General features: G+C 69.9%; 55 protein-coding genes, 2 tRNA genes and 1 riboswitch (2 of these 58 running past the window's edge). Of the genes, 31 read left to right on the top strand and 26 right to left on the bottom strand.

Annotated elements, in window-relative coordinates; translation table 11 throughout:
- Positions 1 to 701 carry the 5' portion of a pentapeptide repeat-containing protein gene (locus ABZX90_RS07430; protein WP_355202243.1) on the bottom strand. Its footprint begins 439 nt before the window's first position, so only the first 701 of its 1,140 coding nucleotides appear in the window; it begins with the start codon at positions 699 to 701; the stop codon falls past the left edge of the window.
- Positions 702 to 1,119: 418 nt separating this feature from the next.
- On the opposite strand from ABZX90_RS07430, the gene ABZX90_RS07425 reads away from it, so the two are divergent.
- The gene (locus tag ABZX90_RS07425; protein WP_355202240.1) at positions 1,120 to 2,343 is read left to right on the top strand and encodes a hypothetical protein; all 1,224 of its coding nucleotides are present in this window, start codon (positions 1,120 to 1,122) and stop codon (positions 2,341 to 2,343) included.
- A gap of 174 nt (positions 2,344 to 2,517) precedes the next feature.
- Here the strand turns inward: ABZX90_RS07425 and ABZX90_RS07420 are convergent.
- Positions 2,518 to 2,592, bottom strand: a tRNA-Cys gene (locus ABZX90_RS07420).
- A gap of 227 nt (positions 2,593 to 2,819) precedes the next feature.
- Here ABZX90_RS07420 and ABZX90_RS07415 point away from each other — a divergent pair.
- The 4 genes from ABZX90_RS07415 (at position 2,820) to ABZX90_RS07400 (ending at position 8,654) form a co-directional block, all read left to right on the top strand.
- On the top strand, positions 2,820 to 4,256 hold the full coding sequence (locus tag ABZX90_RS07415) for an MFS transporter (RefSeq protein ID WP_355202237.1): 1,437 nt from the start codon (positions 2,820 to 2,822) through the stop codon (positions 4,254 to 4,256).
- Positions 4,257 to 4,689: 433 nt separating this feature from the next.
- Positions 4,690 to 6,492: a DEAD/DEAH box helicase gene (locus tag ABZX90_RS07410; protein ID WP_351122689.1), complete on the top strand. Its 1,803-nt coding sequence runs from the start codon at positions 4,690 to 4,692 to the stop codon at positions 6,490 to 6,492.
- 604 nt (positions 6,493 to 7,096) lie between these two features.
- A complete protein-coding gene (locus ABZX90_RS07405) occupies positions 7,097 to 7,738 on the top strand; it encodes a helix-turn-helix domain-containing protein (protein ID WP_351122686.1) in 642 nt (213 codons plus the stop codon).
- A gap of 127 nt (positions 7,739 to 7,865) precedes the next feature.
- Positions 7,866 to 8,654, top strand: a complete 789-nt coding sequence (locus ABZX90_RS07400; protein WP_351122683.1) for a S16 family serine protease — start codon at positions 7,866 to 7,868, stop codon at positions 8,652 to 8,654.
- A gap of 16 nt (positions 8,655 to 8,670) precedes the next feature.
- Here the strand turns inward: ABZX90_RS07400 and ABZX90_RS07395 are convergent, their stop codons facing one another.
- From ABZX90_RS07395 to ABZX90_RS07365, 7 genes are all read right to left on the bottom strand, one after another.
- Positions 8,671 to 8,856, bottom strand: coding sequence for a hypothetical protein (locus tag ABZX90_RS07395; protein ID WP_355202232.1), 186 nt, complete (start codon positions 8,854 to 8,856; stop codon positions 8,671 to 8,673).
- 31 nt (positions 8,857 to 8,887) lie between these two features.
- Positions 8,888 to 9,523 carry a winged helix-turn-helix domain-containing protein gene (locus tag ABZX90_RS07390; RefSeq protein ID WP_355202229.1) on the bottom strand — a complete coding sequence of 212 codons (636 nt, stop codon included), beginning with the start codon at positions 9,521 to 9,523 and terminating at the stop codon, positions 8,888 to 8,890.
- A 139-nt stretch (positions 9,524 to 9,662) separates the two neighbouring features.
- Positions 9,663 to 10,631: a glycine betaine ABC transporter substrate-binding protein gene (locus ABZX90_RS07385; protein WP_355202226.1), complete on the bottom strand. Its 969-nt coding sequence runs from the start codon at positions 10,629 to 10,631 to the stop codon at positions 9,663 to 9,665.
- Entirely contained in the window at positions 10,628 to 11,506 is an 879-nt protein-coding gene (locus tag ABZX90_RS07380) for an ABC transporter permease (RefSeq protein ID WP_355202223.1), read from the bottom strand. The genes ABZX90_RS07385 and ABZX90_RS07380 overlap by 4 nt, the downstream gene beginning before the upstream one ends.
- Complete coding sequence (locus ABZX90_RS07375; RefSeq protein WP_351122830.1) at positions 11,503 to 12,723, bottom strand: betaine/proline/choline family ABC transporter ATP-binding protein; 1,221 nt, start codon at positions 12,721 to 12,723, stop codon at positions 11,503 to 11,505. Before ABZX90_RS07375 ends, ABZX90_RS07380 begins: the two co-directional genes overlap by 4 nt.
- A gap of 106 nt (positions 12,724 to 12,829) precedes the next feature.
- A complete protein-coding gene (locus tag ABZX90_RS07370) occupies positions 12,830 to 13,477 on the bottom strand; it encodes an ABC transporter permease (protein WP_351122669.1) in 648 nt (215 codons plus the stop codon).
- 23 nt (positions 13,478 to 13,500) lie between these two features.
- Entirely contained in the window at positions 13,501 to 13,971 is a 471-nt protein-coding gene (locus ABZX90_RS07365; protein WP_266765705.1) for an Lrp/AsnC family transcriptional regulator, read from the bottom strand.
- 122 nt (positions 13,972 to 14,093) lie between these two features.
- On the opposite strand from ABZX90_RS07365, the gene hppD reads away from it, so the two are divergent.
- On the top strand, positions 14,094 to 15,248 hold the full coding sequence (gene hppD, locus ABZX90_RS07360; RefSeq protein ID WP_351122665.1) for a 4-hydroxyphenylpyruvate dioxygenase: 1,155 nt from the start codon (positions 14,094 to 14,096) through the stop codon (positions 15,246 to 15,248).
- A gap of 166 nt (positions 15,249 to 15,414) precedes the next feature.
- Here the strand turns inward: hppD and ABZX90_RS07355 are convergent, their stop codons facing one another.
- A complete protein-coding gene (locus ABZX90_RS07355) occupies positions 15,415 to 17,118 on the bottom strand; it encodes a hypothetical protein (protein ID WP_355202219.1) in 1,704 nt (567 codons plus the stop codon).
- A gap of 92 nt (positions 17,119 to 17,210) precedes the next feature.
- On the opposite strand from ABZX90_RS07355, the gene ABZX90_RS07350 reads away from it, so the two are divergent.
- Positions 17,211 to 18,626 (top strand): FAD-linked oxidase C-terminal domain-containing protein, encoded by a 1,416-nt coding sequence (locus ABZX90_RS07350; RefSeq protein ID WP_355202216.1) that lies wholly within the window; start codon positions 17,211 to 17,213, stop codon positions 18,624 to 18,626.
- 10 nt (positions 18,627 to 18,636) lie between these two features.
- Here the strand turns inward: ABZX90_RS07350 and ABZX90_RS07345 are convergent, their stop codons facing one another.
- Entirely contained in the window at positions 18,637 to 19,149 is a 513-nt protein-coding gene (locus ABZX90_RS07345; protein ID WP_351122656.1) for an SsgA family sporulation/cell division regulator, read from the bottom strand.
- Positions 19,150 to 19,429: 280 nt separating this feature from the next.
- Here ABZX90_RS07345 and ABZX90_RS07340 point away from each other — a divergent pair, with 280 nt between their 5' ends.
- Positions 19,430 to 21,172 (top strand): RDD family protein, encoded by a 1,743-nt coding sequence (locus ABZX90_RS07340; protein WP_355202213.1) that lies wholly within the window; start codon positions 19,430 to 19,432, stop codon positions 21,170 to 21,172.
- Positions 21,173 to 21,235: 63 nt separating this feature from the next.
- The gene (locus tag ABZX90_RS07335) at positions 21,236 to 21,940 is read left to right on the top strand and encodes an RDD family protein (RefSeq protein ID WP_355202210.1); all 705 of its coding nucleotides are present in this window, start codon (positions 21,236 to 21,238) and stop codon (positions 21,938 to 21,940) included.
- Between the two features lie 186 nt (positions 21,941 to 22,126).
- Here ABZX90_RS07335 and ABZX90_RS07330 read toward each other — a convergent pair whose 3' ends face one another.
- Entirely contained in the window at positions 22,127 to 22,414 is a 288-nt protein-coding gene (locus ABZX90_RS07330) for a hypothetical protein (RefSeq protein WP_351122647.1), read from the bottom strand.
- A gap of 438 nt (positions 22,415 to 22,852) precedes the next feature.
- Here ABZX90_RS07330 and ABZX90_RS07325 point away from each other — a divergent pair, with 438 nt between their 5' ends.
- Complete coding sequence (locus tag ABZX90_RS07325; protein ID WP_355202206.1) at positions 22,853 to 25,207, top strand: immune inhibitor A domain-containing protein; 2,355 nt, start codon at positions 22,853 to 22,855, stop codon at positions 25,205 to 25,207.
- Between the two features lie 121 nt (positions 25,208 to 25,328).
- Positions 25,329 to 25,694: a hypothetical protein gene (locus tag ABZX90_RS07320; RefSeq protein WP_351122641.1), complete on the top strand. Its 366-nt coding sequence runs from the start codon at positions 25,329 to 25,331 to the stop codon at positions 25,692 to 25,694.
- 72 nt (positions 25,695 to 25,766) lie between these two features.
- Here the strand turns inward: ABZX90_RS07320 and ABZX90_RS07315 are convergent, their stop codons facing one another.
- From ABZX90_RS07315 to ABZX90_RS07300, 4 genes are all read right to left on the bottom strand, one after another.
- On the bottom strand, positions 25,767 to 26,567 hold the full coding sequence (locus ABZX90_RS07315) for a hypothetical protein (protein WP_351122638.1): 801 nt from the start codon (positions 26,565 to 26,567) through the stop codon (positions 25,767 to 25,769).
- 18 nt (positions 26,568 to 26,585) lie between these two features.
- Complete coding sequence (locus tag ABZX90_RS07310; RefSeq protein WP_351122635.1) at positions 26,586 to 27,188, bottom strand: hypothetical protein; 603 nt, start codon at positions 27,186 to 27,188, stop codon at positions 26,586 to 26,588.
- A 322-nt stretch (positions 27,189 to 27,510) separates the two neighbouring features.
- Entirely contained in the window at positions 27,511 to 28,095 is a 585-nt protein-coding gene (locus ABZX90_RS07305) for a nicotinamidase (RefSeq protein ID WP_351122632.1), read from the bottom strand.
- 197 nt (positions 28,096 to 28,292) lie between these two features.
- Positions 28,293 to 29,546 (bottom strand): nicotinate phosphoribosyltransferase, encoded by a 1,254-nt coding sequence (locus ABZX90_RS07300; protein ID WP_351122827.1) that lies wholly within the window; start codon positions 29,544 to 29,546, stop codon positions 28,293 to 28,295.
- 244 nt (positions 29,547 to 29,790) lie between these two features.
- Between ABZX90_RS07300 and clpS the strand changes: the two genes are divergently transcribed.
- The 7 genes from clpS (at position 29,791) to ABZX90_RS07265 (ending at position 34,625) form a co-directional block, all read left to right on the top strand.
- Positions 29,791 to 30,108: an ATP-dependent Clp protease adapter ClpS gene (gene clpS, locus ABZX90_RS07295; protein ID WP_037619207.1), complete on the top strand. Its 318-nt coding sequence runs from the start codon at positions 29,791 to 29,793 to the stop codon at positions 30,106 to 30,108.
- Between the two features lie 53 nt (positions 30,109 to 30,161).
- Complete coding sequence (locus tag ABZX90_RS07290) at positions 30,162 to 30,767, top strand: DUF2017 domain-containing protein (RefSeq protein WP_351122629.1); 606 nt, start codon at positions 30,162 to 30,164, stop codon at positions 30,765 to 30,767.
- A 330-nt stretch (positions 30,768 to 31,097) separates the two neighbouring features.
- Complete coding sequence (locus ABZX90_RS07285; RefSeq protein WP_355202199.1) at positions 31,098 to 32,549, top strand: amino acid permease; 1,452 nt, start codon at positions 31,098 to 31,100, stop codon at positions 32,547 to 32,549.
- A 111-nt stretch (positions 32,550 to 32,660) separates the two neighbouring features.
- Complete coding sequence (locus ABZX90_RS07280; protein ID WP_328555299.1) at positions 32,661 to 33,083, top strand: M67 family metallopeptidase; 423 nt, start codon at positions 32,661 to 32,663, stop codon at positions 33,081 to 33,083.
- Between the two features lie 79 nt (positions 33,084 to 33,162).
- Complete coding sequence (locus ABZX90_RS07275; protein ID WP_311736770.1) at positions 33,163 to 33,264, top strand: putative leader peptide; 102 nt, start codon at positions 33,163 to 33,165, stop codon at positions 33,262 to 33,264.
- A gap of 114 nt (positions 33,265 to 33,378) precedes the next feature.
- Positions 33,379 to 33,657, top strand: a complete 279-nt coding sequence (locus ABZX90_RS07270; RefSeq protein WP_037619201.1) for a MoaD/ThiS family protein — start codon at positions 33,379 to 33,381, stop codon at positions 33,655 to 33,657.
- Between the two features lie 17 nt (positions 33,658 to 33,674).
- Positions 33,675 to 34,625 carry a cysteine synthase gene (locus ABZX90_RS07265; RefSeq protein WP_351122621.1) on the top strand — a complete coding sequence of 317 codons (951 nt, stop codon included), beginning with the start codon at positions 33,675 to 33,677 and terminating at the stop codon, positions 34,623 to 34,625.
- 190 nt (positions 34,626 to 34,815) lie between these two features.
- Here the strand turns inward: ABZX90_RS07265 and ABZX90_RS07260 are convergent, their stop codons facing one another.
- Positions 34,816 to 35,289, bottom strand: coding sequence for a type II toxin-antitoxin system PemK/MazF family toxin (locus ABZX90_RS07260; protein ID WP_355202193.1), 474 nt, complete (start codon positions 35,287 to 35,289; stop codon positions 34,816 to 34,818).
- 249 nt (positions 35,290 to 35,538) lie between these two features.
- Between ABZX90_RS07260 and ABZX90_RS07255 the strand changes: the two genes are divergently transcribed.
- Positions 35,539 to 36,291: an MBL fold metallo-hydrolase gene (locus ABZX90_RS07255; protein WP_351122616.1), complete on the top strand. Its 753-nt coding sequence runs from the start codon at positions 35,539 to 35,541 to the stop codon at positions 36,289 to 36,291.
- Positions 36,292 to 36,362: 71 nt separating this feature from the next.
- On the opposite strand, the gene ABZX90_RS07250 is transcribed toward ABZX90_RS07255, so the two are convergent.
- Positions 36,363 to 37,610, bottom strand: a complete 1,248-nt coding sequence (locus ABZX90_RS07250) for a PTS transporter subunit EIIC (protein WP_351122613.1) — start codon at positions 37,608 to 37,610, stop codon at positions 36,363 to 36,365.
- Positions 37,611 to 37,921: 311 nt separating this feature from the next.
- Entirely contained in the window at positions 37,922 to 39,208 is a 1,287-nt protein-coding gene (locus ABZX90_RS07245; protein WP_351122610.1) for a PTS transporter subunit EIIC, read from the bottom strand.
- A 174-nt stretch (positions 39,209 to 39,382) separates the two neighbouring features.
- Between ABZX90_RS07245 and ABZX90_RS07240 the strand changes: the two genes are divergently transcribed.
- The 4 genes from ABZX90_RS07240 to rdgB all read left to right on the top strand — a co-directional run bounded on the left by ABZX90_RS07240 (position 39,383) and on the right by rdgB (position 41,853).
- A complete protein-coding gene (locus ABZX90_RS07240; RefSeq protein WP_351122607.1) occupies positions 39,383 to 39,616 on the top strand; it encodes a PTS glucose/sucrose transporter subunit IIB in 234 nt (77 codons plus the stop codon).
- Positions 39,617 to 39,750: 134 nt separating this feature from the next.
- Entirely contained in the window at positions 39,751 to 40,497 is a 747-nt protein-coding gene (gene rph / locus ABZX90_RS07235) for a ribonuclease PH (protein ID WP_355202188.1), read from the top strand.
- 144 nt (positions 40,498 to 40,641) lie between these two features.
- The gene (locus tag ABZX90_RS07230) at positions 40,642 to 41,040 is read left to right on the top strand and encodes a hypothetical protein (protein ID WP_351122601.1); all 399 of its coding nucleotides are present in this window, start codon (positions 40,642 to 40,644) and stop codon (positions 41,038 to 41,040) included.
- A gap of 210 nt (positions 41,041 to 41,250) precedes the next feature.
- Entirely contained in the window at positions 41,251 to 41,853 is a 603-nt protein-coding gene (gene rdgB / locus ABZX90_RS07225; protein WP_355202185.1) for an RdgB/HAM1 family non-canonical purine NTP pyrophosphatase, read from the top strand.
- Between the two features lie 55 nt (positions 41,854 to 41,908).
- On the opposite strand, the gene ABZX90_RS07220 is transcribed toward rdgB, so the two are convergent.
- From ABZX90_RS07220 to ABZX90_RS07200, 5 genes are all read right to left on the bottom strand, one after another.
- Positions 41,909 to 41,991 (bottom strand) — tRNA-Leu (locus tag ABZX90_RS07220).
- A gap of 53 nt (positions 41,992 to 42,044) precedes the next feature.
- Positions 42,045 to 43,097, bottom strand: coding sequence for an HNH endonuclease signature motif containing protein (locus tag ABZX90_RS07215; protein WP_351122595.1), 1,053 nt, complete (start codon positions 43,095 to 43,097; stop codon positions 42,045 to 42,047).
- A 98-nt stretch (positions 43,098 to 43,195) separates the two neighbouring features.
- Entirely contained in the window at positions 43,196 to 43,516 is a 321-nt protein-coding gene (gene sugE, locus ABZX90_RS07210; protein ID WP_351122592.1) for a quaternary ammonium compound efflux SMR transporter SugE, read from the bottom strand.
- Between the two features lie 36 nt (positions 43,517 to 43,552).
- A riboswitch (guanidine-III (ykkC-III) riboswitch) is annotated at positions 43,553 to 43,622 on the bottom strand.
- A gap of 49 nt (positions 43,623 to 43,671) precedes the next feature.
- Positions 43,672 to 43,974 (bottom strand): co-chaperone GroES, encoded by a 303-nt coding sequence (locus tag ABZX90_RS07205; protein ID WP_351122824.1) that lies wholly within the window; start codon positions 43,972 to 43,974, stop codon positions 43,672 to 43,674.
- Between the two features lie 104 nt (positions 43,975 to 44,078).
- On the bottom strand, positions 44,079 to 44,417 hold the full coding sequence (locus ABZX90_RS07200; protein ID WP_351122589.1) for a DUF3618 domain-containing protein: 339 nt from the start codon (positions 44,415 to 44,417) through the stop codon (positions 44,079 to 44,081).
- 133 nt (positions 44,418 to 44,550) lie between these two features.
- On the opposite strand from ABZX90_RS07200, the gene bcp reads away from it, so the two are divergent.
- Complete coding sequence (gene bcp, locus ABZX90_RS07195; protein ID WP_351122586.1) at positions 44,551 to 45,018, top strand: thioredoxin-dependent thiol peroxidase; 468 nt, start codon at positions 44,551 to 44,553, stop codon at positions 45,016 to 45,018.
- Between the two features lie 18 nt (positions 45,019 to 45,036).
- Here the strand turns inward: bcp and ABZX90_RS07190 are convergent, their stop codons facing one another.
- A complete protein-coding gene (locus tag ABZX90_RS07190; RefSeq protein ID WP_355202180.1) occupies positions 45,037 to 47,496 on the bottom strand; it encodes a transglycosylase domain-containing protein in 2,460 nt (819 codons plus the stop codon).
- Between the two features lie 201 nt (positions 47,497 to 47,697).
- Here ABZX90_RS07190 and ABZX90_RS07185 point away from each other — a divergent pair, with 201 nt between their 5' ends.
- The 4 genes from ABZX90_RS07185 (at position 47,698) to ABZX90_RS07170 (ending at position 51,460) form a co-directional block, all read left to right on the top strand.
- Positions 47,698 to 48,498 carry an ABC-2 family transporter protein gene (locus tag ABZX90_RS07185; RefSeq protein WP_351122580.1) on the top strand — a complete coding sequence of 267 codons (801 nt, stop codon included), beginning with the start codon at positions 47,698 to 47,700 and terminating at the stop codon, positions 48,496 to 48,498.
- A 103-nt stretch (positions 48,499 to 48,601) separates the two neighbouring features.
- Entirely contained in the window at positions 48,602 to 49,468 is an 867-nt protein-coding gene (locus ABZX90_RS07180) for an ABC transporter permease (RefSeq protein ID WP_355202362.1), read from the top strand.
- A gap of 5 nt (positions 49,469 to 49,473) precedes the next feature.
- Positions 49,474 to 50,529 carry an ATP-binding cassette domain-containing protein gene (locus ABZX90_RS07175; protein WP_351122577.1) on the top strand — a complete coding sequence of 352 codons (1,056 nt, stop codon included), beginning with the start codon at positions 49,474 to 49,476 and terminating at the stop codon, positions 50,527 to 50,529.
- Positions 50,530 to 50,593: 64 nt separating this feature from the next.
- Positions 50,594 to 51,460, top strand: a complete 867-nt coding sequence (locus tag ABZX90_RS07170) for a DUF1707 domain-containing protein (protein ID WP_355202175.1) — start codon at positions 50,594 to 50,596, stop codon at positions 51,458 to 51,460.
- A 38-nt stretch (positions 51,461 to 51,498) separates the two neighbouring features.
- Here the strand turns inward: ABZX90_RS07170 and ABZX90_RS07165 are convergent, their stop codons facing one another.
- Positions 51,499 to 52,830: an SGNH/GDSL hydrolase family protein gene (locus ABZX90_RS07165; RefSeq protein ID WP_355202172.1), complete on the bottom strand. Its 1,332-nt coding sequence runs from the start codon at positions 52,828 to 52,830 to the stop codon at positions 51,499 to 51,501.
- A 233-nt stretch (positions 52,831 to 53,063) separates the two neighbouring features.
- Between ABZX90_RS07165 and ABZX90_RS07160 the strand changes: the two genes are divergently transcribed.
- The 3 genes from ABZX90_RS07160 to ABZX90_RS07150 form a co-directional block, all read left to right on the top strand.
- Positions 53,064 to 54,428 (top strand): DUF445 domain-containing protein, encoded by a 1,365-nt coding sequence (locus ABZX90_RS07160; protein WP_351122568.1) that lies wholly within the window; start codon positions 53,064 to 53,066, stop codon positions 54,426 to 54,428.
- A 105-nt stretch (positions 54,429 to 54,533) separates the two neighbouring features.
- Positions 54,534 to 55,007 carry a hypothetical protein gene (locus tag ABZX90_RS07155; RefSeq protein ID WP_355202169.1) on the top strand — a complete coding sequence of 158 codons (474 nt, stop codon included), beginning with the start codon at positions 54,534 to 54,536 and terminating at the stop codon, positions 55,005 to 55,007.
- A 73-nt stretch (positions 55,008 to 55,080) separates the two neighbouring features.
- Positions 55,081 to 55,213, top strand: partial view of a VOC family protein gene (locus tag ABZX90_RS07150; protein ID WP_351122562.1) — the beginning only. 227 nt of this gene lie beyond the right edge of the window; the window shows 133 of its 360 coding nt (coding positions 1-133); its start codon is at positions 55,081 to 55,083; the stop codon falls past the right edge of the window.

Raw genomic sequence — 55,213 nt, 5'->3', positions numbered from 1 at the left:
GCGTTGTCGAGGGACGCGCCTGAGAGGTCGAAATTCTCGAGGCCTGCGTCTCGGAGGTCCGCGCCGGTGAAGTTCGCGAAGCGGAAGTTGCTGCGTCTGGGCATGCCGCCTTCTGTGAGCCCCACTTCGCGCTCCAGACCGCGCAGATCGACACTGCTCAGATCAACTCGGTACAGCGGTTTCCCGTCCTGGGTCACCTCCCGGTCGGCGGGCCGGGCGCCCAGCACGGAAACTACGGCCGCCACGTCGGTAGGGGGCCTGTACTCCTCTGCCGGCTTGAAGCCACTGACCGGAACGGGAGCGTGCTGGCGTACGAACGCGGACAACACCGAGACGACAGTGCGCTGATCTCGAGAGGAGTCCTGCATGATGCGTTGCAGGGCGTAGACACCCCCGAGGCGCACATCCAACGATGGCTTTCCCAGGTTGGTGATCGCGACGTTGAACCGGGTGGTGATCTGCCCCTGCTCGGAGATCTGCAGCTCTTTGTTGGTCTGCCCGACCGACATCCACGTGAACAGCAGGGCGACGAGCGCAGCCAGTCCCGGCAGCGCGGACGCCGCGAGTGCCACCCACGTCAGTCGGCTGATATCACTGTCGCGGCCCGGCCCGACGGAACGGCTCCGTTGCCGTCGATGATCCCTGGCGGCCCGTCGGCGTGCGATCCGGCGGAGTTGTGCGGCGGCAGACGATTCGATCATCCACTCATGACATAGCAGGAAGCAGTGCCCATTTCTCCGCCACGCTGTCGCAGCACCCGATCAGGACTGTCCGGAGGTGGTCGTAGAGGCCGCGGACACCAACGGCAGCATCTGGTCCGGGCGGCAGGGAGGGGCCAAGTCCTCACGGCCCGGGCGCACTTGGCTCCGCTTAAGCAGTCCCTCGCCCGCCTTCAATTGCCGTGCGTCCGTGCTGAGCGGTCGATATAAATACGGACGGCAGGGCGGGCGGTCCGGAGAGGATCCCGCTGTCTCGAACGCGTCAGGGGTGGGATCGACAGTGTTGCTGTGGAGATTACGCAGATGGGTCACGGTGGCCGTCGCGGCTGCCTTGCTCGGCATGGGGGGCGTGACAGCCGCGCACGCTGCGGACCGGCCGGAGGTCACTTACGCGGGGAGCGTGTCGGACGACCTCGGGATCCTGCAGATCAATGTCCGGTCCGCAGCCGACATCAAGAACATCACGGCACACCTGATCTCGTACGCCTCGCAGACCGAGGTCGCTGAGATCGGGACCAAGGACTTCCGGCTCTTCTCCGGCACCCCTCAGGACGGCAGCTGGCGCACCAAGAAGCCGTTGAAGCTGCCCGAGTTCGGCTCCTACCGCGTCGACGTGGAGGCGACGGACGCCGACGGCGGCCACGTGCTGCAGCAGTCCGCGGGGGACTTCGCCTACTACGTCGTGGCGAAGTTCGGCGCGCTCACCGTCGACCGCACCGCCATCGACCGGGAACACCGTGACGTGCAGGTCGAGGGGACGCTGTACGGGCGGTGGCCGACGCGACAGGTGAAGCCCCTCGCGGCACGCCGGGTCGAGATCTATGTCGACTACTGGACGCAGACCACCGTGACCACCGACGCCCAGGGTCACTTCACCGCCTCGGTGCGGCTCGACGCCGCCGCGCCCGTCCAGGCCGTGTTCCAGATGGATGGTGGCACGCCGACGGTTCTGTACGGGGAGTCCGAGCCGGTACAGATCGGTGTCGACCAGATTCCCACCCGGTTCACGTCCACCGTGAGTGCGACCGACATCGACTTCGGTCAGCCGGTCACGGTGAGCGTCAAGGTCGAGCAGAAGACCGCGGACGGCTGGGTGCCGCTGGCCGGGCGCTCCGGGGGCGTCCTGTTCGGTCCCGACGACGCGCAGACCGACGTCGTGGGTCGCTTCACCAGCGCTGACGACGGCACCTTCACGATGGACTACACGCCGGGGCGGGGCGGCTACTTCCAGCTCGCCCTGGACACCTCGGAAGACCCGTTCCTCCAGGCCGGCACCGGTACGAGCGACGTCGTCCACGTGCACAGGGCGTCGAAGTTCACGGCTTTCACAGCCGCCCGCTCCGACACGGGAAGCGTCCACGCCGAGGGGCTCATCGACTTCCCCGACGGGTGGACGCCCGCCTGGATCTACGTTCACATCCAGTACTCGCCCGACGGCGTGAACTGGTCGACGCTCACCACCGTCGAGGCTTCCTGGGGAGGCAGCGGAAACGATTTCGCCGCGGACCTCGACGAGAGCGGTGCCGGCTACTACCGGGCTGTCTTCGACGCTGACAACAACTTCCAGTCGGCCACCTCGCAGACGGTCTTCGTGCCGGAGGCCCTAGGGTCTGTCGCCAAATGATCTCGGCTGATGGGTCATGGTCCGGTGATACGTCGCCATGAACTGTCGGACTCTGATCGGGAGTTCGTGCGAGCCGTACGGGCGTACGCGACCGAGATGAGAACTGAGACGGATGGCCGAAAGGGCGGCACCTCCGGTGAGGTGCCGCCCTTTCGATCTGCCTGGTCGGGCAGGTGGAGGCCGTGGCGGGAATTGAACCCGCGTAACTCGCTTTGCAGGCGAGTCCCTGAACCACTCGGGCACACGGCCGTTCTCAGGTGCGGCACGGCTCACTCGTTCCGAACCTGATGGGTCGACCGTAGGGGGGTGCGGGGGCGGGCTCAAGGGTTCCGGCGCCGCCGCAACGCGACTGCCACACGCCGTTCACGAACCGCCGGGCCATCGGCTCGGGGGGAGTGGTCGTACGACTAAAGGACTGGTTGATCACCGTCCTCGGACAGGAGTCAGTGAGGGCTGCGCACCTTACGCTGACGGCCATGACAGCACTGGAAGCACGCGATGTCGTGACGGTTCCGTCCGAGGACAAGGGCGGGGTACTGAGCCGGCCGTACCGGGCGCTCAGCATCGGCATCGTGTCCGTGGTGCTGGTGATCGCGTTCGAGGCGACGGCCGTGGGGACGGCGATGCCCGTCGCCGCGCGGGAGCTCGACGGGGTCGCCCTGTACGCGTTCGCGTTCTCCGGGTACTTCACGACGAGCCTGTTCGGGATGGTGCTCGCCGGGCAGTGGTCCGACCGCGACGGGCCGCTGGCCTCGCTGGCCTCGGGCATCGCCGCGTTCGCCGCGGGGCTGCTGCTGTCCGGGACGGCCGGCGGCATGTGGGTGTTCGTCCTCGGCCGGGCCGTCCAGGGGCTCGGCGGCGGGCTCGTCATCGTCGCGTTGTACGTCGTCGTCGGGCGGGCCTACCCGGAGCGGCTGCGGCCCGCGATCATGGCGGCGTTCGCGGCGGCCTGGGTGGTGCCGTCCGTCGTCGGCCCCCTCGCCGCGGGCGCGGTCACCGAGCACCTCGGCTGGCGCTGGGTGTTCATCGGCATTCCGGCGCTGGTCGGCGTTCCGCTCGTCCTCACGCTGCCGCAGATACGGCGCCGGGCGTCGGGACACACGGCGGCGGGCGACCGCGCGCCGCTGGACCGGCGGCGCATCCGGCTGGCGTTCGGGATCGCGCTGGGCGCGGGGCTGCTCCAGTACGCCGCCCAGGATCTGCGCCCGCTCTCCCTCGTGCCCGCCGCGGCCGGAGCCGCGCTGCTCGTCCCCGCCGTGCGCGGGCTGCTGCCCCGCGGCACCTGCCGGGCGGCACGCGGGCTGCCGTCCGTGGTGCTGCTGCGCGGGGTCGCCGCCGGAGCCTTCATCGCCGCCGAGTCCTTCGTACCGCTGATGCTGGTCACCCAGCGGGGACTGTCGCCGACGCTCGCCGGGTTGTCGCTCGCGGCCGGTGGCGGGACCTGGGCGCTGGGCTCGTACGTCCAGGCGAGGCCGCGTGTGGAGCCGTACCGGGAACGCCTGATGTTCTTCGGCATGCTGCTGGTCGCCGCGGCCGTCGCCGCCGCGCCGAGCGTGCTGATCCCCGCCGTGCCGGTATGGACCGTCGCCGTCGCCTGGGCGTTCGGCTGCTTCGGGATGGGGCTGGTGATCGCCTCGACCAGCGTGCTGCTGCTCCACCTCTCGGCCCCCGAGGAGGCCGGTACGAACTCGGCCGCCCTCCAGATCTCCGACGCGCTGTCCAATGTGCTGCTGCTCGCCGTGGGCGGAGCCGCGTTCGCGGCCCTGGGCGGCGGCGCGGTGTCCCACGCGGCCACCGCCGCGACATCCGGCACCCACAGCTCCCACCCGGCCGCCTTCGCCGTGGTGTTCCTGCCGATGGCGGCGGTGGCGCTGGTGGGAGCGTGGGTGACGACACGGCTGCGGGAGCGCTGAGCACGGGCCAAGCAGCGGGTGCCCATGCGGACCGGGCCCGGCCGGGCCCCGCCGGGCGGCGGGGCGGCCGGGCGGCAGCGTCGTGAGGACGCCGCACCGGTCGGTGTGCGCGGCCCCGCGGACCGCCGCTTCCGTCGTGTTTGCGGGACCCGCCCCGGCGCGTGGGATCAGGGGGCCGCGTACGGGCTGGTCATCGACGGGACGGCTGGTGCGGAGGGCGAACCGGGGGCGATCGCGGGGCGGCCGGCCGATCTGTGACCTCGATCCCATCCACGGGTGCCCCGGCCTCGTCCGCACGTCGGTACGAGCCGGGCGCCGGTAGGGTGGCCCGGTTGTCATACGTAGCCGACCCGCCCGCCCGTCGCCGTCACACCACAGCTGACGCGCCGCGCGCGGACCCGGACGCTCCCAATCGACACCCAGACCGGAGACCGTGACTACCACCGCCGCCAGCGCCTCCGCGCACTCGCATCACCTCTCTCCCGCCTTCCCCGGCCGCGCCCCCTGGGGTACCGCCAACAAGCTGCGTGCCTGGCAGCAGGGGGCGATGGAGCGGTACATCCAGGAACAGCCGCGCGACTTCCTCGCCGTCGCCACCCCCGGCGCCGGCAAGACGACGTTCGCGCTGACGCTCGCGTCCTGGCTGCTGCACCACCATGTCGTGCAGCAGGTGACCGTGGTCGCGCCGACCGAGCACCTGAAGAAGCAGTGGGCCGAGGCTGCCGCGCGGATAGGGATCAAGCTGGATCCCGAGTACAGCGCCGGGCCGCTCAGCAAGGAGTACCACGGTGTCGCCGTCACGTACGCCGGCATCGGAGTGCGGCCGATGCTGCACCGCAACCGCGTCGAGCAGCGCAAGACCCTGGTCATCCTCGACGAGATCCACCACGCCGGTGACAGCAAGTCGTGGGGCGAGGCCTGTCTGGAGGCGTTCGAGCCCGCCACCCGCCGGCTCGCGCTCACGGGTACGCCCTTCCGGTCCGACACCAACCCGATCCCCTTCGTCACGTACGAGGAGGGGAACGACGGGATTCGGCGCTCATCCGCCGACTACACGTACGGCTACGGGTCCGCCCTTGGGGACGGGGTCGTGCGGCCCGTCATCTTCCTCTCCTACAGCGGCAACATGCGCTGGCGCACCAAGGCGGGGGACGAGATCGCCGCCCGGCTCGGCGAGCCGATGACCAAGGACGCCATCAGCCAGGCCTGGCGCACCGCGCTCGACCCGCGCGGCGAGTGGATGCCGAGCGTGCTGCGCGCCGCCGACCAGCGGCTCACCGAGGTGCGCAAGGGCATCCCGGACGCCGGGGCGCTCGTCATCGCCTCCGACCAGGACTCGGCCCGCGCCTACGCCAAGCTGATCCGCGAGATCACCGGCACCAAGGCGACCGTCGTGCTGTCCGACGACACCGGGGCCTCGAACCGCATCGACGAGTTCAGCCACGGTGACGCCCGGTGGATGGTCGCCGTCCGCATGGTGTCCGAGGGTGTCGACGTGCCGCGCCTGGCCGTCGGCGTGTACGCCACCACCATCTCGACACCGCTCTTCTTCGCCCAGGCCGTCGGCCGTTTCGTACGGTCCCGCAGGCGCGGTGAGACCGCGTCCGTGTTCCTGCCGACGATCCCCGACCTCCTCACCTTCGCCAACGAGATGGAGGTCGAGCGCGACCACGCCCTCGACAAGCCCAAGAAGGAGGGCGAGGAGGACCCGTACGCCGAGTCCGAGAAGGAGATGGAGGAGGCGAACAAGGAGCAGGACGAGGACACCGGCGAGCAGGAGCAGTTCTCCTTCGAGGCGCTGGAGTCCGAGGCCGTCTTCGACCGGGTCCTGTACGACGGCGCCGAGTTCGGCATGCAGGCCCACCCGGGAAGCGCCGAGGAGCAGGACTACCTCGGTATCCCCGGGCTCCTCGAACCCGACCAGGTACAGCTGCTGCTCCAGAAGCGGCAGGCCCGGCAGATCGCGCACAGCCGCAAGAAGCCGGACGAGGAGGCGGACCTCCTCGAACTTCCCGCCGAGCGCCGCCCCGTGGTCTCCCACAAGGAGATGCTGGAACTGCGCAAGCAGCTCAACACCATGGTCGGCGCGTACGTCCACCAGAGCGGCAAGCCGCACGGCGTGATCCACACCGAGCTGCGACGCGTCTGCGGCGGCCCGCCGAGCGCGGAGGCGACGGCGGGACAGCTCCGGCAGCGGATCGCCAAGGTGCAGGAGTGGGCCACCCGGATGCGATGACATCCGGCTGAGGTGGCCCATGGTTGAGGTGGCCTAAGGCTGAAGTGGCCTACGGCCGCGCCGGATTCCGGCTTCCGGATGCCGTGGCTTCCGATACGCGGCGAGTTCCGTGACGCGGCGAGTTCCTGGACCGGGCCGGATGCCGAGGCGGTCACCGGCCGGGGTGACATCCGGGGTGACATGGGGAACCGGTTACCTCCGAAGCCGGTCGTATCCGGAATCCGTGGCACGGGGTGCCGAACCCGCGCAGAGGGGGCGTGTCCTGCCCGGGGAGGCGCGCGCGCCGAGGCCTGTGCGCTGCGTGCACGGGCGGTGTACGCCGCGTGGCGCACGCCGCACGTTCTGGGGCAAACGGAATCAGTCCGTACCAGCCGATGCCCGGATTCTGGACGGAGACTTCCGCTGAGCGGACCAGCTCGCTACTGTCCCGCTACGCACACGCCCCGTGGCAGCGCCGCCGCGGAGCGCAGCCGTGAAGCGACTGCGCCCGGGAAGAGCCCGGGTCGCCAGCCGACCGGCGGCCTCTGAAGCGCGTCGCCGACGGGACTCGGTGACGCATCCGCCGTGCGGGGGCCGTCGACCTCACCACTAAGGAGTGGGCGTCGTGACCGCGGAGACCTCTCAGACGCTCGACCGGGGACTGCGCGTCCTCAAGTTGCTCGCCGACACGGATCACGGGCTGACCGTCACCGAGCTTTCGAACAAACTGGGCGTCAACCGGACCGTGGTGTACCGGTTGCTCGCCACGCTGGAGCAGCACGCCCTCGTACGCCGTGATCTGGGCGGCCGTGCCCGGGTCGGTCTCGGCGTGCTGCGCCTGGGCAGTCAGGTGCATCCGCTGGTACGGGAGGCCGCGCTGCCCGCACTGCGAGCGCTGGCCGAGGACATAGGGGCGACGGCTCATCTGACGCTGGTCGACGGGACGGAGGCGCTCGCTGTCGCCGTCGTCGAGCCGACGTGGACGGACTACCACGTGGCCTATCGCGCCGGTTTCCGGCATCCCCTGGACCGGGGGGCGGCGGGCCGCGCGATCCTCGCCGCCCGGCAGGCGCCGGTGGGGGAGCCCGGGTACACGCTCACCCACGGGGAGTTGGAGGCGGGCGCGAGCGGGGCCGCGGCGCCGCTGATCGGGGTGACGGGCGTCGAGGGCAGTGTGGGTGTGGTCATGCTGGCGGACGCCGTGCCGGAACGGGTGGGGCCGCGTGTGGTCGACGCGGCCCGCGAGGTCGCGGACGCCCTGCGCTGATTCCGGTCCCTGGTCCTCTGCGGTCCTCTGCGGTCCTCTGCGGTCCTCTGCGGTCCACCCTGGTCCCGGACCGTCCGGCGGGACCTGTACGGAAGTCCCGCCGGGCGGTGCCGTTAGATTGATACCCGTGCTCTCTCGCCTCACGCGCCCCAAGGCCGTCGCCGTCTGCGCCCTCCCCGTCGTGGCTCTGCTCGCCACGGCGGCGTTCGCGCCGCTGCCGTTCTCCCTGGCGCAGCCCGGCCTGACGGCGAACGTCCTCGGCGAGAACAAGGGCGACCCGGTGATCACGATCACTGGTGCGCCCACCCGGGACACCAGCGGTCAGCTGCGGATGACGACGATCGAGGCCACCGGCCCGGACGCGGACGTCTCCCTCGGTGACGTACTCAGCGGCTGGTTCGCCACGGACAAGGCCGTGATGCCCCGTGACTCGGTCTACCCGAGCGGCGGCAGCGTCAAGGAGATCGAACAGCACAACGCGAACGAGATGAAGAAGTCCCAGGACACCGCCACCGAGGCGGCCCTCGGCTACCTGCACGAGAAGGACGACGTCAAGGTCACGCTCAAGCTCGCCGACGTCGGCGGACCGAGCGCCGGACTGCTCTTCTCTCTCGGCATCGTCGACAAACTGGACGGCGACGGCAGCGGCGGCGACCTCACGGGCGGCCGTGTCATCGCGGGTACGGGGACGATCGACGCCGACGGCAAGGTCGGCGCGGTCGGTGGCGTCGCCCTCAAGACCCAGGCGGCCCGCCGCGACGGCGCGACGGTGTTCCTGGTTCCGAAGGCGGAGTGCTCGGACGCGAAGTCGGAGCTGCCGAAGGGGCTCCGGCTGATCCCGGTGACCACGCTTCAGGGCGCGGTGGACTCGCTGGTGGCCCTGGAGAAGGGGAAGGGCTCGGTTCCGAGCTGCTAGGACCTGTCCGCGGGCACTAGAACGCGACGGCCGTCCTCGGCGTGGAGGCCAGCCGGAGGCCGACCTCCACGAGGGTCCAGCCGACGCGGGCGCGCAGCCGGCCGGGGCTCCTGGTCTCGGTCGTGAGCCGGTACGCGTCCGCTTCCGCGCGCAGCTCGGCGGCGCGCAGGTGGTGCAGCTGGAGATGGGTGTCCGGGTGCATCGGGATGACCTCTCTTCGAATCTTCGATGGATCAGTCGGAGGCTTGCGGGAACACGTGCGTGTGGAAGCGCACCTGCGCCGCCTCGGGGTCGTCCTCGGGGCGTTCGACGGCGCAGTAGGTGTCGAGCAGGTCGTGCATCTTCTGGATGAGCTCCCGGGACTGCGTCGGCGTCAGACGCATCGTGAAGTCGCTCATGTCGGTGGCGCGGGTCCAGCTCTCGGACCAGTCGTCGCGGGTGCCGAGCCAGGTCGACAGTTCACGGGCATGGCTGGTGGCGACCTCGTGCAGGAACATGTCGGCCGCCCCGCGCACCGCCGGGTCCGGGTCCTTGAGCAGCTTCTCGTCGAAGCCCAGACCCTGGTCGGCGGCCTGCCACCAGCGCTCCCGCCCTTTGCCCCGGTCCGGGGCGTCCTCGACGAAGCCGTGCGCGGCGAGCTGCCGCAGGTGGTAGCTGGTCGCCCCGCTGGACTCGCCCAGCCGCTCGGCGAGCATCGACGCGGTGGCCGGCCCTTTCCGGCGCAGGCTGCTCAGCAGCTCCATGCGCAGTGGATGGGCGAGACCGCGCAGGGAACGGGCGTCCAGGCGGCGGTGCCGCGGGGGTTCGGGCGGCAGCGGTGGCTGCGGCGGGTGAGGGGGTTCCGGGGGAAGCGGGGGCTGCTCCGTCATGCGTACAAAGATAGCGTTGCAAAGAACTCCTTGCAACGATTTCTTTGCAACTACTTCTCCGGACCGCGCCCACCGCATCCGTCGCACTCCAGGGACCGCGCCCACCGGACCGGTCCTGGGCCCGGTCACGCCCGCCCGATCAGTCCTGCGTGACGAAGCCCTCCTCGGTCATCCAGTCCAGGGCCACCTCGTGCGGGTCCTGGCCCTGTACGTCCACCTTCGCGTTCAGTTCCTGCGCGACCGTGTTGTTCAGCCTCTTCGTCACCGGCTCGATGACCTCGGCGATCTGCGGATACTTCTTCAGGGCCTTGGAGTTGATCACGGGCGCGGCGTTGTAGTTGGGGAAGAACTTCCTGTCGTCCTTCATCACCTCCAGGTTCATCGACTTGATGCGCCCGTCGGTGGTGAACACCTCCCCGTACGTACAACTCCCCTTCTGCACCTGGGTGTAGATGATCCCGGTGTCCATCTGCGTGATGTTCTTCGCGGGGATGTCCATCCCGTACGCCTTCTCCATGCCCGGCAGTCCGTCGGCCCGATTGGCGAACTCGCCCTCCACGCACAGGGTGACCGCGCTCGGGTCCGACTTCGACAGCGCGGCCACGTCGGACAGCGTCGTGGTGCCGTACTTCTTGAAGTTGGCCTGGTTCATGGCGAGCGCGTAGGTGTTGTTGAGGGCGGACGGCGGAAGCCAGGTGACCCCGTTCTCCGGGTCGGCGTCGTGCACGGCCTGCCACTGTTTCTGCGGGTCCGGGATCGGCTCGCTGTTGCCGAGATAGGTGATCCACGCGGTGCCCGTGTACTCGTACATGGCGTCCGCGTCGCCGTTCTTGACCGCCTCGCGGGCGCCGATCGACCCCTGGATACCGGTGCGGTCGAGCACCTGGGCGCCGGCCGTCTGGAAGGCGATACCCATGATCGCGCCGAGGATCAGCTGCTCGGTGAACTCCTTGGACGCCACCGTGAGGTGGGCGCCCTTGAGCGGCTCGCCGTGCCCGATGGAGCCGGGCTTGACGTTGTCGGTCATCGGGGAGCCGCTGGTCAGCCCACACGCGGACGCCAGGACGAGGACCCCGGCAACGGCCGCGTGGGGACGGGCCCTTCTCATGTCCCCGCCTCCAGCCCGCGCGGCCTCAGCAGCAGTTCCGCCAGCGACGCCAGCCAGTCGACAAGGAGCGCGAGCGCCACGGTGAGGATCGCGCCGAGGACCAGGACCGGCATGCGCTGGGTGGTGATGCCGGTGGTGATGAGGACGCCGAGGCCGCCGCCTCCGCCGAAGGTGGCGAGGGTCGCGGTGCCCACGTTCAGGACCAGCGCCGTACGGACACCCGCGAGGATCAGCGGTACGGCCAGCGGCAGTTCGACCCGGCCGAGCACGCCCAGCGGTGACATGCCGATGCCGCGCGCCGCCTCCAGCAGGGTCGGGTCGTTGGCCTTCAGACCGGCGATCGTGTTGGACAGGACCGGCAGGATCGCGTAGATCGTGATGCCGATCAGGGCCGACTTCTCGCCGGTGCCGAGCCAGATCACGAGGAGGGCCAGCAGACCGATCGCCGGGGTCGCCTGTCCCATGTTGGCGATCGTCATCGCGATCGGGGTCAACTTCCGGAACGCCTTGCGGGTCAGCAGGATCCCCAGCGGGATCGCGATGATCAGCACGAAGAACGTGGAGATCAGCGTCAGTTGGATGTGCTGCCACAGGGCCTTGGACACCTGGCCGTTCGACAGGGCGTTCTTGGAGATCGCGTCGAGGTCCGCCTGCTGGAACCAGATCCAGGTGCCCAACAGCAGAGCGATCAGCACAGCGGGCAGGAAGGTCAGCTTCTGCCAGCTGATCCGGCGTCTCGGGGGCGCGTGCGGCGGCGGCGCTTCCCGCTCGTCCTGACCGTCGCCTTCGCCGTCACCGTCGCCGTCGTCGCGGAAGGCGACCCCCTTGACCTCGTGCTCGCCATCGGGGCGCCGGTCCGTGGGCGGTGTGCTCACGCCTTCGCCTCCCCGCCGTCCCCGCTGTCGATGCCTTCCTGCTCGAACTGCGTCTGGTGGGCGCGCGCCTCCTCCAGCTCGTGCTGGTGCTCCATGGCCTCCAGCCGGTCGGCCTCCAGGAGTTCGTGCACGGAGTTCATCAAGGTCTCCATGTCCACCACTCCGATGTACTCGCCGCGCCGCCCGGTGACCGGGACCCGGCCCGAGTTGTCCGTGAGCACCGCCTCCAGGGCGTCCCGCAGGGTGGCGTCCCTGGTCACCGTGTCGTGCACCAGCGTGCCCGCCCGCGCCAGCGAGCCCTTCGCCCGCATCAGATCGCCGCGCCGCAGCCACTTGTAGGGACGGCCCCGCTTGTCGAGCAGCAGGATCTCGTTCGTACCGCTGGAACGGAGCTTTCCGAAGATCTCCTGGAGCGGATCGTCGACCGTGACCGTCGGACAGCCGGTGATCTCCACATCCCGTACGCGGCTGAGGTTGAGCCGCTTCAGTGCCGCCCCCGCGCCCACGAACCCCGACACGAAGTCGTCCGCAGGGTTGGTGAGGATCGCCTCCGGGGTGTCGAACTGCGCGATGTGCGAGCGCTCGCGCAGCACCGCGATCCTGTCGCCCAGCTTGATGGCCTCGTCGAAGTCGTGCGTGACGAAGACGATCGTCTTGTGCAGCTCGTGCTGGAGCCGGATCAGCTCGTCCTGGAGGTGGTCGCGGGTGATCGGGTCCACCGCTCCGAACGGCTCGTCCATGAGCAGGACGGGAGGGTCCGCGGCCAGCGCCCGTGCCACGCCCACCCGCTGCTGCTGACCGCCGGAGAGCTGGCGCGGATAGCGGCCCTGGAACTCGGTGGGGTCGAGCCCGACCAGGTCCAGCATCTCCTCGACCCGCACCTTGATCCGCGCCTTCGGCCAGCCCGTCATCTTCGGCACGAGCCCGATGTTCTGGGCGACCGTCATGTGCGGGAAGAGCCCGGACGACTGGATCGCGTACCCGACCTTGCGGCGCAGTTTCACCGGGTCCATGTCGGTGACGTCCTCGCCGCCGATCCGGATGCGGCCGCCGCTCGGCTCGATCAACCGGTTGATCATCTTCAGGGTGGTCGACTTGCCGCAGCCGGACGGGCCGACGAAGACGACGAGTTCACCCGCCTTGATCTCCATGTTGACGCTGTCCACGGCGGCGTCACGGCTGCCGGGGTAACGCTTGGTGAGGTTCTCCAGCTCGATCGTGGCGCCCGTGGTGGACGACGCGCCCCCGGCCGCGGCTCCCGCGGTGTCTTCCGTGTCTTCCGTGTCTTCGGGGCGCTCGGGGCGCGCGGTGGTCTCGGCGGCCTCAGGCACGGATCCCCCTCGGGATGGTCAGCCGGCCGAGCAGGACGTACGCGGCGTCGAAGAGCAGCGCGAGGATGATGATCCCGACCGTGCCCGCGAGTACCTGGTTGAGCGCGTTCTTGCTGCCCAGCGAGCTGATGCCGCGGAAGATCTCGTTGCCGAGGCCGGGCCCGGAGGCGTAGGCGGCGATCGCCGCGATGCCCATCAGCATCTGGGTGGAGATCCGGATGCCGGTCAGGATCGGCGGCCAGGCCAGCGGCAGCTCGACGCGCATCAGCCGGGCCGGCCGCGACATGCCGATACCGGTGGCCGCGTCGACCAGCGAGGGATCGACCCCGCGCAGGCCGACGATCGAGTTGCGCACGATCGGCAGCAGCCCGTACAGCGTCAGGACGATCACAGTCGGCGGAACGCCCAGGCCCACGATCGGGATCAGCAGACCGATCATGGCGAGCGAGGGAATGGTCAGAATGGCCGAGGTCGTCGTGGTGGCGAGGTTGCCCGCCCAGTCGCTGCGGTAGGTGACGATCCCGATCAGTACGCCGATGAGGGTCGCCACGACCATGCACTGGAAGACCGCGCTGGCGTGTTGGTAGGCATCCGTGAGCAGTTGCTCGTGGCGGCTGCTCAGGTACTCCCAGAAGTTCACGCCACGTCACCCCGGTCATCGGTTCAGTGCTCGGTCGCCGCCTGTTCCACGAGCGGGATGATCCGCAGCGGAACCGGGTTCTCCATGACGATCGCCGTGGACGCCCGGACGATGCCATCAAAACCGACAACCCGGTCGATCACACGTTGGAGATCGGCGTTCGAGCGGGCCACCAGACGGCACAGCATGTCCCCGCTGCCGGTGGTCGTGTGCAGCTCCAGCACCTCGGGCACGGTCGCCAAATGTGCCCGTACGTCGGCACCTTGCCCCTGCCGGATCTGGAGCGTGGCGAACGCCGTGACCGGATAGCCGAGCGCCGTCGGATCGACCTGCGGACCGAAGCCCCGGATGACTCCGTTCGACTGAAGACGGTCCAGCCTGGCCTGCACCGTTCCCCGCGCGACCCCGAGCCGCCGCGACATCTCCAGAACACCGATGCGCGGCTCCTTCGCCAGCAGCACCAGCAGCCGCCCGTCCAGATGATCGATCGCCATGCGGACCTCCGAGATGGTCATCATGTACAGAAAGCCCGCCGCTTCGGGCTCCTCGCTGCACACATTGTTCAGTCGATAGGCGAACTATTGCGCACCTTGCGGAACGGAGGGAGCCTGCGGCCATGGCTGCGATCTCTACGAACACACACCACACTCCCGACACCGCCCGGCAGGCCGACCCCTTCCCGGTCAAGGGAATGGACGCGGTCGTCTTCGCCGTCGGCAACGCCAAGCAGGCCGCGCACTACTACTCCACGGCCTTCGGCATGCGGCTCGTCGCCTACTCCGGACCGGAGAACGGCAGCCGCGAGACGGCGTCGTACGTCCTCGAGAACGGCTCGGCGCGGTTCGTCCTCACCTCCGTGATCAGGCCCTCCACCACCTGGGGCCACTTCCTGGCCGAGCACGTGGCCGAGCACGGCGACGGCGTCGTCGACCTCGCCATCGAGGTCCCGGACGCGCGCGCCGCGTACGCCTACGCCGTCGAGCACGGCGCCACCTCGATCGCCGAGCCGTACGAGATGAAGGACGAGAACGGCACGGTCGTCCTCGCCGCGATCGCCACGTACGGCAAGACCCGCCACACGCTCGTCGAGCGGACCGGCTACGACGGCCCTTACCTGCCCGGGTACGTGGCCGCCGCGCCGATCGTCGAACCGGCGGCCAAGCGCACCTTCCAGGCCATCGACCACTGCGTGGGCAACGTCGAGCTCGGCCGGATGAACGAGTGGGTCGCCTTCTACAACAAGGTCATGGGCTTCACGAACATGAAGGAGTTCGTGGGCGACGACATCGCGACCGAGTACAGCGCGCTGATGTCGAAGGTCGTGGCCGACGGCACGCTCAAGGTCAAGTTCCCGATCAACGAGCCCGCCATCGCCAAGAAGAAGTCGCAGATCGACGAGTACCTGGAGTTCTACGGCGGCGCGGGTGTCCAGCACATCGCGCTGAACACGAACGACATCGTCGCGACCGTACGCACCATGCGCGCGGCCGGGGTCCAGTTCCTCGACACCCCCGACTCCTACTACGACACCCTCGGCGAGTGGGCCGGCGACACCCGCGTCCCCGTCGACACCCTGCGCGAACTGAAGATCCTCGTCGACCGCGACGAGGACGGCTATCTGCTGCAGATCTTCACCAAGCCGGTCCAGGACCGTCCGACCGTCTTCTTCGAGATGATCGAGCGGCACGGCTCGATGGGCTTCGGCAAGGGCAACTTCAAGGCCCTGTTCGAGGCGATCGAGCGCGAGCAGGAGAAGCGCGGCAACCTGTGAACCCGTAGAACAGGCAAGTTCTGAGGGCCGGTCGGTCCTCATGTGTCCGGTGGACGCCCAGGCGGCGTCCCCCGGACACACCTGTTCCCGGGGCTTACCGACACGCGTGCCCCTGGGCCGGCCACACGCTTGTCCCTGCCTCCACCGGCCACGCGTGCTCCGGCGTTCACCGCGCCGCGGAAGGCCTCGCGGCGGGAGCCGGCGGCTGCCCCGGCGCGGTCGACGGGGCCGTCGGGCCGGAAGAGCCGGACCCGGGCGACGACTCCGCCACCCCGGGAGCCCCGGCCGCGCCCGTCGCCCCCGCCGAGTCGCCGGACTCCTCGGACTCCTCGGATTCCTCGGGCGATCCGGACTGCTCGGCCCCGTCCGGCTCAACCGCCGGCTCCGGCGGCCCCCCGGCCGGTGGCTCGCCCAGCGCCGCCAGGGCCTCCCGGGCCGCGGGCGCCAGCAGCGGCGAGAAGGACGGGTTGATCCGCAACGCCTCGGCGAGGTGACGGCGGGCCGGACCGGACTGCCCCAGATCCCGCTCGATCTGACCCCGGTGGTACGCGTACAGCGCGCTGCGCACACCGCCCCCGTGCTCCTTGTCCATGGCCCGCACGGCGAACCGGAGCGCTTCCCCGTTGTCCCCGGCGCGGTGCAGCGCCCAGCCCAGCGCGTCCGCCGCCGCGATACCGGGGTGCCGCTGCCACTCGGCGCGCAGCGCCCGTACCGCCGCCTGCGGATCGCCGTGGTCCGCCTCGAACAACCCGAGGACCAGCTCGTCGTCCACCCCCTCGGCGCTCTCCTGCCGCACCAGCTCCCGCAGCAGGTCGTACTGCACGCGCGCGGCCCCGCCGAGCCCCAGCTTCTCGTACAGCTCGCCCAGCTCCAGCGCGTACCGCGGCGCGGGCCGCTTCGCGAGCGCCGCCCGGTACGCGCGCAGCGCCTCGGAGGGGCGCCCGAGCGCCGCCAGCGCGCGCCCCTGCCCGGCCAGGGCGTCGTACGCGTCGGCGTCGGTGTTCACCGCGGCTCGGTAGTAGTGCAGGGACTCCTGGAGGTCACCGCGTTCCCACGCGAGAGCACCGGCCTGCTGGAGGAAGGCCGCCCGTTCGGACGGGGTCGCCGCACCCGCCGCCGCGTCCGAGATCGCCGCCGCGGCGTCCTCACGGCGGCCGCGGTCCCCGTAGACGCGCGCCGCCACAGCCCGCGCCGTTGGCCCGGAACGCAGCGAGAGCAGCTTGTCGAGGGCCCTGTCCGTGGCCTTGTAGTCGCCCAGCCCGGTGTACGCGTCGATGAGCGCCGGATACGCCGTCCACCGCTTCGGAGACAGCTTCACCGCCGCCTCACCCCAGTGCTTCGCGGCCCGGAAGTCACCCCGCGCGGCGGCCAGGGAGGCGAGACCGTCCAGCGCGGCCGCGTTGTCGTCCGGCCGAACCCGCAGTGAGGTGCGCAGCGCCTTCTCGGCCTTCGGGTAGTACGCGGCCGCCGCCGTCCGCCGCGCCCGCTCCGTGTACGCGACGCCGAGCACCGCCCACGACCGGTCGTCGCTGGGACGGTCCCGCACCCGGGCCTCACGGTCGTCGATGAGCGCCTCGAGATCGGGCAGCGCGGCGGGCACCCCGGCTCCCACCGCGGTCACCGCCCGGGCCACCGGCCCCGCGGCGGGCCGCGCCGCTCCGCCCCGCCCCAGCGAGGGCAGCAGCACCAGCACACCGCCGAGCACGACACAGCCTGCGACCGCGCCGACCAGCGCGCGCCGGGGAAGCGGGGAGCGGCGCCGCCCGGAGCGCTCCGGGGGCTGCGGGCCGACGGGCTCCTCGGGCCGCGGACCGGCGGGCTTCTCGCGCCCGGGCCCGGCGGGCACCGGCTGTCGCTCTTCGATCTCCATGCCGCTCACTGTGCGTCAATACGAAGAGCATGCCCCGGCACGCCAAGGCTCGCGCGGATGGGGTTCACACCGATGGCCCCGGGTGCGACCCTGTGATCATGAGCCGTATCGAAGCCCCGCGCGATGAGGACACGGAAGCGACCGGCAACCTCCTCGACCGTCTGCGGAGCGGTCTGCCGGCCGAGGCCGTCCTCACCGACCCGGACATCACGGCCTCCTACGCCAACGACATGGCGAGTTTCTGCGAGGCGGGCACGCCGTCCGCGGTCGTCCTGCCGCGCACCGTCGAGCAGGTCCAGCACATCATGCGCGTCGCGACCGAACTGCGCGTCCCGGTCGTCCCGCAGGGGGCCCGCACCGGCCTGTCCGGGGCGGCCAACGCCTCCGACGGCTGCGTGGTGCTGTCCCTGGTGAGGATGGACCGCATCCTGGAGATCAACCCGGTCGACCGCATCGCCGTCGTCGAACCCGGAGTCATCAACGCGGCGCTCTCCCGTGCCGTCAACGAACACGGCCTGTACTACCCGCCGGACCCCTCCAGCTGGGAGACGTGCACCATCGGCGGCAACATCGGCACCGCCTCCGGCGGCCTGTGCTGCGTGAAGTACGGGGTGACGGCCGAGTACGTCCTCGGCCTCGACGTCGTCCTCGCCGACGGGCGGCTGATGTCCACCGGCCGCCGCACCGCCAAGGGCGTCGCCGGATACGACCTCACCCGTCTCTTCGTGGGCTCCGAGGGCTCGCTCGGCATCGTCGTACGGGCGATCCTGGCGCTGAAGCCGCAGCCGCCCCAACAGCTCGTCCTGGTGGCGGAGTTCGGGTCGTCGCGGGCCGCCTGCGACGCCGTCTGCCGGATCATGGAGGGCGGCCATGTGCCGTCTCTCCTCGAACTGATGGACCGTACGACCGTCAAGGCCGTCAACGACCTCGCGCACATGGGCCTCCCGGAGACCACCGAGGCGCTCCTGCTCGCCGCCTTCGACACCCACGACCCGGCGGCCGACCTCGCCGCGGTCGGAGCGCTCTGCGAGGCCGCCGGCGCGACACAGGTGGTCCCCGCCGAGGACGTGGCCGAGTCCGAACTCCTCCTCCAGGCACGGAGGCTGGCGCTCACCGCGCTCGAAGCCGTCAAGGGCACCACGATGATCGACGACGTGTGCGTGCCGCGATCCCGGCTCGGCGACATGCTCGACGGCATCGAGCGCGTCGCCGAGAAGTACGCCCTGACCATCGGCGTCTGCGCCCACGCGGGCGACGGCAACACCCACCCCACCGTCTGCTTCGACGCGGCCGACCCCGACGAGTCCCGGCGCGCCCGCGAGTCCTTCGACGAGATCATGGCCCTCGGCCTGGAACTCGGCGGCACCATCACCGGCGAGCACGGCGTGGGAGTCCTGAAGAAGGAGTGGCTGGCCCGCGAGATCGGCCCGGTGGGCGTGGAGATGCAGCGGGCGATCAAGACGGCGTTCGACCCGCTGGGCATCCTCAACCCCGGGAAACTGTTCTGAGGCTCCAGGGCTACTCACCGTCCGTGGACTCGTCCGACGGCCACGGGTCGCGCAGCCACAGGTCGTCGGGCGACGGGGAGCCCCCCTGTTCGAGTGACGCCGACAGCCTCGGGGACGGCGCGAGCAGCTCGGCGAGTCCCGCGTCGATACCGAGCTGCTCGGCCTCGGAGCCCGGGGGGACCGCCCGCAGCGTGCGCTCCAGCCAGGCCGAGATCTGGGAGGCGGGCGCTTCGAGCAGCGCGTCGCCGTCCGGCGAGCTCAGCGCCATCAGGACGACGCCCCGGCCGGCGAGCTTCGTCGGCCACACCCGCACATCGCCGTGGCCGCACGGCCGGAACACCCCCTCGACGAGCAGCTCACGGGCGAAGGTCCAGTTGATGGGATGGTCGGAGCCGATGTGGAAGGTGATGTGGACGGCGTACGGGTCGTCGGTGCGGTAACTGAGGCGCGCCGGCACAGGGACGCTGCGCTCGGGCGACAGGACGAGCTTGAGCTCCAGCTCGCGTTCCACCACGGTGTGCATGTCGATGCGCTTCCTCTCGTCGTACGGGCTCCTGTGGATGGGCCCGTACGAGTGGAGAGCGCCGTGCGCAACCACCATTACGCGAGTTCGGAGAATTCTTTTCCGGACCCTTCCGTCCCTTCTTCGAGCACACCGCGCACAGCCTCGGAAGCCCGCTCGCAAGAGGTGACGGAACCTTGCCCGAAAGGGGTGGGTACGGCGGGACCGGCCGTGACACGTGCGCCGGTCTGGTAGATGTGGACCCCCAACACGACCCCCGAGCAGATACGGGACGACGGACATGAGCGCCCCAACCCCGGCCCCCGGTGACGACAGGCCCCGCGAAGGGTATTACCCGGACCCCTCCATTCCTGGATATGTCCGGTACTGGAACGGCGCCGCCTGGGTGCCGGGCACGAGCCGCCCGGCACCGTCGGGCGGCGAGGCGCTCGCCCCGCCCGCCGGCGTGCGCCCCGCGCATGTGCCCGCTCCGACACCCTCCCCCGAGTACTCACCCTCGCTCGGACCGGGAGGCACCCCCACCACGGAGGAAACGGGGCCGCACTTCTTCGACGAGGACCCGCAGCCCCGCCGCGCCACCCCCGCCGATGCCCAGCACGGCAGCCGGCCCGAGCCCGCCGCCGCGTGGGGCGCCGACCGCTCCCAGCAGTCGGGCTTCGGCGGCGACCAGGACCGCAGGGTGTCCTGGGGCGCGCCGCAGGCGTCCGACCCGCGCATCCCGCGTGCGGCGCGGCCCGGCGACGAGGTGAGCCGGCCCGACGGGGCGGCGGCGCGCACGGACGGTTCGGCGACGATCCCGCCCGCCGACTCCGGCAGCGGAGCCAGGCCCCCGGCGTCCGGAGGCGCCGTGGTCTTCCGCCGTCCCACGGGTCCGGTGTCGCCGGCCGGGTCGGAGGGCGCGGCAGACACGAGCGGTACGAGCGGTACGAGCGATACGAGCGGTACGGGCAAGGCGAGTTCGGGCGCGGCCGAGGGCTGGGGCGGGCCCGGGACCGGGGCGGCCGCGGGCACCGGGCAGTCCGGCGCGGGACACCCCGCCGCCATCCCTACGGCCACCCCCGGCGCCCAGGACCCCGACCCCTCCGAGGGCAACACGGCTCATCGCGCGCCCTCCCCGCGCACGGAGCAGCAGAGCGGGGCGCGCGGCGGGCGCCCGGGTCCGTCGGCGGCTTCACCGGCGGCACCTGCCGGGTCCGGCACCTCCGCCCCGTCCGCCGGGGCCGGCGCGTCCGCCGCGTCGGCCGGAGGCGGCTTCGGAGCCGGGCAGGCCGCCCAGGCGTCCGCGGCTCAGGCGTCAGGGGCTGAGGCGTCTGCCGCGCAGGCGTCAGCGGCTCAGGCCCCTCCGGCCCCCGCCGTCCCGCAACAGTCCGGCGGGTCGGCTCCCATGGCCTCCGGGGTCGGCGGCGGCCAGCCCTCCTGGGCCCAGCAGGTGCACCGGCTCGCCGGTGACCCGGCCGAGGAGGGGCAGCGGGTCACGCCGTGGAAGCCGCCGGTCGAGGACGTCTTCCAGGCGGCCGCGCGGCGGCAGTCGGCGGCCCGCCCGGCCGGCCTCGGCAAACGGCTGGCCGCCCGGCTGGTGGACACCGTCGTCCTCGCGGGCGTCACCGCGGCGGCCGCCGTGCCGCTGGGCACCCGGGCGGTCGACCACGTCAACGAGAAGATCGACGCGGCCAAGCTGTCGGGCGAGAAGGTCACCGTCTGGCTGCTCGACGGCACGACCGCCGGCTGCTTCGGCGTCATCCTCGCCGTACTGCTCCTCTTCGGTGTCCTCTACGAGGTCCTGCCCACCGCCAAGTGGGGCCGCACCCTGGGCAAGAAGCTGTGTGGCATCGAGGTGCGCGACATAGAGGGTCACGAACCGCCGACCTTCGGACGGGCCTTGGGCCGCTGGCTCGTCTACAGCGTCCCGTGCCTTCTGCTCATCGGTGTCGTCGGCGTCCTGTGGTGCCTGTTCGACAAACCCTGGCGCCAGTGCTGGCACGACAAGGCGGCGCATAGCTTCGTGGCGGCGGCGGACCGGTAATCCCGTCCCCCGGACGGCCCTTCGCCGGATGCGGAGCCGGAGGGTTCGCGGTCGACTCGGGCCATGAGCAGCGAACCGCCGCCTCCGGGCCCCGGCCAGCCACCGGACGACGACCCGTTCAAGAAGAAGCCCCCGCCCGCCGAGGGCGGGGGTTCCCCGTACGACCCGCCGCCCCCGTCCGACGGCCGGACCCCTCCCTACGGCAGTCAGCCGCCCCCGTTCGGAGACCAGCCGCCGTCCTCCGAGGGCGGCGCTCCTTACGAGGGGGCCGGCGACCCCTATGGCGGTGGCGGTCCCTACGGTGGCGATCCGCTCGCCGGGATGCCGCCGCTCGCGGACAGCTGGACGCGGGTGTTCGCGAGGATCCTGGACATGATCCTGGTGGGCGTTGTGGTGTGGCTGGTGTCGTGGGGGTTCGGGGTCACGGAGTACAACGTGGACTCGGACAAGATCGAGTACAGCAAGTCGTTCGGGCAGTCCCTGGTGGCCGCCGTGCTCTACGTCTCCTACGACACCGTGATGATCAGCAAGTCGGGCCAGACCCTCGGCAAGAGGCTGTTCCACCACCGGGTCGCCAACCTCGACAACGGCTCGACGCCCTCCGTACAGACGTCCCTGACCCGCGCCCTGGTCCTGTGGATTCCGTTCGCGTTCTGCTGCGCCTGCATCTGGACGGCGATCGCGGGCGGCTGGAGCTTCTTCGACAAGCCCTACAAGCAGGGCCTGCACGACAAGGCGGCCAAGACGGTGGTGGTCGACTCCAGGTGACATGGGACGGGTGACGTGGGCCGGGGCGGCGACGGCGCACGGACGAACGGCGGGCCCGTGGTTCACGGGTCCGCCGTTCGTGTAAGAGGCAGGTTCAAGGCCGGTACGAGGTCGAGGTGTCCGGGGTGCCAGGAGTCCGCCGGTCCGGGTGGTGCGCCGGGGGCCCGCAGGCTCGCGTACGCGGCTTCAGGGACCCGCGGGTTCGCGTACCGGCTCGGGCGCGGAGGAGGCGGCGACGGACGCGGTCTCGCGCCGCACCGGGACCCGCTCGTGGAGCACGGGAGCGACGGCGGACGGCGCGGGCTTCGGCAGCGGGACCGTCATGGCCACCAGCAGTCCGAGAGCGAGTGCCGAGAGGGTGATCAGCACGATCCCCAGGCTCGAACTCGTCTGTGACAGCAGCAGCATGGCGAGGGTGGAGAAGATCACGGTGCAGGAACCGTAGGCGAGCTGTGCGGCGGTCGGACGAGGCATGGCAATCGTGTCCTCGGATGGGGGTTCTCCCCCCGGTGCCTCTCGCGATGGGGGAGGTGCGGATAGAAGTCGGGGGTGAGACAACGGTGTCGACTTGGCTTCTCGCCGACTCCGACGCTTCGCCAATCGACTCTATTCGCCTGCATGCCCGAGTGGAACGTCTGGTAAGCGTGACCTTACCCACGGTGCCGGTGCACAGGGGGCGCACGGAGTCATCACGTCCACCAAGTGGACGTGCGGGCGCGCCGGTTGGGGGGTTTCGGGGTGCGTCCGGATACCGAACGACAGCTCCGCATAATGCACTTGCCAGGTTCAAGTCAAGATCTGTTTTTTCTTTGGTAACTCCGGTCAAATGTCGTCACTTGAATCGCGTAGCGCGCGCGGACCTCCATGACCCGGAACCCCCTCCGCGCGAAAGTGCGCGGGGGAGGACATCAAGTGACCAACAAACCATGGACGTTCAGAGCGGCCGCGGTGGGCGTAGCCCTCGCGGCGGCCACCGCCACGTTCTCGACGTACGCCGTGGCGCAGGCCGACTCGGCCGCCGCGTCACCGGTCGTGGACCGCCACGACCCGCAGCCGGTCAAGAACACGGTCGACCACGACCTCGACGGCCCGCTGAGCAAGACCCAGGACGCCCAGCGCCAAGAGGCGCTGAACCAGGTCATATCCGGCGACGCCAAGGTGCAGAACCGCCACGGTTCGAAGGTCGTCCAGCTGAAGAGCAAGAAGGGCGACAGCAAGTACGTCGAGCTGGGCCGCGAGAAGACCGACAAGATCTTCACGATCCTGGTCGAGTTCGGCGACAAGACGGACCCCAAGTACGGTGGCACCGCCGGTCCGTCGCACAACCAGATAGCCAAGCCGGACCGCAAGAAGGACAACAGCACGGCCTGGCAGGCGGATTACAACCAGAAGCACTTCCAGGACCTCTACTTCGGCACCGGCAAGAACGTCGAGTCGATGAAGAAGTTCTACGAGGCGCAGTCCTCGGGCCGCTACTCGGTGGCCGGCGAGGTCGCCGACTGGGTCAAGGTCCCCTACAACGAGGCCCGTTACGGCAACAACGCCTGCGGCTCCAAGAACTGCCCGAGCGTGTGGAACGTCGTCAGCGACGGCGTCACCGCCTGGGTCGCCCAGCAGAAGGCGGCCGGCAAGTCCGACGCGGCCATCAAGGCGGACCTGGCGAACTTCGACCAGTGGGACCGCTACGACTTCGACGGCGACGGCAACTTCAACGAGCCCGACGGCTACATCGACCACTTCCAGATCGTGCACGCCGGTGAGGACGAGTCGGCCGGCGGCGGTGTGCAGGGTGAGGACGCGATCTGGGCCCACCGCTGGTACGCGTTCGGCTCCGACGCGGGCGCCACGGGTCCGGGCGACAACAAGCTCGGCGGCGCCCAGATCGGCGACACCGGCGTCTGGGTCGGCGACTACACCATCCAGCCGGAGAACGGCGGACTCGGCGTCTTCGCCCACGAGTACGGTCACGACCTCGGTCTGCCGGACCACTACGACACCGCCGGCGGTGACAACTCCACCGGCTTCTGGACGCTGATGTCCTCGGGTTCCTGGCTCGGCCGGGGCAAGGACTCCATCGGCGACCTCCCCGGCGACTTCAACGCCTGGGACAAGCTGCAGCTCGGCTGGCTGAACTACGACACGGCCAAGGCCGGCAAGCAGTCCACGCACAAGCTGGGCGTCGCCGAGTACAACACCTGGAACAAGCAGGCGCTCGTCGTCACGCTGCCGGAGAAGGCGGTCACGACCACGGTCGTCAACCCCGCGCAGGGCTCGACCCAGTGGTGGAGCGGCAGCGGTGACAACCTGAAGAACACCCTGACCCGGTCCGTGGACCTCACGGGCAAGTCGTCGGCGAAGCTGACCCTCGACGGCTGGTACGACATCGAGGCGAACTTCGACTACCTCTACACCGAGGTCTCGACCGACGGGGGCGCCAACTGGACCGCCCTCGACGGCACGGTGGACGGTGCCGCCATCCCGCGTGACGGCAGCGACAAGCCCGCCCTCACCGGCACGGTCGACGCGTACAAGAAGCTGGCCTACTCGCTCGACGCCTACGCGGGCAAGAAGATCGACGTCCGCTTCCGCTACCAGAGCGACGGCGGTGTGGCGCTCAAGGGCTTCGCGGCCGACGAGATCAGCGTCACCGCGGACGGCACCGCGCTCTTCTCGGACAACGCCGAGACGGCCGACGCCGCTTGGACCGCGAGCGGCTTCTCCCGCATCGGCGCCTCGTTCACCAAGGACTACGCGCAGTACTACCTCGCGGAGAACCGCCAGTACGTCTCGTACGACAAGACCCTCAAGGTCGGCCCGTACAACTTCGGCTTCCTGAACACCCGTCCGGACTGGGTGGAGCACTACGCCTACCAGAACGGCCTGTTGATCTGGAAGTGGGACACCTCGCAGGCGGACAACAACACCAGCGAGCACCCGGGTGTCGGCCTCGCGCTGCCGGTCGACGCGCACTCGAAGGCCCTGTGGTGGGACAACGGCACGCTGATGCGCAACCGCATCCAGGCCTACGACTCCACCTTCAGCCTGTACCGCACGGACGGCATCACGCTGCACAACGCCGACGTCGCCATGAAGATCCCGTCGAAGAAGGGCGTGTCGGTCTTCAACGACCACACCAGCGACTACTACGACAACCGGAACCCGACCGGCGGTGTCAAGATCACTGACACCAACACCAAGATCGAGATCGTCAAGGAGGCCAAGGACGGCTCCACGATCTCCCTCAAGGTCGGACCCGCAGTGAAGTAGTCAGCATTTCCGCAGGTCAGAAGCGTATCGGCGGCAACCCCCTGGCGGGTTGCCGCCGATCGTGTTTAGGTGCGTCCTGTGCCCGGCTTATTGACACCGAATCGCACGGGGGTGTGACCGCATGGCCGCAGGAGGTTTCTGTAGATTGCCGAACGGCAGCGTCGTAGTGGCGCTGAACCTGCCCAGTCCGGCAGGTTCCGGCAACGGCTGCGTGCGGTTCCTGATCGTCGCCCAGAACCGTGCCCGAGCCCTGACCCGGCTGCGCAATCTGGGCCTGCGCTCCGTCTACCTCCGGGGCAACGCCGCCCCGCCCACGCCCGACGAGATCACCGCGGTCCTGCACCACCCCGACGGGCTCATCTGGCGCACGGCCCCCGACGCCGGTGTCCCCGGCGCCGGCGTCATCGGCAGCGGTGTCCCCGAGCTCCCCCAGGAGCTGTGGCACCCGATCAGGTCGCTGGTGAGACGTCCGGCGGCCCAGGCGTAGGGCGGCCCAGGCGTAGCCGGGCGGTCCGGCGCCGTACACACGGCGCCGGACCGCCCGGGTGGCGGAAGGGGGCTACTTCTTCCCGCGCGCCGCGGCCGTCTTCTTGGCGGCCACCAAGGCCGCCTTCTTCAGCCCGGAGACGGTCGTCGTGAACTTGTGGCCGCCCGTCGTGGTGCCCGGGCTCCGGAGCGCCGTCTCGGCGTCGGCGGCGGTGAGTCCCACGATGTTGGCCGAGGCCGGCTGGACGGTGCCTTTGCCGAGGGTGAAGATGCCCTGGTTGCCGCCCACGGGGATCCAGAACGTGGGCACCGACGTGATGCCCGGGTGGTCGCTCGCGGTCAGCTGGGTCAGATAGAGGGCGTACTGCTTGCCGACGGCGATCGGGGTGGTGCCCTCCATCGAGACGGCGTCCGTGTCGATGTTGCCGACGATGATCTCGTCACCGTCACTGACGCCGAAGCCCCGCTTCATCATCCCGGACACCCGGACCCTGAGGAACACCATCGGCATGCACTGGGCACTTCCGGGGCCGTTGCCCGCGACCCCGGACGGTGTCGACGTCGGGGCGGGTGAGGAACTGGCCGAGGGATCGGGGTTGGTGTCGACGGCGTCCGACTCCGTCGGATCGACCGCGGGCTCGGACGCCGACTCGCCGCCGTCGTCGCACTCCCGCGTCTCGATGCTCAGCACCGCCGCGGTGATGGCGATGTCCGCGACGGTGGTCACCTCCTCGGCGCTGGCATAGGTGGAGTAGTCCGCCTCCACCTGCGGTCTGCCGTCACCGCCGGACGCCGTGGAGACGGGGCCGGAGCAGGCGGTCAGACAGGCGAGCGCCAGGCCGACGACCGCGGGAACGCGCATGTTCTTGTTCACAGCTATTCTCCGTCGCCGTCAGTAGTTGGCCTTGACGCCCTGCACGTCGTCGTACCAGGGGCCGTCGCTGCCGCAGTTGAACTTCCCCTCGCCCTGGCGCATGACGGCCGGGCCGGGGTTGGAGCAGGTGAGCGAGACGTGGTTGAGGCCGTAGGCGTGACCCAGTTCGTGCTCGGCCACGATCTTCTTCTCGCGCGCGGTCAGGCCCCCCATGGTGCGGGTGTTGAAGGCTATGTAGACCTCGTCGTAGCTCCAGTAGCCGAGGGTGCAGCCCTGCGACGAGGTCCGCGCCCAGTCGGCCCAGGCGTAGGAGGTGTCGCGCACCTCGATCTCGGGGTCGCCGTTGCTCTTCTCGTACCGGAAGAAGCCGGTGGCGCTGGTGGCGTCCCAGCGGCCCTGGGCGCCGTTGAAGGCGTTGTAGTAGGCGGTGCTGACCGAGTAGTAGCGGTACGAGATCGGGTCGTTGCCGTCCACGCCGTAGAAACTTCCGCACAGGTGTGTGTACGCCTGTGCCGGGGCGGCGGCGCTGAAGTGGATGGAGAGGAAGGCGGCGCACATCGAGAAGACCTGCAACAGGCGTATCAAGGCCGTGGATCTGCGTCTGCGCAGCGGTGCTGACATCGAACTGACTCCTAAGGCGACTGTCCCCGAAGAGAATCCATGAGCTGCATGTACGGATGCTCGAGGAGCGGCGCCCGCTTCCGGGCACGCCTGTAGTAGCTGTTCACCTGCGTGGTCGATGATCTTCCCCCGCCCCCCTGGCGGCATGGACATTACACAGGGCATCCGGGGGGTGGCCATAGAAATGATCAAGGTGGCGAGATGCTGGGGAGGCGCGATTTTCGGCCAAAAAGGGGCAAGGGAACCTCAGGGTTCCCTTGCTGTGCGACCTCCGGTGGGCGGTCCAGGCCCCGCGTCTCCGGCATGATCCGCCGGACAGGTCCTAGACCACGGGCTTGCCCGTGAGTTCCACTCCGGCCGTGCGCAGTTCCTCCAGCGCGCGTTCCGTCGTCTCCTCCGCCACGCCGGCCGTCAGGTCGAGCAGGACGGTCGTGCGGAAGCCCTCGCGCACGGCGTCCAGGGCGGTCGCCCGTACACAGTGGTCGGTCGCGATGCCGACCACGTCGACCTCGCCGATCCCGCGGGCGCGCAGCCAGTCGCCCAGCGCCATCCCGTTCTCGTCGGCACCCTCGAAGCCGCTGTACGCCGCCGCGTAGGCGCCCTTGTCGAAGACGGCGTCGATCGCGCCGGAGGCGACGACCGGGGCGAAGTTCGGGTGGAAGCCCACCCCTTCGGTGCCGGCCACACAGTGCGCCGGCCAGGAGTGCACATAGTCGGGGTTGTCGGCGAAGTGGCCCCCGGGGGCGATGTGGAGGTCACGGGTGGCGACGACATGCCGGTAGCCGGCGGGGGCCTGGCCGATCAGCTCGGTGATGGCGGCGGCCACGTCGGCGCCCCCGGACACCGCGAGACTGCCTCCCTCGCAGAAGTCGTTCTGCACGTCTACGACGATCAAGGCGCGGCGCATGGGCGGTGTCCTTCGGCTATGGGTGCGGCAGACAAGGGTGCGGGCCCGGCCGTTGAACTTCCGAGCCTAGAGACTTCGACGGCGGTGCGGGAGGGGGTATTCGGCTTCCACGGCCCGCGTGGGCACGCTGCCGTTGCATTCCCGCTCACCGGAGGTTCATGCGCGGCGCCACCCGTGCCCCGCCCGCCTCGCGTGCCTCAGACGTACTCGGTGGGCAGCACGGGTTCGCCGCGCGACAGCTGCGTCGCCGACAGCGGCAGCCGGGCGCGGGCCGCCGCGTGCCGGTCGCGTACGACGTCGAGCGGCTCACGGGACAGGACCTGTCCGCCCTTGATCAGCTGGACCAGGAGCTGCTGTTCGGCCAGCTCGCCGGGTACTTCCCCGACGCCGATCACCTCGGCTTCGGGGACCCCTTGCCCGTCCAGGCGCCGTGCGGCCCACTTGCGGCCGCCGATGGACGTCTTCCCGCCGGTGGACTTCTTGGCCACCGGCTCCAGCGGCGCCTTCGGGTCGGCGGACTCGGCGCGGGCGACCAGCTTGTAGACCATCGAGCAGGTCGGATGGCCGGATCCCGTCACCAGCTGGGTGCCGACGCCGTACGCGTCCACGGGCGCCGCCGCCAGCGAGGCGATGGCGTACTCGTCGAGGTCGGAGGTCACGATGATCTTCGTGCGGGTCGCGCCCAGCTCGTCCAGCTGCTGGCGCACGCGGTGGGCGACGAGCAGCAGGTCACCGGAGTCGATGCGCACCGCGCCGAGTTCGGTCCCGGCGACCTCGACGGCCGTGCGGACCGCCTCGGCGACGTCGTAGGTGTCCACGAGCAGCGTGGTGTCCCGGCCCAGCGAGTTCACCTGGGCCTGGAAGGCGTCCCGCTCGTGGTCGTGCAGGAGGGTGAAGGCGTGCGCGGAGGTGCCCACGGTCGGGATGCCGTAGCGGAAACCGGCGGCCAGGTCGGAGGTGGTCGTGAACCCGCCGATGTAGGCGGCCCGCGAGGCGGCCACCGCGGCCAGCTCGTGGGTGCGCCGGGCGCCCATCTCGACCAGCGGCCGCCCGCCCGCGGCGGAGGACATCCGGGAGGCGGCCGCCGCGATCGCGGAGTCGTGGTTGAGGATCGAGAGGATCACCGTCTCCAGGAGCACGCACTCCGCGAAGCTGCCCTCGACCCGCAGGAGGGGCGAGCCCGGGAAGTAGACCTCACCCTCGGGGTAGCCCCAGATGTCCCCGCCGAAGCGGTACGAGGCGAGCCACTCGAGGGTCGGCTCGTCCACGATGCCGCGCTCGCGCAGAAAGCCGAGGACGTCCGCCTCGAACCGGAAGTTCTCGACGGCGTCGAGGACACGCCCGGTGCCCGCGACGACTCCGTAGCGCCGTCCTTCGGGCAGCCGCCGGGTGAAGACCTCGAAGACCGAGCGCCGATCGGCGGTCTTGGCCGCGAGCGCGGCCTGCAGCATGGTCAGCTCGTACTGGTCGGTGAAGAGCGCCGTCGAAGGTACGCCCACCCGTCTCCCGTCACCACCCTTGTGGGGAAGCGCTTCGCGCCCTTCTTCTTCCGGCAGCCCAAGGTCCGCTGTGTTCATGGCAGGGATCGTACCCCCATCTCGTCACTTTGACGATTTCTGACGGCCCCGAGATTCCCGGGGAGTCGGCCCCCTATTCGGGGGTCCGTTTGTGCGGGTGACCCCCTCTGGTGGCAGCATGGGCGATGTGACGGCTCCCGCACCTCTAGAGATCGAGAAGACCGAGTCGGCGGAGGAGGTCTTCGCCGTACCCGAGCCGGACGTCCCCTGGGTCACGATCGTCCACAACGACCCGGTCAACCTCATGAGCTATGTGACGTATGTCTTCCAGACGTACTTCGGCTACTCCAAGGACAAGGCCACCAAGCTGATGATGGACGTCCACCACAAGGGCCGGGCCGTCGTTTCCAGCGGCACGCGCGAGGAGATGGAGCGCGACGTGCAGGCCATGCACGGCTACGGTCTGTGGGCCACCCTTCAGCAGGACCGGAAGTAGCCGGTTCCCTGTCAACCGACCGCCAGCAGGACCGGAAGTAGCGAACTCACTCCATGCCTGGACACTTCGAACCGCTCCCCGGCGGCGGCGCGGCCGTCGCGCTCGACGAGGTCGAGATCTCCATCATCCGCTCCCTCGCCGTCCAGCTCCTGGAGCTCATCGGTCCCGGCCCCGCGGAGAACGCCGCCGCCGACCCGCTGGCCGAGCTGTTCGCGGAGGGCCCCAGCGAGCCGCCGAGCGACCCGGTGCTCAAGCGCCTGTTCCCAGACGCGTACAGCGGCCCCGGCGTCGAGGCCACCTCGCCCGAACAGGCCGAGGAACAGCACGCCCACTCCGCGGAGTTCCGCCGCTTCACCGAGAACGACCTGCGCGCGGGCAAGCGCGAGAACGCCCTTACGGTGATCCGCTCGCTGGACGGTCTGACGCCCGGCGGCGACGGCGGAGCGGTCCTCAAGCTGACCACCGCGCAGTCCGAGCAGTGGCTGCGCGCCCTGAACGATCTGCGCCTCGCCATCGGCTCCCGGCTCGACGTCGTGGACGAGGAGGACACCGACCTCCTCTACCGCCTCCCGGACGAGGACCCGCGCAAGCCCATGGTGATGGCGTACCTCTGGCTGGGCGGCCTCCAGGAGACCCTGGTCGAAACCCTTATGCCCTGACCTGTCGGGACATAGCACCTCTCGCGTTCGCTCAGCGGACGCTCAAATCCGGATAACGATCACGTCACCGCAACCGCGCCCTATGGGGCGCGGTTCGATGTTTTGTCCGGTTCTTCCTGTGGTCTGCGCAACACGCACCTCAACCGATCGACGCCGCCGCCGTGATAGATCTTCACGACCGCCCGGCAGGACACCACCCATGTCCCGCCGGGTGCGCCACCGAGCCGGCGGACCGCCGGCCAGGCACAGCTCCACCTATCCGGGGGGATCGGAAACCGATCCGAAGCCAAGGGACTGGCTCGGACCGGCATGGAGAAAGGCGCACCAGACATGACCTCATCGCAGGTCGACAAGCAGTACGACGGCAGTGAGGCCGTGGGCGGCGAGGCCCCCGAAGAGGGGTACGAGCGCGGGCTCGGCAGCCGTCAGGTCCAGATGATCGCGATCGGCGGCGCCATCGGCGTCGGCCTCTTCCTGGGGGCCGGGGCGAACATCGCCAAGGCCGGCCCCAGCCTGATCATGATGTACGCCCTCGCGGGCGTGATCATCTTCTTCATCATGCGGGCGCTCGGCGAGCTCCTGCTCTACCGCCCGGTCTCGGGTTCCTTCGCGGAGTACTCCCGCGAGTTCCTCGGCCCGTTCTTCGGCTACTTCACCGGCTGGACGTACTGGCTGATGTGGGTGGTCACCGGCATGGCCGAGCTCACGGCCGCCGCGATCTACGTCCACTACTGGTTCCCGCACGTCCCCCAATGGGTGACGGCCCTGGTCTTCCTGGTCGTCCTGTTCGTGGCGAACCTGATCTCGGTGAAGCTCTTCGGCGAGATCGAGTTCTGGTTCTCGATGGTCAAGGTCACCGCGCTCATCGGCATGATCGTGATCGGCATCGGCGTCCTCACCTTCGGCTTCAGCTCCGCCGGTGACACCGCCTCCGTCGCCAACCTCTGGCAGTTCGACGGCTTCTTCCCCAAGGGCATCGGCTCGTCCCTGATGACCCTGCAGGGCGTCATGTTCGCCTACCTCGCCGTCGAGCTCGTCGGCGTCACGGCGGGCGAGTCCCAGGACCCCGAGAAGACGCTCCCGAAGGCCATCAACACGCTCCCGTGGCGTATCGCCCTCTTCTACGTCGGTGCCCTCTCGGTCATCCTCTGCGTCGTGAAGTGGACGGAGTTCGCACCGGGCGTGAGCCCCTTCGTCGCGGCCTTCGCCAAGATCGGCATCCCGGCCGGCGCGGCCATCGTCAACTTCGTGGTCCTCACCGCCGCCCTGTCCTCCTGCAACTCGGGCATGTACTCCACGGGCCGCATGCTGCGGAACCTGGCCGACAGCGGTGAGGCCCCCAAGGTCTTCAGCAAGCTGTCGTCCACCAAGACGCCCGCGCTCGGCATCACGATCTCCGTGCTCTTCATGGGCATCGGCGTGATCCTCAACTACCTCGTCCCCGAGAAGGCCTTCGGCTACGTCACCTCGGTGGCCACCGCGGCCGGCATCTGGACCTGGCTGATGATCCTGGTCAGCCACATCCTCTACCGCCGCGCGGTCGACGCCGGCCGACTGCCGGCCTCGTCCTTCCCGGCCCCCGGCGGCGCGAAGTGCAGCTGGGTCGCCGTCGTGTTCCTCCTCTTCGTCACCGGCCTGATCGCGTACGACTCCGAGTCCCGCATCTGCCTGTACGTGATGGCCGGCTGGGCCGCCGCCCTGGCCATCGGCTGGGCGATCCTCAAGGCACGCAACCCCCAGGTCACCGAACGCCGCGAGCAGGAGTTCGAGACGGTCGGCTGACCGACCCCACGGATGTCCGGCCGCCCAGGCCACCGCTCAGGACGTCCGGCATATGGGCCGTCCCGTACCACGCCTCGGTACGGGACGGCCCTTCTGTCTATCCTGACCAGCATGCTGACCATCACCGAGGCCCTGTTCGACCAGATCGTCGCGCACGCGCGCCAGGACCACCCCGACGAGGCGTGCGGCGTCGTCGCGGGCCCCGCGGGCACCGGCCGCCCCGAGCGGTTCATCCCGATGCTCAACGCGGCTCGCTCGCCCACGTTCTACGAGTTCGACTCCGGCGACCTGCTGAAGCTCTACCGCGAGATGGACGACCGCGACGAGGAGCCCGTCGTCATCTACCACTCGCACACCGCGACCGAGGCCTACCCCTCCCGCACCGACCTCGCCTACGCGAACGAGCCCGGCGCGCACTACGTCCTCGTCTCCACCGCCGACACGGACGACGCCGGCCCCTTCCAGTTCCGCTCGTACCGGATCGTGGAAGGAGAGGTCACGGAGGAGGAGGTCAAGGTCGTGGAGAGCTACTGATCTCACCCATCGGTCAAAAAGCGTCCGGAATGCGAGATCACACTCCGGGACCCGTACCGGGAATCGATACGATGAGCCCATGGTTTTCCACGACGTGAGCGACAAGACGCCGGGCATGCTGCTCGTGGCGCGGCTGCACGTCGACCTGTGCAGGCTGCAGAGCGCCATCTGTACGCGCTGACCTGCCGCCGCCGTACGGCCGAGAGCCGCGGCACCGCAACCGGCGTACCCCCTGCTTTGCCCGCGCTGCCGCGCGTCTTCCGACCTGACTTCCTTCCGACAGGAGCCCGCAACCATGGCCATCGAGGTCCGCATCCCCACCATCCTCCGCACCTACACGAACGGCGAGAAGGCCGTCGAGGGCGGCGGGGCGACCCTTGCCGAGCTGTTCACCGACCTCGACACCCGTCACGCGGGCATCCGGGCCCGGATCGTCGACGGCGGCGAGCTGCGCCGCTTCGTCAACGTCTACCTCAACGACGAGGACGTCCGCTTCCTCGACGGCATCAACACCAAGCTGACCGACGGCGACAACGTCACCATCCTGCCGGCCGTCGCCGGCGGCATGGCCTGATCGGCCGCTGGTCTCCCATGCGCTACGACTCCCCGCTCGCCGCGGTGGGCAACACCCCTCTGGTGCGCCTGCCGCGGCTCTCGCCGTCCGCGGACGTCCGTATCTGGGCGAAGCTGGAGGACCGCAACCCGACGGGTTCGGTCAAGGACCGGCCGGCCCTGCACATGATCGAGCAGGCGGAGAAGGACGGCCGTCTGACGCCGGGCTGCACGATCCTGGAGCCGACCAGCGGCAACACCGGCATCTCGCTGGCCATGGCGGCGAAGCTCAAGGGCTACCGCATGGTCTGCGTGATGCCCGAGAACACCTCGCAGGAACGCCGTGACCTGCTCGGCATGTGGGGCGCCGAGATCATCCCCAGCCCGGCCGCCGGCGGTTCCAACACCGCCGTCCGCCTCGCCAAGGAACTGTCGGCGCAGCACCCGGACTGGGTGATGCTCTACCAGTACGGCAACCCGGACAACGCCGGTGCCCACTACGCCACGACGGGCCCGGAGATCCTCGCCGACCTCCCGTCCATCACCCACTTCGTGGCGGGCCTCGGCACCACGGGCACCCTCATGGGCGTCGGACGCTTCCTGCGCGAGAACAAGCCGGACGTGAAGATCGTCGCCGCGGAGCCGCGCTACGACGACCTGGTCTACGGGCTCAGGAACCTGGACGAGGGCTTCGTACCGGAGCTGTACGACGCCTCGGTCCTCACCAGCCGCTTCTCCGTCGGCTCGGCGGACGCGGTCACCCGCACCCGGGAGCTCCTCCAGCAGGAGGGCATCTTCGCGGGCGTCTCCACCGGCGCCGCGCTGCACGCCGCGATCGGCGTCGGCAACAAGGCCGTCAAGGCCGGAGAGCCGGCCGACATCGTCTTCGTGGTCGCGGACGGCGGCTGGAAGTACCTGTCGACGGGCGTCTACACGGCGGCGACGACCGAAGAGGCGATCGAGACACTCCAGGGCCAGCTCTGGGCGTAGCCGGGTAACCCGGGACAGCCCGGGTTACCCGGACGGAGGGCGCGGGGACCGAGGTCGGCCCCCGCGCCCTCCGGTGTCTCCCGAGGAGGTCGCTCCGGGGGCGTCGCTCCCGCCGGGAGGGCAAGGGGGCGCGGCTCGGCCGGGAGGGGAAGCGGGTATGGCCTCTGCCCGGCGGGCAAGCGGGCGCGGCTCAGTCGGCCAGGTGGCGGACCTGGTCCCACAGGACCGGGTCCATCACGCCGACCCGTCGCCGGAAGTCGCCCACCGGCACTTCGCGCAGCTCGTCCGTCTCGAGGAAGCTGGGCCGCCCGTGGGCGTCCCCCACGGCACCCGGGGGCAGCGGGATCACCCCGGGCCGCTCGTCGTGGTACTTGCTGGTGATCTTCGCGACGGTCACCCGTTTCCCGTGCACCACCATCACCAGGCACGGCCGGTCCTTGGCCCCCGGCCCGTCCTCATAGGGAACGTTCGCCCACCAGATCTCCGACGCCCGCGGGAGCGCCGCGCCGCGGCGCGCTCCGCCCCGGCGCGGTCCGCGCGGCCGGGCCGGCGGACGCGTCCGACCGGCCGGCCGGCGCCCACGGCGCCCCCAGCCGTCCACCAGCGTCGCGACCAGCGCGAGCAGTACCACCGCCGCCAACGCGAGCCACCAGGACGTGTCCATAGCAAAGAAGGTACCGGCGCGCATGTGCCCCCGCCCGCCCTGCGCCGACCCTCTGTGCCCCAAGGTCCATCCGAACCGGTGACACCACAGGTGAGTTCGCCCACAACAGCCCCTGGCGGAGGAGCGACCGGCCCTTTTGCGCCTTACGCTCGATGGACCGCACGACCCCCGTTTCCGTATCTGCAACCGAGTACCTGCACCCCGCATCTACTCTCTGCACTTCCTGTCAGCGCGGAGGTTCCAGCTCCTATGAAGCTCACCGTCGTCGGCTGCTCGGGGTCGTTCCCGTCCGCGGAATCGGCCTGTTCGAGCTACCTCGTTGAGGCCGACGGCTTCCTGCTGCTTCTCGACATGGGCAACGGTGCCCTGGGCGAGTTGCAGCGCCACGCCGGTCTCTACGACCTCGACGCGATCTTCCTCAGTCATCTGCACGCCGACCACTGCATCGACATGTGCGCGTACTTCGTCGCGCGCTACTACCGTCACGACGGCGGCCGCTGCGACCCGATCCCCGTCTACGGACCCGAGGGAACGGAGCATCGCCTGACCACGGCCTACGCCGACACGCCGTCCGCCTCCTCGATGAGCGAGGTCTTCGACTTCCACACCGTCAAGCCGGGCACCTTCGAGGTCGGCCCGTTCACCGTGCACACGGAGCGGGTGCGCCACCCCGTCGAGGCGTACGGCATCCGGGTGGAGCACGGCGGAAGATCACTGACGTACTCCGGGGACACCGGGGCGACCGAGACCCTGGACGAACTCGCCCGCGACACGGACCTGTTCCTGTGCGAGGCCGCGTTCACCCACGGCAAGGAGAACATCCCCGACCTCCACCTCAACGGCCGCGAGGCAGGCGAGACCGCCGCCCGCGCCGGCGCCCGCCGCCTCGTCCTCACCCACATCCCCCCGTGGACGGACGCCCGCATCAACCTGGCGGACGCCCGCTCGGCCTACACGGGTCCGGTGGAACTGGCGGCGCCCGGGGCGACGTACGAGATCTGACGCGGTCCGCGCACACGAAGGCCCCCGGAACCAGGCGGTTCCGGGGGCCTTCGCTCGTATGGACGGACGGCTCACGCCTTCGTGAGGTCCTCGATCTCCTCCTCGGGCTCACGGCCCGGGGTGGCGAGGTTGAACTTGACGATCGCGAAGCGGAAGACGAAGTAGTAGACCGCCGCGAAGACCAGACCGATGGGGATGATCAGCCATGGCTTGGTCGCCAGGTTCCAGTTGAGCGCGTAGTCGATGGCGCCCGCGGAGAAGGTGAAGCCCGCGTGGACCCCGAGCGCCCAGGTGATCGCCATGGACAGCGCGGTCAGGACCGCGTGGATCGCGTAGAGCACCGGCGCGATGAACATGAACGAGAACTCGATCGGCTCGGTCACACCGGTCACGAAGGAGGTCAGCGCGAGCGAGACCATCATGCCCAGCACGGCCTTGCGGCGCTCGGGGCGGGCCGAGTGCGCGATGGCGAGCGCGGCGGCCGGGAGGCCGAACATCATGATCGGGAAGAAGCCCGACATGAACTGACCGGCGGTCGGGTCACCGGCGAAGAACCGGTTGAGGTCACCGTGGACCACCTCGCCGGCCGCGTTGTGGAAGTCGCCGATCTGGAACCAGGAGACGGTGTTCACGAACTGGTGCATGCCGACCGGGATCAGCGCGCGGTTGATGAGACCGAACAGGCCCGCTCCGACAGCGCCCAGACCCGTGATCCACTCGCCGACGTTCGAGATGCCCTCGCCGATCGGCTCCCAGACCAGACCGAAGAAGACGCCCATCGCGGTACCGACGAAGGCCATGATGATCGGCACCAGACGGCGGCCGTTGAAGAAGCCGAGCCAGTCCACCAGTTGCTTGCGGTGGTAGCGCTGCCACAGCACGGCGGTCAGCAGACCCACCAGGATGCCGCCGAGGACGCCGGGGTTGTTGTAGGTCGCGGCTATGTCCGCGCCCTTCTGGATCTTCGCCTCGGAGACCGGGAACGCCTTCAGCACGTTGCTGTAGACCAGGAAGCCGACCAGCGCGGCGAGGGCCGTGGAGCCGTCCGCCTTCTTGGCGAAGCCGATCGCGACACCGATACAGAACAGCATCGGAAGGTTGTCGAAGATCGCGCCACCGGCCGTGGCGAAGACTGCCGTGACCTTGTCGGGCAGGTTCAGCTTGTCGTGCACGTCCTGCTGGCCGAGCCGGAGCAGGATGCCCGCCGCCGGCAGCACGGCGATCGGCAGCTGCAGACTGCGGCCGACCTTCTGCAGGCCCTGGAACAGGCCGGATCCCCGCTTCTTTGCGGGTGCCGCCGATGCGGTGGCGGTGCTCATAGTTCCTCCATGTGCTGGCGCTGCCGGGGGACGGGAAGGGCGAAACAGGGGTGGGCAGCGGCCGCGTGGTCTACACCACTCAGTGGTGTAGACCTGTTTCTAGCACGGTGAAGGCTGGATAAGGAAGGCACGAATTTTGTGGCCTGGGCCATAACAGGAATAAGAGGTTCCGTTCATGGCTCCGGGCAGGGGTCCGGGCAAGGCTCCGGTCATGGCTCCGGCCATGACGAAGGGCCCCCGGACCGGCAGGTCCGGGGGCCCTTCGCGCAGCGGCCTACACGGTGGCGGGCGTTGCGCCTCGGCGGGTAGGTCTACGCCTTGGTGGTGTCCTCGACGTCCTCCTCGGGCTCCCGCCCCGGAGTCTTCAGGTCGAACTTCGTGATCGCGAACCGGAAGATCGCGTAGTACACGGCGGCGAAACACAGCCCGATCGGCACGATCGCCCACGGCCTCGTCGCCAGGTTCCAGTTGATGATGTAGTCGATCAGACCCGCGGAGAAACTGAAGCCGTCGTGCACCCCGAGCCCCCAGGTCACCGCCATGGAAACGCCGGTGAGCACCGCGTGCACCGCGAAGAGCAGCGGCGCGATGAACAGGAACGAGTACTCGATCGGCTCGGTGATGCCCGTGACGAACGACGTCAGTGCCACCGACAGCATCAGACCGCCGATCTCCTTGCGGCGATGAGGCTTCGCGGTGTGCGTCATCGCCAGCGCCGCCGCCGGCAACGCGAACATCATGATCGGGAAGAAGCCCGAGAGGAACTGTCCCGCGTTCGGGTCGCCCGCCAGGAACATGTTGATGTCCCCGTGCACGACCTGGCCGTCGGGCTTGGTGTAACTGCCGAACTGGAACCAGATGGGCACGTTCAGGAACTGGTGCAGGCCGATCACCAGCAGCGCCCGGTTGGCCAGGCCGAACACACCCGAACCCCACGCACCCAGTCCGACCAGCCAGTCGCTGAAGTTCTCCAGCGCGGTACCGATCGGCGGCCAGACCCACACGCACAGCGAGGCGACCGCGGCGGCCACGAACGCCATGATGATCGGCACCAGGCGCCGCCCGTTGAAGAAACCGAGCCAGTCCACCAGCTTCGTCCGGTGGTAGCGCTGCCAGAAGTACGCCGACAGCAGCCCGATGACGATGCCGCCGAAGACCCCGGGGTTCTGGTACGTGAACTCCACGACGGAGTTGTCCTCCAGCTGGCAGCCCAGCTTGATGGCGGCACTCCCGGACGGGCAGTCCTCCGGGAACGCGCGCAGCACGTTGTAGTAGACGAGGAAACCCACGACCGCCGCGAGCGCCGTGGAGCCGTCCGCCTTCTTCGCCATACCAATGGCCACGCCGACACAGAACAGCATCGGCAGCCCGAGCTGACCGTCCAGCAGCGCGCCGCCCGCCGCGCCCATCACCTTGGAGAGGTTGTCCCAGCCGAGCCCCTCCGCCCCGAACACATCCGGCTGCCCCAGCCGGTTGAGGATGCCCGCGGCCGGCAGCACGGCGATCGGCAACTGCAGGCTGCGGCCCATCTTCTGCAGCCCCTGGAAGGCCTTGTTCCAGCGTGCGCGCGCTGGTGATACGGCGCTGACGGCACTCATGGGCGTCCTCCGGGCCGGGCCGGTTTGGCGACTGCCCGCCGACTGGTGTAGACCAGTTGGCGACGCGTCGCTCTGTCGTGATCGCCATCCTTCGGCACCTACGACATGACCGCTCGCGAAGATGGGCCAACTGTGGGTTACTGCGACAAAGCGGTTCTGATCAGGGAGTAGGACATGGCCACCAAGGCTGAGAAGATCGTCGCCGGGCTCGGCGGCATCGACAACATCGAAGAGGTCGAAGGCTGCATCACCCGGCTCCGCACCGAGGTCGCGAACCCGGACCTGGTGAACGAGGCCGCCCTGAAGGCCGCCGGCGCGCACGGAGTCGTCAGGATGGGCACCGCCATCCAGGTCGTCATCGGAACCGACGCCGACCCCATCGCGGGCGAGATCGAAGACATGATGTGAGCGACGGGACCCACTGAAGCCACCACGGCTCCACGCGAGCCACGGACCGCTTCAGGAGTTCCGGCTCACCCTTGAGGGGCTGTTTCCGCCACCGGCGGGCAGCCCCTCACCGCTGTGCGGATAGGCTCGACGCCATGTCTCGAATCGACGGCCGCACCCCCGACCAGCTGCGCCCCATCACCATCCAGCGTGGCTGGAGCAAGCATGCCGAGGGCTCCGTCCTCGTCTCCTTCGGCGACACCAAGGTCTTCTGCACGGCCTCCGTCACCGAAGGCGTCCCGCGCTGGCGCAAGGGCAGCGGCGAGGGCTGGGTCACCGCCGAGTACTCCATGCTGCCCCGCGCCACCAACACCCGCGGCGACCGCGAATCGGTCCGCGGCAAGATCGGCGGCCGCACCCACGAGATCAGCCGTCTCATCGGCCGCTCGCTGCGCGCCGTCATCGACTACAAGGCGCTCGGCGAGAACACCATCGTCCTCGACTGCGACGTCCTCCAGGCCGACGGAGGCACCCGCACCGCGGCCATCACCGGCGCGTACGTCGCGCTGGCCGACGCCGTCACCTGGGCCCAGGGCAAGAAGCTGATCAGGGCCGGCCGCAAGCCGCTCACCGGCACGGTCTCGGCGGTCTCCGTCGGCATCGTCGGCGGCGTCCCGCTGCTCGACCTCTGCTACGAGGAGGACGTGAAGGCCGACACCGACATGAACGTCGTGTGCACCGGCGACGGCCGTTTCGTCGAGATCCAGGGCACCGCCGAGGCCGAGCCCTTCGACCGCAAGGAGCTCAACGCCCTGCTGGACCTGGCCGTCGGAGGCTGCGACGAACTCGCCGCCATCCAGCGCGCGGTACTCGAAGAGACCGGTGAGGCAACCGCGGGTTAATCTTTCGCGTTCTTAGGGGTACGGGCGTACGGTCCAGCCGTGCGCCCGTCGGTCATGCCGAGCGGATCGGGCCGACCCCACAGCGGGTCGCACCGGCCACCGGCGCGGCCGCGCCACATCATGCCCACGGGGAGGGACCGTTCCATGGCCGCGCGCCACCGCAATCGTCGTCGTACCGCCGCACTCGCCGCCGTCGCCGCACTTGTCGTCCTGCCGGCGGCCGTCGGCTGCGACGCCGTCAACAAGGCGCTCGACTGCGTGCAGACCGCCGACTCGATCGCCGACAGCGTCACCGACCTCCAACAGGCCGTCGAGAACGCGGCGAACGACCCGACGCAGACCGACGCGTCCCTCAACTCCATCGAGAACAACCTCGAAAAGATCGGCGACAAGACCGACAACGCCGACGTCAACAAGGCGGTCGACGACCTCAAGAAGGCCGTCGGCAACGTCCGTACGGCCGTCAAGAACGGCGACAGCACCCCCGACATCAGCCCGGTGACGGACGCGGCGGGCGAACTGACGAAGGTGTGCACGCCGTAACGGACGCGGGGAGGACCGGGACCGGCTCGCGATCGGACAGGGGACTGGACCCGGGGATCGGACTCGGAACCGGCTCAGGGACCGACCCGGGGATCGGACTCGGAACCGGTTCAGGGACCGACCCGGGATCGGACTCGGGAGCGGACGGGAGACCGACCCGGGGATGGACTGGGACCGGACGGGGGACCGGACTCGGAGATACTGGCGACCATGACGCGCCTGATCCTCGCCACCCGCAACGCCGGAAAGCTCACCGAGTTGACGGCGATCCTCGCCGACGCAGGGCTCAGCCATGAGCTCGTCGGCGCGGACGCCTACCCCGACATCCCCGACGTCAAGGAAACCGGCGTCACCTTCGCCGAGAACGCCCTGCTGAAGGCACACGTGCTGGCGCAGGCCACCGGTCTGCCCGCCGTCGCCGACGACTCGGGCCTGTGCGTCGACGTCCTGAACGGCGCCCCCGGCATCTTCTCCGCCCGCTGGGCCGGGCGCCACGGCGACGACCGGGCCAACCTGGACCTGCTCCTCGCCCAGCTCTCCGACATCGACGCCCCGCACCGGGGCGCCCACTTCGCCTGCGCGGCGGCCCTCGCCCTGCCGGACGGCACGGAACGCGTCGTCGAGGGCCAGTTGCTCGGCACCCTCCGCCACGCCCCCACCGGCACGAACGGCTTCGGCTACGACCCGATCCTCCAGCCCGAGGGCGATACGCGCACCTGCGCGGAACTCTCTTCCGCGGAGAAGAACGCGATCAGCCATCGCGGCAAGGCGTTCCGGGCACTGGTGCCGGTGGTGCGGGAGCTGTTGGGCTGATGCAAGCGAGCCGTGGACCCGTCCTTGACGGATCGGATCCACGGCTCGTCGGCAGTGCGGCCGGTGGGATTCGAACCCACACGGGTGTGAACCCACTGGGACCTAAACCCAGCATGACTGCCATTCCATCACGGCCGCTCAGAAACGGTCATAGCATTCGACCGGCGGCGTTCAGTGTACGGGGGAGCAGCTCACCCGGCGAGTGGCATTCGCCCCTTCCGGCCGCACCACGTCTCCGTCAGCGCATGACAGTTGGGGCACAGGTATCGCAGATTCTCCCTGCGGTTGTCCCGCCAGTCCCCGTTGACATGGTCGATCTGCAAGGTGATCGAATGACCCAACCACTCACCGGTGTTGCCGCATCGCCCGCATGCATAGGGCACCCCGATTTCGGTCATGGCGCGGTGGAGCCGGGCCCTGTTGGTCCGTCCGGCTTGGTCCGGCAGGACGACCAGTACCCGGTGCGCTGTTGATGACGCTTTCGGGGGCTCCGACCGTCCCCAGGAGCGGCGCTTGAAGTGGCTGGTGTCCAGACCGAGGCGTGAGGCTGCGCGCCGGACGCGCCGGTGATTGGTGTCGTTGACGTCCATACCGAGACCGCGCATCACGTCGGCATAGCTGGAGGAGCTTCGTACGAGACTGTGCAACGCGTCCTCGGAGATCGGCGTACGCCTGTGGGAGAAGTGCCCGATGTCGACGCGATGGGTTGCCAGCATGCGGCTCAGTGTCGCGCGCGAGCGACTGTCGTCCGGAACGCCCAGTGCGCGTGCCACGCCGCGCACGCTCGTAGCGGTAGCAGCGGCTGTCTTTAGTTCCTCCGAAGTGAAGGGCAGGTCCAGTTCGGACCGATCCATGCCGGGGAAGTGGTTGATGTCGATTCCCGCGGCGCTGATGCGGCGCCGGATGTGGGAGAGCGTTCCCGTGGCCGGGGTGGCGCCCAGTTTCAGAGCCACTTCGCGCAGCGAGGACGACGAGGCGGCGGCCTCGGCGATGGATGCGTCCGGGTACTTGCGCCATGGGCTGCGCTTGACGAAGTGGTGCGTGTCGAGTCCGTGACTCGCTACCTTCTCCTGGAGTACGCGGCGTTGGCCTCCACTCTGCCCGAGACCGAGCCGCCGCATCAGATCGGTCCAGTTACGTGCCTCGGCGACGGCCGGCGCGAGACGTTCCCTGCAGTACGGGTCTGCTTCCGGCTGGCCGGAAGTGGTCGCCGTTACCTGTTCTGCTGTACTCCACCCGCTCATGCAACCCCTCCTGTCTCGGTCGCACGTTCGCGACCTCGTACGGGCTAACGAACCGTTTATCGGACGGTTACGCCCGGTGAGGGGGGGGCTGGGTGGGGTCAGTGCCCCGACGTCGCCTTCAAGCCCACCACCGAGACCAGGAGCAGGCAGACGAAGAAGATGCGGGCCGCGGTGGCCGGTTCGCCGAGGATGGTCATGCCGAGGATCGCCGCGCCCGCCGCGCCGATGCCGACCCAGACGCCGTAGGCGGTGCCGATCGGGAGCGACTTGGCGGCGTACGACAGCAGGACCATGCTCGCGATGATGCCCGCGCCCGTGAGGACGCTCGGGACCAGGCGTGTGAAGCCGTCGGTGTACTTCATTCCGATCGACCAGCCCACTTCGAGCAGACCGGCGACGATGAGCAGAACCCAGGCCATAGGAGGCACCTCCGGGAGACGACGACGCTTAACGGCGGTGCGTCGTCTTTGCGAGTCCCGGTACGGCGCGTCTCGTCGGGGTTCTTCCACGGTAGCAAAGGAATGACAAAGGGGCCGGTGACCATGGTCACCGGCCCCTTCGGACGACGTAGGCCCTACAAATACAGGCCGGTGGAGTCCTGGGACCCCTCGAACCGATCCGCGGCCACGGCGTGCAGATCCCGTTCGCGCATCAGCACGTAGGCGGTCCCGCGCACCTCGACCTCGGCACGGTCCTCGGGGTCGTACAGGACCCGGTCTCCCGGCTCGACCGTGCGGACGTTCTGCCCGACCGCGACGACGTCGGCCCACGCGAGGCGACGGCCGACGGCCGCCGTCGCGGGGATCAGGATGCCGCCGCCGGAGCGCCGCTCGCCCTCGGCGGCGTCCTGCCGTACCAGCACGCGGTCGTGCAGCATCCGGATGGGCAGCTTGTCGTCATGGGTGCTGTGCGTTTCACGGTTGGCGCTCACGCCCTGAACCTACCTGTCCCGGCCGGTTTCGTACGCGGGTGGGTCGCCGGTCAGCCCTTGCGGCGTCGCGAGCCCACGACGAGCAGCCCGACGAGTCCCACGGCGACCAGAGCCACCGGCACGATGCGCTCCAGCCGGGGCGCACCGTCCTCCGTGACGAACTGCCCCTTCACATCGCCGACGACGCGGTTCACGGCGACGTAGGCGCGTCCCAGGGTGTGATCGATGTTCGAGGCGACCTTGGCCTTGGCGTCGCCGACGATCGTCTTCGGGTGCACCCGTACGCCGATCTCGTCGAGCGTGTCGGCGAGTGTTGTGCGGCGGTGCTTGATGTCCGCCTCGATCTGCGCCGGAGTCCTGGTATCCGGCGTTCTCGACGTATCCGACACCGCGATGCCTCCGTGGTCGTGTAGTGACTCCTTGATTCGGACAGTCTGTCAGTTCGGACCGGACCGCACCCCTTGGCACCCCCCATTACGCTCGTTCCGTATCCATTCCATCCCCCGGCCACGTGAGGTTCCGATGAGCGAGCGACTCCAGCCCGGCGACACCGCCCCCGCCTTCACCCTGCCCGACGCCGACGGCAACGAGGTATCCCTCGCCGACCACAAGGGCCGCAAGGTCATCGTCTACTTCTACCCGGCCGCTCTCACCCCGGGCTGCACGAAGCAGGCGTGCGACTTCACGGACAACCTCGACGTGCTGGCGGGTGCCGGTTACGACGTCATCGGCGTCTCCCCGGACAAGCCCGAGAAGCTCGCCAAGTTCCGTGAGAAGGAGTCCCTGAAGGTCACTCTGGTCGGGGACCCCGACAAGTCGGTCCTGGAGGCGTACGGCGCCTTCGGCGAGAAGAAGCTGTACGGCAAGACGGTCGTCGGTGTCATCCGCTCCACGGTGGTCGTGGACGAGGAGGGCAAGGTCGAGCGGGCGCTGTACAACGTGAAGGCGACCGGGCACGTGGCGAAGATCATCAAGGATCTCGGGATCTGACGGCGAGGGCCTGCCCGCTCAGGGCTTTCTGGATGTGAGTCCGCTCAGGGGGTCCTGGCCCGGCGTCGTGCCCGTGGTCCCGCCGTTCGTGGCTCCGCCGCCGGTCGTGGTGGATCCGGTGGTGCCGCCGTCCGTGGTGGTGCCACCGGTGGTGCCGGTCGTGGTTCCGCCGGAGGTGTGGGTGCCGCTGTCGGTCGGACCCGGGGTCCGGCCGTTGCCCTGGCCCTGGGTCTGGCCCTGCGTCCTACCGCTCGTCGGCGCCGGTGTGCTGCCGTTGCTCCCGCCCTGTGTCCCGCCGTCGTCCTGGCCTCCGTCCGTGCTCCCGTCGTCCTCGCCGTCGGTGGTGTCCGGTTCGCCGGGTTCGTAGGTGGGGTAGTCCGGTTCCTCGGCGCCCGGCTGGAGCCGGAGGTCGAAGTCGCTCGCCTCGGTGTCCTGGAGGGCGTTCTCGGTGAACTGGGCCCAGATCTGCGCGGGATAGCCGCCGCCGTTGACACGGGGCTGGCCGAGGGCGCCGTACAAGGACTTGTGGGCGCCGGTCTCGGGGTCCTGGCCCATCACGGAGACGACGGTGGCGAGGTCGGGGGTGTAGCCGGCGAACCAGGCCGCGGTGTCCTCCTCGGCCGTGCCGGTCTTGCCCGCGGCGGGCCGGCCGGCGGCCTGCGCTGCCTGCCCGGTGCCGCCGTCGACGACGCTCTGGAGCATGGAGGTGGTCGTGTCGGCCGCCTCCCGGCTCACTGCCTGCCGGGGGTTTCGGGCCGGCAGTTCCACGGCGTCCTCGCCGTCCTTGGTGAGCTTCTCGACGAGCGTGTACGTGCCGTGCCGGCCGTGGTTCGCGAGCGTGGCGTACGCCTCCGCCATGTCGAGGACACTGGCGGTGGCCGGACCGAGCGCGATGGAGGGGGAGGCGGTCAGGTCGGGGGTGCCGGCGGGGAGGCCGAGGGCCACGGCGGTCTTCTCCACCTTGGCGGGGCCGACGTCGACGGCCATCTGGGCGTACACCGAGTTGACCGACTTGTCGGTGGCGGTGCGGACGGTGATGTCGCCGTAGGAGACGCCGTCCTCGTTCTCCGGGGCGTAGGAGCCGCCGTTCCAGCCCTGTACGGGGCGTTGGTCGGTGCCGTCGTAGAGGGTGTTCGGGGTGATGGCGCGGCCGTCCTGGGTCCCCGAGCCGTTCTGGACGGCCGAGGTGAAGACGAACGGCTTGAACGTGGAGCCGACCTGGTAGTCGCGGCGGGTCGCGTTGTTGACGTACTGCTTGGTGTAGTCGATGCCGCCGTACATCGCGAGGACCTTGCCGCTGGACGGGTCGATGGCGACGCCGCCGGCGCGGACGTAGGTGTCGACCTTGCGGTTCTTCTTGTCGAGCTGGTCCATCACCTGGTCGTTGACGGCCTTCACGAAGGCGTCCTGCTTGGGTTTCTGGAGTGTGGTGGTGATGCGGTAGCCGCCGGTGGTGAGGGTGTCCTCGTCGAGGATCTTGTTCGAGGTCAGATAGTCGTTGACGGCCTGCACGAGGTAGCCGCGCTGGCCCGACATGCCCGCCGAGCCCTTGGCCTGCTTGGGCATCGGGAAGGCGACGTCGGCGCGCGCGGCCGGAGTCAGCCATTTCTGCTTGACCATGCCGTCGAGGACGTAGTTCCAGCGGGCGAGGGCGGCGGCCCTGTTCTCTGGGTGCGCGACCACGTCGTACTCGCTGGGCGCGTTGAGGAGGGCGGCGAGATAGGCGCCCTGGCCGACGGTCAGGTCCTGGGCGTCGACGCCGTAGTAGGCCTGTGCGGCCGCCTGGATGCCGTAGGCGTTGCGGCCGTAGTAGCTGGTGTTGAGGTAGCCCTCCAGGATGTCGTCCTTGCTCTTCTCCCGGTCGAGCTTGATGGAGATGAAGAACTCCTTCACCTTCCGGGTGACCGTCTGCTCCTGGCCCAGGTAGTAGTTCTTCACGTACTGCTGGGTGATCGTCGAGCCGGACTGCCTGCCCTTGCCGGTGACGGTGTTCCAGCCGGCGCGGATCATCGCCTTGGCGTCGATGGCGGACTCGGTGTAGAAGTCGCGGTCCTCGGCGGCGAGGGTGGCGTGCTGGGCGTCCTTGGCGATCTGCGCGAGCGAGACGTTCTCACGGTTGACGTCGCCGTCGCGGGCCAGCTGGCTGCCGTCGGCGTACAGGTAGACGTTGCTCTGCTTGGTCGCGGCGGCGTTCGCGGGCGGGATCTTGACGAGGAAGTAGCCGAGCGCGAAGAGGCCGCAGACGAGCAGCACCGCGCCGAGGAACGTGCCGAGCAGCATGCGCCAGGTCGGGACGAGCCTGCGCCAGCCGGTCCGCTTGCGTTTCGGCTTCCGCTGCTTGCCGGGTCCGCCGGGTCCGCCGGGTCCGCCGGGTCCGCCCGGTCCCGCCCCGGGGGCCGGGGCTGGGCGGGGGCCCGGGTCCGGTTCCCTGGGTGCCCAGCCCTGGTTGCGCTGCTGCGGCTGCGGCTTGTCGCTCATCTGTTCGCCGGACTCCTGTTTTAGCGTCGTATGTTCCCGTACGACCTCGTACGCCTGATGCATCCCCTCTTGAAGACTCTCGCACCATGCGTTCCGTTCCCTGATCCCGGCACGCGTCGCGCCGAAAAATGCCTGGCGGGCCGCGAGGGGCCGGGGCTAGGCTCCTGCGCTTTGGCTCAACGCTCAGGAAAGGGACGGGTTGTGGGCACAGCGCGGTTGTACGCGTCCGTCGCGGCGAGCGGATTCCGGCGCTACGCCACCTATCGGATCGCCACCGCGGCGGGTGTCTTCACCAACACCGTCTTCGGGCTGATCCTGGCGTACATCTTCATCGCGCTGTGGGACACGAAGCCGCACCTCGGCGGCTACGACCAGACGCAGGCGCTCAGCTATGTGTGGCTCAGCCAGGCGCTGCTGATGGTGGTCGCGATCATGGGCGGCGGCTTCGAGGACGAGCTCATCGAGCGGATCCGTACGGGTGACATCGCGATCGACCTGTACCGGCCGGCCGACCTCCAGATGTGGTGGCTCGCCCAGGACCTGGGCCGGGCGCTGTTCCACCTGGTGGGCCGCGGAGTGGTCCCGCTCGCCTTCGGCGCGCTCTTCTTCGACCTGGCGCTGCCCTCCGACCCGCTGACCTGGCTCGCCTTCCTGGTCGCGGTCGTGCTCGGGGTGGTCGTCAGTTTCGCGATCCGGTTCCTGGTGGCGCTGTCCGCGTTCTGGCTTCTCGATGGCGCGGGTGTGGCGCAGCTGGCCTTCATCGCCGGGATCTTCTGCTCGGGGATGCTGCTGCCGCTGAACGTCTTCCCGGGCGCCCTCGGCGAGTTCGTACGGGCCCTGCCGTGGTCGTCGCTGATCCAGGCGCCCGTGGATGTCCTGCTGGGCACGGCCGACCCGCTGGGCACGTACGCGGTGCAGGCCGCCTGGGCCCTGGGGCTGCTCGCGGCCGGGCGGCTGGTCCAGTCGGTGGCGACGCGGAGGGTGGTGGTGCAGGGTGGCTGACCCGGTCGAGCAGGGGACGCGCCGCGGGGCGGGTCCGGTGGGGGAGGGGACGCGCGGGGTGCCCGGTCCGGTGGGGGAAGGGGGGCGCGGGGTGGCCGGTCCGGTGCGGGAGGCGGTCCGCGGGGAGGGCTCCCACCCCTTCGAGCGGCAGGGGGCGTACGAGCGGCTGCGGGACGGGCTGCGCGCCTACCGTCTGATCACCGCGATGTGGATCCGCTCCACGATGGCCTACCGGGCCTCGTTCGTGATGACCACCTTCGGGAACTTCGCGGCGACCGCCCTCGACTTCGTGGCGATCCTGCTGATGTTCTCGCAGGTCGACCGGCTCGGCGGCTACAGCCTGCCCGAGGTCGCCCTGCTCTACGGGGTGTCCGGCACCGCCTTCGGGCTCGCGGACCTGGGACTCGGGTCGATGGACCGGCTCGGGCGCCGTGTGCGCGACGGCACGCTCGACACGCTCCTGGTGCGCCCCGCGCCCGTGCTCGCGCAGGTCGCCGCGGACCGTTTCGCGCTGCGCCGCCTCGGACGCATCACCCAGGGACTGCTCGTCCTCGGCTACGCCCTGGCCGTCCTCGACCTCCACTGGACGCCGCTCAAGGTGCTGATGATCCCGCTGATGCTGCTCAGCGGCGGCGTCATCTTCTCGGCGGTGTTCGTGGCGGGAGCGGCCTTCCAGTTCGTCGCCCAGGACGCCTCCGAGGTGCAGAACTCCTTCACGTACGGCGGCAGTACGCTCCTTCAGTACCCGCCGACCGTCTTCGCCAAGGACCTGCTGCGCGGAGTGACCTTCGTGCTCCCGCTCGCCTTCGTCAACTGGCTGCCCGCGCTGTACGTGCTGGGGCGGCCCTATCCGCTCGACCTGCCGACGTGGGTCGCGTTCACACCACCACTCGTCGCCGCGGGCTGCTGCGTGCCGGCCGGGATCGCCTGGCGCGCGGGGCTGCGCGCGTACCGGAGTACGGGAAGTTAGGGGACATGAGGGTGGCCATCGCCGGGGACAGCGAATACACCGGTCCGGAGAGTGACGTCACCGGGCCGGATCGCGAAATCATCCGTCTGGAACGGGACTTCATCGAACTCGACGGCGTCGAGAAGGTCTTCGACGTGCGCAAGAAGACGGGCTTCCTGCGCGGCGAGCGGCGGCAGGTGCGGGCCGTCGACTCGATCTCCTTCACCGTGGCGCGCGGCGAGATGGTCGGCTACATCGGCCCGAACGGCGCCGGCAAGTCGACCACCATCAAGATGCTCACCGGCATCCTCACCCCGTCCGGCGGCCGGCTGCGGGTCGCCGGCCTCGACCCGTCCCGCGAGCGCACCCGTCTCGCGCGCCGGATCGGGGTCGTGTTCGGGCAGCGTACGACCCTGTGGTGGGACCTCCCGCTGATCGACTCCTACCGGCTGATGCACCGCATGTACCGCATCCCGGACGGCCGCTACCGGGAGAACCTCGACCGCTGTGTCGAACTCCTGGAGCTCGGCGACCTGTTGGACGTCCCCGTGCGGCAGCTGTCCCTGGGGCAGCGGATGCGCGGCGACATCGCGGCGGCCCTGCTGCACGATCCCGAGGTGCTCTACCTCGACGAGCCGACGATCGGGCTCGACGTGATCAGCAAGGCGCGGGTCCGGGAGTTCCTGCGGGACCTGAACGCCGAGCGCGGCACGACCGTCCTGCTCACGACGCACGACCTGACCGACATCGAGCAGCTGTGCCGCCGCGTGATGGTCATCGACCACGGGCGGCTGATGTACGACGGTCCGCTGAGCGGACTGCACGAGGTGGGGGAGAGCGAGCGGACCCTGGTCGTGGACCTGGAGCGGGAACTCCCGCCGATCGAGGTCGAGTCGGCGCGGGTGGTGAAGGTGGAGGGGCCGCGGCAGTGGCTGGCCTTCCCCGCCGCCCGGTCGGCGGCACCGCTGGTCGCCCGGATCGCCGCGGAGTACCCGCTGATGGACCTCTCGGTGCGCGAGCCGGACATCGAGGCGGTCATCAGCCGTATGTACGCCGGGAAGGCGGGGAAAGCGGTCTCCTAGCGGGAGGCTGCCGGAAGGGCGGGCCGGATGGCCCGCGGGCGGGGGAACTCGTAGGCTGCTGTCCATGACCGACGACGAACTCCCGGAGCTGCGCGCCTCCGACGCCGATCGTGAACGAGTCGCCGAACAGCTGAGGGACGCCCTCGCTGAAGGCCGCCTCGACATGGAGGAGTTCGAGGAGCGGCTGGAAGCGACGTACAGCGCCCGTACCTACGGGGAGTTGACGCCGATCACCCGCGACCTGCCCGGCGGCGCGGCCGTCACCGCTCCCGTGTCCATGGTCAAGCAGCCGGTGGACGACGGCAGTTGGGGCGCTCGTGTCGTCGGCGGCGAGGGTTCGTCCACCTGGGGCGTGGCGATCCTGTCCGGCTTCGAGCGCAAGGGCCGCTGGACGGTGCCGAAGCGCTTCAACTGCTTCGCCCTCATGGGCGGTGGCGAGATCGACCTGCGCGAGGCGAACTTCGCGGACCGCGAGGTCGTCATCAACTGCGTCGCGGTGATGGGCGGGATGAACGTCATCGTGCCGCCCGGCGTCGAGGTCGTCGTCCGCGGCATCGGCATCATGGGCGGCTTCGACCACCGCGAGTCGGACCAGGCGGGCGACCCCGGCGCACCCCGCGTGATCGTCACGGGCTTCGCCTTCTGGGGCGGTGTCGGCGTCGAGCGCAAGCTCACCCGTGCCGAGCGCCAGCGCCTCAAGGAGGAGCGCCGCCAGGAGAAGCTGGAACGCAGGGCGGCCCGCAAGGAGTTGCAGGGTTCGCAGGGCGGGGGCCTCGGTGACATGTACGACGCGATGGACGACGCGCTCGACGACGCCCGCGACCTGATCCGCGACCGCCACGAGGACCGGCGCGAGCGCCACGAGGAGCGCAGGGAGCGGCACCGGGAACGCCGTGAGGACCGGCACCGGCGCCGCCACGACGACTACTGACCTCCGGCGGTGCCCGGGCCACGGACGTCCGGTCGACCTCACAGCTCCGCCGGAGCCGTCCCCTTCAGGTCGCCCAGGTCGAACACGTCGGCCATCCGCTGGTAGCCCTTGTCGCTGGGGTGCAGGTGATCGCCCGAGTCGTAGTCGGTCCGCAGCCGGCGAGGGTTGTACGGATCCCGCAGGGCCGCGTCGAAGTCGACGACGTCGTCGTACACCTTCCCGGCCCGGATCTCCGCGTTCACGGCCTGGCGTACGGCATCCCGCGCGTCCGTGTATCCCCGGTGCCCGTGGAAAGGCATCAGCGTGGCGCCGACGACCCGCAGTCCACGGGCGTGCGCCTGCCGCACCAGGGTCCGCAGGCCGTCGGTGATGGTGCGCGGGTCGACATGGTTCGGGTTGCGCAGGATGTCGTTGACGCCGAGGTCGATGACGACGGCCTTGACGTTCGTGCGGTCGAGCACGTCCCGCCCGAACCGGCTCAGCCCGCTGGGGTTGTCGGCCGGCCGGCCGAGCCCCGCGGCGAGGACCTGGTTCCCGCTGATGCCCTGGTTGACGACGCTGTAGCGGGGTGTGCCGCCGGATCCGGCCGAGGCGCGCAGCCGCTCCGAAAGGACGTCCGTCCAGCGGTGGTTGGCCCCCACGGTGGAGGTGATGCCGTCGGTGAGCGAGTCACCGAGGACGACGACGGTGCCCGCGGCCTCGTCGCTCTGCACGTCGAGTGCGGTCAGGTAGCGCCAGTACGGGCTCTGCTCGGTGTACGAGACGCCGCTCACGTCCTCCGTACGGTCGCCCTGGGCGACGTACGAGAGCTGCCGTGCGAACGGGTGGTAGGTGACCGGGCCGGACGGGGTCGGCGAGTACGTCGTCACGAGGACGTCCGCGCCGTGCGGGATCCGCACACGCACGGCGTCGCTCATCACCTGTCCGCCGGGCGGGACCACGACCGTCGAGGCGCCGCCGAACGTGAGGCGGCGCATGCTGTCGGCCGAGGCGGCGGCGTTGTTCGCGGTCGCGGCGACTGCGATCGTGGCGTGCGTGATGGACAGGGGCTGCTGCCCGTAGAGATTGGACAGCGTGATGCGGGCACTCGTGCCCCCAGCGGCCGTGTGCACGACGTTGCGTACGGAGCGGCCCGCCAGCCCGTTCGTCTCCGTGCCGGGCTCGGCTCCGGCCGGGGACGCCGACCACGCGCCGACCCAGGTGCCGGTGGAGGCGGGGGCGGCGGCGTTGTGAGACGTGCGGCCGCCGGCGACGTCGGTCCTGGCGCCGTTGCCGCCGTCGGCCGCGACACCGACGTATATGGCTGCGGAAAGGACCACGACCACGGCGAGGATCGCGGCGAGCAGGGCATAACCGTGACGCTTGGTCATGCGATGCGTTTCCTCTCTCCTCCGGCGACGGGAGCCCGGGGCTCCGATGTGATCACCCCAATGATGCGTCATGGGGTGGAAGGGCACCGACAGGCCCCCTAGGGGGCCCCTGGTCGATTCCCCATCCGAACAGACGCCGGGAACTCCTGTGTCGTTCCAGGAGTCGGTCAGGAGGAGAGGGAGAAAGGGACAATGTGTACGGCGCGTGTCGGGGCCTGTGAACGGTGGAGTGAATGGAACGCACGAATGCGGGTGAACCGGACGGCATGGAAGAGCATGCCCGTCCCGGCATCGCCGCGAACGCCACGACGACCGTCGGACCGCCGGGCCGGGCGATGAACACCTTCAGCCCGGCCGACGAGGAGAAGCGCCGCGGGGTGCGCCGGATGAAGGCGACCGCCACCGGCCTGCTGCTCTTCGTCGCCGTCGTCTACGTGCTGGCGAAGTGGGCGTCGCACGAGGGGGCGGGCGCCTGGGCCGGTTATGTCGCGGCGGCGGCCGAGGCGGGCATGGTCGGCGCGCTGGCCGACTGGTTCGCGGTCACGGCCCTCTTCCGGCACCCGCTCGGCCTGCCCATCCCGCACACCGCGATCATCCCCAAGAAGAAGGACCAGCTGGGCGTCTCGCTGGGTGAGTTCGTCGGCGAGAACTTCCTCTCCGAGGAGGTCGTCCGGCAGCGCCTGCGCGCGGTGGGCATCGGCAGCAGGCTCGGCGCCTGGCTCGCCGATCCGGACCACGCGGACCGGGTCACGGCGGAGCTGGCGGCGGCGCTCAGAGGCGCGCTGACCGTCCTCCGGGACTCCGACGTCCAGGCCGTGGTCGGCGAGGCGATCACCCGGCGCGCCGACGCCCAGGAGATCGCGCCCGGGATAGGGAAGATGCTGGAGAAGATCGTCGCGGACGGCGGTCACAAGCGGTTCGTCGACCTGGTGGTCACCCGCGCACACGACTGGCTGGTGTTCCATGACGAGCAGGTCATGGACGCCGTCCAGGGCGGCGCGCCCGGCTGGACGCCCCGTTTCGTCGACAAGAAGGTCGGCGAGCGCGTCTACAAGGAGCTGCTCCGTTTCGTCACCGAGATGCGCGACTCCCCGTCCCACCCGGCCCGCGGCGCCCTCGACCGGTTCCTCACCGACTTCGCCTCCGACCTCCAGTCCGACACCGAAACCCGCGCGCGCGTGGAGCGGCTCAAGGGCGAGGTGCTGGGCCGCGGCGAGGTCCAGGACCTGATCGCCTCCGCCTGGACGGCCGTACGGTCGATGATCGTGTCCGCGGCCGAGGACGAGCGCAGCGAGCTGCGGCTCCGCGTGCGGGCCTCCCTGCTGTCCCTGGGCGCCCGTATGGCCACCGAACCCAAGCTCCAGGCCAAGGTCGACAGCTGGGTGGAGGGCGCCGCGGTGTACGTCGTGACGACGTACCGCAAGGAGATCACCTCCCTCATCACGGACACGGTCGCGGGCTGGGACGCCGAGCACACGACCAGGAAGATCGAGGCGAACATCGGCCGTGACCTGCAGTTCATCCGGATCAACGGCACGGTGGTCGGCTCCCTGGCCGGACTGCTGATCTACGTGGTGTCGCGGGCACTGGGGGCGTAATCGGCCGGGGTCCCGAGGAGCCCGTACCGGGTGACCGCTATGAGGAATCCGTTCTGAGTACGCGTACTCTGTCGCGCCCCCGCCGGACGCGGAAGCCTCGTACGCATGACCGAGAAACTGCTCCGCCCCTTGCGAACGCGCCCCTGGCCGGAACGCTGGCTGACGCGTGTGCTCGGCGCCGCCCTCTCCTGTGCGGCGTACCTCCTCTGCCTCCCCTGGGACCTGCGCAACCGCCCCGAGACGCCGGGCTCGACCCTGGAGACCACCCCGGTGACCGGAACGGGCGTCCTCGCCCTCGCCGCGGTCCTGGTGCTCCTGGCCGTCCACTTCGGCCTCCGGGACGCGCTGGCCTGGCCGTTGCTGCTGGTCGCGGCGCCTCCGGCCACCCTGCTGTACGTGTCCCTGCGTACCCACCCCGGCCCCCCGGACGGCTTCGCCGACGTGTGGCCGCTGACGTGGGCGTCCATCACTCTGCTGGGGGCTGCCGGAGTGCTGGTCGTGGCCGCGGTGGCACGGCAGTTCAGGACAGACTTGGCGGACGCGTTGGAGGAGGAGCTGAGCCTGGCCGGCCGGCTCTGAGGCGGATCGGCCACCTGCGCGTGACGTGTGTCGGCCGCTGCCCGTGAGCCGTGAGCCATGAGGAGGCATCCCGATGACCATCCGCAGGATCGTCCCCGACATCCGGGTCGGGTCCGAGAAGGACCTGGCGACGAACCGGGACTTCTACGGCCTGCTCGGCTTCGAGGAGGTCATGAACCAGGGCTGGGTCATGACCCTCGCGTCCC

The sequence above is a fragment of the Streptomyces sp. NPDC002935 genome (assembly GCF_040611295.1).
Lineage (GTDB): Bacteria > Actinomycetota > Actinomycetes > Streptomycetales > Streptomycetaceae > Streptomyces.
The sequence above is the reverse complement of the archived record's forward strand: the minus strand, read 5'-3'. Positions and strand labels throughout refer to the sequence as shown.

Bases quoted from the DNA above. Each gene is read 5' to 3' on its own strand.
- ABZX90_RS07285 (WP_355202199.1), top strand. From the start codon at position 31,098: ATGACCTCATCGCAGGTCGACAAGCAGTACGACGGCAGTGAGGCCGTG.
- sugE (WP_351122592.1), bottom strand. From the start codon at position 43,516: ATGGCCTGGGTTCTGCTCATCGTCGCCGGTCTGCTCGAAGTGGGCTGG.
- ABZX90_RS07175 (WP_351122577.1), top strand. From the start codon at position 49,474: ATGAGGGTGGCCATCGCCGGGGACAGCGAATACACCGGTCCGGAGAGT.
- ABZX90_RS07335 (WP_355202210.1), top strand. From the start codon at position 21,236: ATGAGCAGCGAACCGCCGCCTCCGGGCCCCGGCCAGCCACCGGACGAC.
- ABZX90_RS07215 (WP_351122595.1), bottom strand. From the start codon at position 43,097: ATGAGCGGGTGGAGTACAGCAGAACAGGTAACGGCGACCACTTCCGGC.
- ABZX90_RS07290 (WP_351122629.1), top strand. From the start codon at position 30,162: ATGCCTGGACACTTCGAACCGCTCCCCGGCGGCGGCGCGGCCGTCGCG.
- ABZX90_RS07345 (WP_351122656.1), bottom strand. From the start codon at position 19,149: ATGCACACCGTGGTGGAACGCGAGCTGGAGCTCAAGCTCGTCCTGTCG.
- ABZX90_RS07245 (WP_351122610.1), bottom strand. From the start codon at position 39,208: ATGAGTGCCGTCAGCGCCGTATCACCAGCGCGCGCACGCTGGAACAAG.
- ABZX90_RS07390 (WP_355202229.1), bottom strand. From the start codon at position 9,523: ATGACGGAGCAGCCCCCGCTTCCCCCGGAACCCCCTCACCCGCCGCAG.
- ABZX90_RS07255 (WP_351122616.1), top strand. From the start codon at position 35,539: ATGAAGCTCACCGTCGTCGGCTGCTCGGGGTCGTTCCCGTCCGCGGAA.
- ABZX90_RS07270 (WP_037619201.1), top strand. From the start codon at position 33,379: ATGGCCATCGAGGTCCGCATCCCCACCATCCTCCGCACCTACACGAAC.
- ABZX90_RS07275 (WP_311736770.1), top strand. From the start codon at position 33,163: ATGGTTTTCCACGACGTGAGCGACAAGACGCCGGGCATGCTGCTCGTG.
- ABZX90_RS07170 (WP_355202175.1), top strand. From the start codon at position 50,594: ATGACCGACGACGAACTCCCGGAGCTGCGCGCCTCCGACGCCGATCGT.
- ABZX90_RS07385 (WP_355202226.1), bottom strand. From the start codon at position 10,631: ATGAGAAGGGCCCGTCCCCACGCGGCCGTTGCCGGGGTCCTCGTCCTG.
- ABZX90_RS07230 (WP_351122601.1), top strand. From the start codon at position 40,642: ATGGCCGCGCGCCACCGCAATCGTCGTCGTACCGCCGCACTCGCCGCC.
- ABZX90_RS07205 (WP_351122824.1), bottom strand. From the start codon at position 43,974: ATGCTGCACGACCGCGTGCTGGTACGGCAGGACGCCGCCGAGGGCGAG.
- ABZX90_RS07165 (WP_355202172.1), bottom strand. From the start codon at position 52,830: ATGACCAAGCGTCACGGTTATGCCCTGCTCGCCGCGATCCTCGCCGTG.
- ABZX90_RS07395 (WP_355202232.1), bottom strand. From the start codon at position 8,856: ATGCACCCGGACACCCATCTCCAGCTGCACCACCTGCGCGCCGCCGAG.
- hppD (WP_351122665.1), top strand. From the start codon at position 14,094: ATGGCTGCGATCTCTACGAACACACACCACACTCCCGACACCGCCCGG.
- ABZX90_RS07320 (WP_351122641.1), top strand. From the start codon at position 25,329: ATGGCCGCAGGAGGTTTCTGTAGATTGCCGAACGGCAGCGTCGTAGTG.
- ABZX90_RS07240 (WP_351122607.1), top strand. From the start codon at position 39,383: ATGGCCACCAAGGCTGAGAAGATCGTCGCCGGGCTCGGCGGCATCGAC.
- ABZX90_RS07265 (WP_351122621.1), top strand. From the start codon at position 33,675: ATGCGCTACGACTCCCCGCTCGCCGCGGTGGGCAACACCCCTCTGGTG.
- ABZX90_RS07355 (WP_355202219.1), bottom strand. From the start codon at position 17,118: ATGGAGATCGAAGAGCGACAGCCGGTGCCCGCCGGGCCCGGGCGCGAG.
- ABZX90_RS07160 (WP_351122568.1), top strand. From the start codon at position 53,064: ATGGAACGCACGAATGCGGGTGAACCGGACGGCATGGAAGAGCATGCC.
- bcp (WP_351122586.1), top strand. From the start codon at position 44,551: ATGAGCGAGCGACTCCAGCCCGGCGACACCGCCCCCGCCTTCACCCTG.
- ABZX90_RS07155 (WP_355202169.1), top strand. From the start codon at position 54,534: ATGACCGAGAAACTGCTCCGCCCCTTGCGAACGCGCCCCTGGCCGGAA.
- ABZX90_RS07415 (WP_355202237.1), top strand. From the start codon at position 2,820: ATGACAGCACTGGAAGCACGCGATGTCGTGACGGTTCCGTCCGAGGAC.
- ABZX90_RS07340 (WP_355202213.1), top strand. From the start codon at position 19,430: ATGAGCGCCCCAACCCCGGCCCCCGGTGACGACAGGCCCCGCGAAGGG.
- ABZX90_RS07280 (WP_328555299.1), top strand. From the start codon at position 32,661: ATGCTGACCATCACCGAGGCCCTGTTCGACCAGATCGTCGCGCACGCG.
- ABZX90_RS07365 (WP_266765705.1), bottom strand. From the start codon at position 13,971: ATGGCGATCGATCATCTGGACGGGCGGCTGCTGGTGCTGCTGGCGAAG.
- ABZX90_RS07300 (WP_351122827.1), bottom strand. From the start codon at position 29,546: ATGCTGCAGGCCGCGCTCGCGGCCAAGACCGCCGATCGGCGCTCGGTC.
- ABZX90_RS07250 (WP_351122613.1), bottom strand. From the start codon at position 37,610: ATGAGCACCGCCACCGCATCGGCGGCACCCGCAAAGAAGCGGGGATCC.
- rph (WP_355202188.1), top strand. From the start codon at position 39,751: ATGTCTCGAATCGACGGCCGCACCCCCGACCAGCTGCGCCCCATCACC.
- clpS (WP_037619207.1), top strand. From the start codon at position 29,791: ATGGGCGATGTGACGGCTCCCGCACCTCTAGAGATCGAGAAGACCGAG.
- ABZX90_RS07330 (WP_351122647.1), bottom strand. From the start codon at position 22,414: ATGCCTCGTCCGACCGCCGCACAGCTCGCCTACGGTTCCTGCACCGTG.
- ABZX90_RS07310 (WP_351122635.1), bottom strand. From the start codon at position 27,188: ATGTCAGCACCGCTGCGCAGACGCAGATCCACGGCCTTGATACGCCTG.
- rdgB (WP_355202185.1), top strand. From the start codon at position 41,251: ATGACGCGCCTGATCCTCGCCACCCGCAACGCCGGAAAGCTCACCGAG.
- ABZX90_RS07190 (WP_355202180.1), bottom strand. From the start codon at position 47,496: ATGAGCGACAAGCCGCAGCCGCAGCAGCGCAACCAGGGCTGGGCACCC.
- ABZX90_RS07260 (WP_355202193.1), bottom strand. From the start codon at position 35,289: ATGGACACGTCCTGGTGGCTCGCGTTGGCGGCGGTGGTACTGCTCGCG.
- ABZX90_RS07305 (WP_351122632.1), bottom strand. From the start codon at position 28,095: ATGCGCCGCGCCTTGATCGTCGTAGACGTGCAGAACGACTTCTGCGAG.